This window comes from Comamonas sp. BIGb0124, from assembly GCF_003752175.1.
GTDB lineage: Bacteria > Pseudomonadota > Gammaproteobacteria > Burkholderiales > Burkholderiaceae_C > Comamonas_F.
The window spans coordinates 962507-1020177 of record NZ_RJVF01000008.1 but is presented as its reverse complement, the minus strand read 5'-3'; the positions used below and the strand labels follow the sequence as shown (position 1 = coordinate 1020177).

The window sequence follows — 57671 nt, the reverse complement described above, 5'->3', positions numbered from 1 at the left end:
CACGAATAGCAAATCATGCGTTCCATCTGGGCCGCATGCATTTTGTGGGTCACCTCGGGGCGTCTACGCCACTGGCGTGTGATCTCCCGTAAACCGGCCGCGTATTCCTCATGAATGCTGCCGTCCATGCGTTTCGGTTGGGGCTCGATCCCGATGCCATTCGGCCCCACGATGTTGTTCACCATGGTGCGCAATGCACCGCGGGTGAGATCGTGATTGCGCTCTAGGTAACGGGCATGGTCGCGCAGTTGTTTGCCGCTCATGCTCGTCAACTGATTCGGACTGGGGTTGCCAACACGATTTTTGCGCATGCGACCTGGCTGGGTCGCTTCGTAGTAGGCGAGAGCCTTGCGAGCCTGGGCCCGGCGCAGGCCGATGATCGGATCTGCCCAAGCAACAGCGCGGTCAAAGAGGTTCATGCGAGCCCCTTAGCGATCAAAACGTGCCAAGCTGACGGACACGCCGCCGAAGGTGCGGCCGCGCTGGGGATTCAGAACCTGAAGCAAGTGAGTGCGAGCATCCTTGAGTTCGCTGATCGAGCGGTAGGTCACCGTGCCGTTGCGCGTGGTGACGGTGAGCTCTCCGCTGGCGATGGCTTTGTCGAGGTTGTCGATGTCGTCTTGAGTGATGGCTGGCATGGTGTGCTCCGAGGAAATTCCCCGAAGCTATTGCTTTTCTTGTCCGGTTTCATGGGAAGAAACCGGACACAAATGCGAGAGGGCCACCACCACCTGGTTGGGCTTGCCCTTGATGATTTCGTAGAAGCGAGATCGCCGCACGTTGTATTTGCGCATGAGCTCGCGACGATTCTTGCCGTTCCATTCCTGCCGGATTGCCTCATCTCGCGAGCTCTTGTCGGGAGCAGGGATGTAGAGCCCTCGTGTACCTAGACGCTGCCCGCCAAGGCGTTCCCGCAGTCCCTTGACCAAAACCGTAGCCTGCAGGGCAGCGTCACGCTCATGCATGCCACCTTCCTGCAGCAGGATCTCGACGATCTCTTGCTCGAGCTGGACGGCCATGTCGTCGGCCTGGCCGGGGGTTAGATTTTTGTTCACGTGTTTCATCTGCGGAAAGACCATTCGCGGCTGGCAAACGACCGGCCAGATCGGGCCGGAGCAGGGGCAGGGGCAGGGGGGCGGCGCAAGTTGGGTGCAGGCGGTGCTGCAGGTGCTGCTGGTGTCAGCGGAAGCGTTTCGAAGGGAGAGGGGGTAGTAGGTGTGGTGCGTTCAACTGGTGACGTTTCCAGTTCATGCGATGCCGGGTCGGGCAACGCGATCAGATCGCCGTCGACCTCCATGAGCGGCGATTGACGCATCCTGAAATCCGCCAGATCCCACTGGGCCGGTTTGCGCAAATGGAGGCGCAGTTGCCGGTAGCACCACACAGCGTAGACCGTGCAGTCCAGAGCTTCATGGTTTCGATCACGTCGTTCCTTCCAGACGCGGAGGCGTGTGTTGGTACGACTGGGAATCTTGATCTCCCCCAGCAGTTGTTCGAAAAAGTCGTCTCGCACACCTTCGTACCAATGCATGTGGCCTGGGCCATCGCCCGATAGCCGGACGCGACCTGCATCCTCGGACCATCCCAGGATCAAATCTTTGGCTTTTGCCGTGCCCACCATGTGCACCACGATGCCCATCCGACTGGCTTTAGTTGATCGCCCATTCGGGTCGATGGCTTTGGGTGGCTGCCAGATCTCGACTTTGCCGACATCGTCCGATGCACCCTTCACGGCGTACACCGGTCGCTCGACCTTGTGATGCTTCCGTACAAACGAGTAGACCGCCTCACTGGTCTGTCCGTCACCGGAGTCGATTGCGATGGCTCTCATGCGCAGACCGACACCCAGGGAATTGCGGACGCGTCGATCGAGCAGCGCCTCGAGCTCAAGCCAAGCACCCTGGTGGGCCACTACGGTTTTGCCGTAGTACTCCCCCCAATGTGCAAGCCACATCTCCTCACCGCGGCCGAACACCCAGACCGTGACCGCTACGCGATCGTGCTGGACGTCGACCATCATCACGGGCTCCAATGCACGAGCTGGGCAGGACCACTCGGCGTAAGGCTCGGCTCGGTTGCGCAGCTCATCCTCCTCTGGCAGCTCGCCCTTGTACTCCCAAGGCAGCCCCTCGGTGGAGTTGCGGAAGGCGATCATGTCTGACGGATCGCCCTTATCCATCTTGTCCTTTGCAACCAGGTACTTTTCTGCAAGGACTGGCACGCGAGATCCGTCGAATGTGCTCAGCAGCTCGTTGAGGTAGAAACCAGGGTTCTCACTTTTCGCCGTGGCCAGCCAGCCAAAGCCGGCGGCCTTCGCGCGACGAATGTTGGCAATGCGCTGGTCGTCGCTCCAGGTCTCGCCGCAGTGGGGGCAGGTGTAGTACGCGCGTTCCCACCAGTGGTGGTTGTAGACCTCGCGAGGCGGTTGCTCGGTGTCCTGTGGGATGGTCACATGCTGCCAACCGACGATGTGCGCTTCGCCGCAGCCATGGCAAGGCGCGTAGAAGTACTGCTTGTCGGTGGTCTGCATCTCGGCTTCGATGGCACTGGCCCCCTTGGCCGTGGGTGTACCACCGAGCAGAAATAGACTGTCGCCGTAGGTCTTGAGACGTTCCTGCAGCAGACGCAAGCTGTTGCCCTGGCCCCGCACGTCGTTCGACACGTCGTCGGGCTCCTCGGCAATACCGATGCGGGCGCTTGTCGACTTCACGTCGGCCGGGCTGTTGGACCCCACCAGCTTGAGCAGGCCGCCCGGAAATTTCTTGCGCAGCGTCGAGTTGCCGAGGGCGCGGCTGCGCAGCTCGATGCGGCTGGCCAATACTGCCGTTGCACGGATAGTCGGTTCAAGCTTTTCGGTTGAGAAATCCTTGGCTGACTGGGTGCGAGGAAAGAGCGCCACGATAACGCTGGGCCGGTAATGCACGTTGTAGCCGATGACATTGCAAACGATGCCGGCGGTGTAACCGACCTGTGCAGACTTCTGAACTACGACCTTGCGCACGCCCGGTCTGCTGCAGGCGATGGCAATGTCTTCAAGGGCCGGTGAGACCGCCCATTTGAACTTGCCAGGAATGGCACTTTCCTCCTCGCTCAGCCATCGATTCTTGGCGGCCCACTGGGCGCAATTGAGGCGCGGCGGCGGCTTGAGCTTGGACCAGGTGCGACGGAACATGCCGCGCAATGCCATGCGAGCCCAATGAGCGTGCGAGCTGGCAGCGGGTACATGCGGCACGCTCATTCGAGTTCCTCCTCACCCTCATCGTCTGCATCGCTCGACTCGTCGTCGATCGAGACCGACTGGGCCAAGCGGGCCAGGAAGCCGTCAAACGTGGCGGTGAGCAGCTCGGCAATCTGTGCACGGTCCCGTCCCACACACAGGTTCGCGACGCGGCCGGGTTCGCCAACCAAAAACTCGCGGGCTTGCAGAACAGCCCCCTCCCACACCGGTGCGATTTCGTCGGCCGGGATGTATTGGCGCCGTTCCTTGGCCATCTCGAACTCGATCTGATCGCCCTTGAGCCGGTCAAGCCGATCCTTGGGCGACTCGCCTTGGATTTTGGACACCTCACGTGAGACCAGCCACCGAATGCAGTCGTCGGATTCGTATTCGCTCGGGATCCCCGGGCCACCCTGGACTGCCACGGGCATGCCCTGGCTTTGCCACTCCGTGATCGTCTTGGGTGCTACTCCAAATATAGCGCTGATGTCAGTCTGACCAACGATCCTCATGCTTACTTACCTCATACAACTTGTGAGAACTAGAGATTCGGCGGGGTTCGAATTACCCGCAATCGACATTGGTCCGGGAGGACCCGCCGAACTTGGCTGGAGTGCACCGCCTCGGTGCATCGAGGGCGACGGAGGCAGAGGGGCAGCGGCCAGCCGCGAGAGACCGACACGGCATCGGGGCGCGCGCGGTCCAGGGCGGGCCGCAGGCAGGTCAAGGCAGGGTTGGCAAGGGGTAGGGCGCAGTGACGAACAGAAATGCGCTGCAGGGCCTGGAATCGCATTGATCGCTGCCAAGACAAACAGCTTTAACCCTATTCCAACTTCTTTTTGAAAAAAGAAACGTGTGAGGGAACGGGAACCCGCATGGAATAAGGCGCAGGCAGGTGAAATGCGCTCGCAGGCCGCATGGTTACGTGTGATACGCAGTGCGTTACGCCGCAAACCCGCATGGTTACGCGTGTTACGCGTGTTACGCGGTTTTGCCTCGTGTGCATACACGCAGGTACGTACGCGTCTGCACACATGTGCACGCACACACATGTGTGACAAATGTCGCGTAACACGCGTAACACACGTAACGACGGGGCCTAGCGGCGTAACGCAACTCGTAACGCGCGTAACGACAGGGCGTAAACGAGGAAATGACGCTGGAACCCGCATAAAACCTGGGTTTTCTTCTGTCAAGGGATGGCGAGGCTCAGTCATTACCGTCCTCTTGTCCACCGCTCATGCCAGGTGCTCGGTCCGAATAATAGAACTTATTGAGCGATGTGGTGAATGCATCGATGCCAGCGGCGGCCCAATCACCTTCAGATTGACCATCTTCAGGAATGCCGCATCCATCTGGAATCCAGCAACGCATGGCCTTTCGACCATTGGAAGTTTCGGGGCTTCGGACGTTGATGACCTTGTATGACAGCTTCGGCTGGCACCGTTTGCCGTTCGCATCAAGGTCCACCCTTTCAACAACATAGCGCCGCGCCTCCCGTGTGAACGCTTCACGATTCGGGCGGTAGCGTTCTCCAGCCATGTCAGCCCAACGCATGAATGCTTTGTAGAGTTGCTCAGCAGAGCACACCCGCAGGGGGAGAGGCAGAAATCCCTCAAACCATTCGTGCAGAAATCGCTCATGCGCCTGCATGCTCAGGACGATCAAGTCTTTCTTGGCCTCGGTCATCAAGGGCTTGACGTGGGGGTGAAAGTCGCCGATGTCGTACCGCAGCAGGTAGTCATAGAACTTGGCCTCTCCTCCATCGGCCAGGAAATCGGCTACACGCCGATACAGCGACTCGACGGCCGGGACGGGCGTATAAACCACCAGCATTCGTCGATCACCGGGCTCCAGAACCAATGGCTTCGACTCGTTCGATAGGAAGACTAGGTTCGAATAGTTGGTCTCCCACCGTGTGTCAGCGTGCATGGCGCGGATCGGGACTGGGTCGGTCTGGGTGATCAGCCACTTGAGCTTATTTTTGTTGTGATACAGCTCTTGCCTGGTGGTCACCTCATCGGCGACGAGCATCATTTTTGCGCTGAGCCAAGCGTTGTATTTGTCCTCGAGCTCGGTCTGACCAATCATCGCGCCGTATTTGCCGTAGATGCGCTTGATGCAATCGAAGAAAAGATTTTTACCAGTGCCCTGGGCCCCGTGAAAGACGAGGGCGGTCTGCTGTTTTGTGCCGGGCCTCTGAAGCGGCAGAGCCAGCCAGCACAGCACCCAGTGCATGACATCATCGATTTTTGTGGCGCCGCTATCGCAGTCACTGCAAAGGTGGCGCAGCAGATCCAGCATCACCTGGATCTCTTCGTCCAGGCAGGGCTCGGGCTCGTGCGCCATGCCATCGAAAAGGTTGATGCAGGTGTCCGCATCACAGGTTGCTGTCGGATCGAAGACGATGTTTGTGAGTAAAACCGTCCTGCGCTGTTCGGACGCCTTCCACATCTTCACCATGTCGCCGCCGTGCGCGTGGGCCATAGCCGAGATCTTCATGGTGAGGCGGTGCTCATCGTCCCAGACCGTATCTGTGCCGTAGATCAACGAGAAATTCTTGACCAGGTAGTTGTACTTGCCCCAGTCCGGTTGCTTAGGAGGCGGCTTTCCGCCCCCGCCATCGCCCTTTTTCTTTGCGTCGGCCTTACCCCCCCTCCTACCTGAGGGCGCTGGCGCCTTTTCGGGGGAGAGGGGAGCGGCTGCAGAAGATGAAGATAAATCAGCAGCGTGACGCTGCCTGAGCGCTGCGCCAAAGTCAGCCACGTTCGAAGACAGAGCTTCATCCAGCGGCGCGTCCGCGCCGAGGGTGACGTGCGATGGCGCATTCGCGCCATCGGTGGTGGCTTGGGATCCGTTGGCTCCAGCGCCGTCTACAGCGTCGCAGCATGCGTCGGGTCCATCATGCGGCGCCTCCGCGCCGTGAGTCGAGGTGGACGCTGGCTGCACGCCAGCGTCAGTGGTCGACCAACGGTCGTCTGTGACCGGCTTATCGACCATATCGCCGCTCCAGATGCTTCACCACCCCGCCGATCTGGGCCCTGGCAATGTCGAGACCTTCGCGTCGGCGTAGGTCATCGAAATCCGTATCCTTTGGGTGGCGGATCACGTTCTCGAAAACCGGCCAGATCCAGGAGGTATTGGGCACGGCACGGCTCACAGCCTTGGCTTTTGTCTTGCCCGGGTTGTTGAGCTTGCCAGTCAGCTGATCACGGGTTGTCCAATCGTCATCCGCGCAAACCAGGATGTGCGCATCTGGATACTTGTCGGCCAACAATTGGGCTACCGGCATGAGGTTGCCGGCATCGAAGGCCACGAAAACCGGAAAGCGGCAGTCGATGGCCAGGCGCACACTCAATCCAGTGGCGTAGCCTTCGCACATCATGATCAGCCACGGATCCTCTCCAATCTCACCCAGCCGAAGAGCACAGCCTGGCTTGTGGAAGCCCTTGGTGAAAATCTTGCGTCCGTTGGGCAACACGTGTTGAACGGCCTGCAGGGCTTGCTCTCGAGCCAGGTCGTAACGAATCATCGGTAGCAGCAGCGTGCCAACAGGCAACTGGACACGACGCTCTTTGGGACGAGCTGGTGTTCCTGATGCCGAGTACTCGAATACGTCCGCGTCTTCGTCGACGATCATCCACACGTCCTCGAGCACGTAACGGCACGACTCGCCCACCAAGCCTTTCGCCTCGAGGTAAGGAGACTGCCCCTCAGGCCGGCCACGCCGCCAGACCTCGACCGCAGACAGGGCGGCTTGGTGCGCGATCATCTTGCGCTGCTGCTCGGCCGCGGCCTCGACATCTGCCTGTTGTTGAGCGGCCTGTTCACGTTGTTCGTCGCTCAAACCTTCCCAGTTCACGTCGACCTTCTGCCAGTCCCCAGTCTTGTAGCTGCCGAAGCTGCCGACCACAAAGGTCCTGTTGCTGTTCTTCGGCTTGAACTCGTAGACGCGGTACCACCATTTGCCACCAAGGCCGCACGTCTTTCGCTTCGCCTGATCCGTTTTAAGTGGAAGATCCGTTTTGCGAAATTTGATGCCGAACGCTTCCATCTGGTCGACGACGGTGTGATAGTTTTCCTGCACGTTTGAGATGTCCTTGTCGTTGTGCGATCAGACGCCCACGGCGTCACGGATGTGTTTGCGCATGCGGCGTGCGAGGTATTCGTTCGCATTGGCTTTGCGAGCTACTGTGTCCATGCGCAGCAATGGGCGATAGCTGGCCCGGCGAACGAACAAAAGGACTGGGCGCACGTCGACGCCACCCGTACCTTGGGCCGCCCATATGCCGGGCGGCAAGTGGCCGCTACGCCCACCCCTCAGCCGGCCATAAGCGACGAAGTAACGACGACCGGCGACCTTGTCGTTGCCCTTGTGCAACTTGGCTTGGGTCCGGCTGGACATGTTCGCGCGGTACCCCTGCTCACCAAAGGCCTGGAAGTAGCTGAGCAACTGAACAAGAAATGGGCCGCGGATATTGCCGCGGCCGTCGTCGCTTCCGGGGTACGGTGTCGCGGGGATCACCGTTTGATATCCCGACGGCAGAATGCCCGCCTTGCGTAGCGACACTTCGCTGCGTTTGTCGTTTCGGCGCCCACCGTGTGCCTGCGCATCGAGGATCTTTTGAGGATCGATGCCCTTGCCGCCCGCGTAGGTCGGAAGAACGGTTGCAGTGAGCTTTTCCGGCGTCGCCATTTGGACGCGCGGACTACTCGTGATGTAGGTTGTCGGTCTGTCGAAGACGCTGCGCATCTCGTTTTGCATCGTCCGCCGGATCTGGAACCCGGTGTCGTTGATCGCCTTGGCCATGGCTTGGCGCGTCGCTGGACCGCTGAGCTTGTCCATCAGCTTTTGGACCTTTTCCAAGCCCTGCAACTGGATATTGACTTGCATCTCAGTTGGCCGACGGGGTAGGTCGCTTGCGCGAGAACATCACCCCGACCAGATTGAACGTGGCTGTGATCAGTTCTTGTGCGCAGTAATCGATACGGCGGATCTCGTTGCCCGTCGTGAACCCATCCAGTCCGCTGGTGGCAAGCGGGTCCGCGATCGAACGCATGAAGTCGCTCTGCGACTGCTGTTGGATCGCAAATGCCTCAAACACATCGCCACCCGATTGGTCGGGGGTAGCCTTGACGACCACATAACCCAGCGAGTGGGCCATGGCCTGGAGCACGGTGACCTTGCCGGTGAGATGCTGCAACAGCAGTTGCTCAGCAGGAGAAAGGTTGTGGGTCTCGTTGGACGGACTGATCTTTTTCTCGAGCGAGCTCAGCGGCATGTCCATGGCATGAGCCAGAGACTTGAGGCCACCGGGGTAGCTGTGAGCGACTTGGTAGGCCGCTGACTTGACGTCGGTGCTCGGCAACACGGCGGGAATGACCTCGTCTACGCCATAGGCGAGGCCGGGTGGAACGGAAATACTGGCGCTCATTCAGTCACCTACAAACTCAATGAAGCAAGAAAAACAATCGGCGTGGCCGCAATTTCCGAGTGATATCAAGCTTGAACTGGCATTGAAAAGAACTCGAGCAAGGTGCTTTTTGCGATGGCGCGAGCTACGCATTGGCTGTTCCGCTAACAGGATCGCAAACAGAAAAAGTTGACCCATGGTTTGGAGACGATGGAGGTGGATCACTCCAAAAATGAGACGGCAGGTGCTCACGTGCAACGGCCGCGACAACCCTGTCTTCGATTCGCGGTGGAAGCGGATCAGGCCAGCCACTGATTGCCTGGGGCGTAACTCCCAGCTTTTGAGCGGCGACTCGGCGACTACCGCCGAGCAACTTGATTGCAGTCGTTTTCAACATCGCTGCAGTTTAAAGCATTCTTTAATCAATGCCAACCATGCTTACAGCGTATGAAAGTATGCTTTCGTCAATGACATACGGTGAACGCCTTGATCAAGCCCTAAAACTCGCGGGCAAGGATGCAAAAAGCCTAGCAACTGAGCTGGGCGTTAGCGTGCAAGCTGTTTATCAAGTGATTTCCGGAAAGACCAAGGCACTTACAGCAGAGAACAGTGCCTTTGCCGCTGTCTACTTAGGCGTCAGCTCCGTCTGGCTTGCAACTGGAAAAGGCGCTCCGCACACGGACCGGCATCTCCAAGCTGAGAGTGCCAATCAAGCCACAGGAAACTCAGGAAACTGGCCATTCCGTAGGGTCAACCATCAGCGGATCTCCGCGCTCCCCGAGGAGGCGATCGAGTTCATAGATGAGAACCTCGATGCTCTAGTACAGCAATGGGAGCGGAAGGTCTTAGATAAGAAACGATCAATCGGCTAGCGCAAAGATCTACCTGTTTCCCAGCCAGGACAGGCCCAGCAGTAGTGGGGATGAGGGCTAGCGCTTCCCTTGCCGGGCCAGGCTGAGACTTCAGTCGTTATTAGGACCATGTTTTGAAGATGCTCCCAGGAAGCATCGACAAGACAACTTCGCCTGAAAGTAAAGAATGCTTTACAGATAAAAGTAAAGCATGATTTAATCCCTCCATCTTCACAGATGGAGGACTCATGTCGCACCCTCAACCGGTCACAGCCCCGGAAAGCGCTGTCAACGCCGAGTACCGCACAGATCCGCCCGAGGATCCAAACAAGCCGAACGTCATCAAAACGCTGGCTTGCATCTCATGCACGGCCGGGCTGCTTATTCTGTACGTCCATGTGTTGCGTGGACTGGAGTTGCTGCCATGAACATGCGCGAACTTCAAGCCCTCGGCCATCAGGATCTGCTGGCCTACACACACCCTCGATCGCTGGACCAAGCCTTTGGCCGTCACATCGACTCGAGTGAGGTTGTTGCGGCACCTGGTGCGCACACGCCTCGCTGGCAAGGTTTTTGGCCGACATCTCCCACTGACGAGCAGATCGTCACAAACAACCTCGTCGCATATCGGGACAGTCCGTTGCCTGAGCCTGCGTTCGGGTTTCGTGCCGCCGGCGTTTGTGTGGGCCTGGCCGTCGTCATCGGGCTGTTCGTGATCGGCCTGGACGTCTTTCTTTGGCGTCCGAACTGACCGGACAGGGAAGGGCGATGGCATTTCGACTGCGCATCACGGGCACCGTGATTAGTTGCGAATGCCGCTACGGCACGACCGGTCGACCGGTTCTCTGCATCGAGATCCAGGCCGCAGACGACCAGGTCGTCAAGGCCCTGCACCACTACCCCGACTCAAGCAATGCCAGCGGCCATGCCGCTCGATCTATGGCCTCACGAATGCGCAAACAGCGCGTGGAAATCGAGGCCGTCAACCCACGCTTTCGCAGCAAAAGACTGGACTGCGAAGCGACCTTTATCCATCTGCCGGATACGCCGGCATCACTCCGCAAGGACCTTCAATGAACACGAAGACTATCAGTCCACCCGGGATTCTCGGGAAGGTTGCGTATGAAGCCGCCTTCAACTTGATGTCACCGGAGCAAAAGCTTGTTTGTCCAAAGTGGGACCAACAGCCTGAGCACACTCAACGCGTGTGGACGGAGATTGCGTCCCACGTGCTGGCTTGGTACCTGAGCAATGAGCCCACCCTGGGCTTGCAACAGGCCCATGACATGGCCAATCGCTGCATCGCACTGTGCCGCCAGCTCTCCGAGCAAGGCCAGATCGGCAGCCGTGTGCCTGCGTGGCTGAACATCCTGGCACTCCAAGCCGTGACCGGTTCTAGCGGCATTGACAAGGCAACTCCATTCAGCAAGGAGTTGCACTGATGTCGGTCGTCAAGAACCCCCTCATCAAGCGCCGCGTGCGCATTCATGACGACGCTCAGCGTGCAAATGGCGAGCGACTGCTGGAGGCCGGCGCAATCGCCACGATCACGCGGACAGGCAAGGCAGGGAAGTACCGCATGAAGGTCGATGGTTTCGACGCCGAAATCTCCTTGCCCATGACTGACTTCACGGTGCTTCCAGACGATGTGGTTTCCGAGCTGGCAGCGGGCGGCGAGCTGCGTCTGGTGCAGATTAGCGAAGTTGTCGAAAGCCGGACCAACCCGCGCACCTACTTCGATACGGAATTCCTGGACGAGCTGGCAGCCAGCATCAAGGTGCAAGGTGTTCTGCAGCCTATCGTGGCCAGGCCATTGCCTGCCGCACGCCTCGAGGAGAGTTTTTCCGACCATATGGCCCGCCACGGCAGAGGCGCAAAGAAGCCAGGGTACGAGGTTGTCCTGGGTCATCAGCGGCTGCGCGCAGCCAACATGGCAGGGCTGCGCACTCTGCGTGTCCTGGTGCTGAAAATGACGGACAGCGAAGCGCTGATCGCTCAACTGGTCGAGAACCTCAAGCGCCGCGACCTGCATGCGATCGAGGAGGCCGAGGGTTATCAGCTGCTGATGGCCGAGTCCGCATTGACCATGGACGGTGTGGCCGAACATGTCGGCAAGACGACATCGCATGTCCGCACTCGACTCAAGCTGCTCGATCTGGGGCCGGAGGGCCGCTCGGCACTCATCTCCAAGTCGATCAGGGTGAGCCTGGCCCAGTTGCTGGCACGCGTGCCTGGGCCGTTGCAGGCCGAAGCCTGCAAGGCCTTTACCCAGACGCATGCGAACCGCACCATGTCGGTTGCTGAAGCACAGGACTATCTGAAGTTCAGCCATCGGTTGCAACTGCGGGAAGAAGAACCCTGGGCCAATGCAGAGCTTTTCATCGACCCGAATGAACAGGCCCAGGCAGAGGTTGCTCAGGCTGCGGCCAGGCTGATTGACCAAGCACGTGAGCGCGGTCTGGAGGTGGTGGAAGGCAAAGCCGCCAAGGCCATTCTGCCGGCGGAAGGCGGTCCGATGAACGGCTACGTCGACCTGGACGAGGTCCGCAAAATCAACGGCCGGGAACAGTCACTGCGCGAGGCCCTTCATGGGCAAGATTTCACGCCGATGGTTCTGGTGACGTCGACGTCGCGGGCGCTGGAGATCATGCCGGCGAGCACTGTTGGACAAATGCTGGTGGCGATCGACAAGAGGGCCGCTCAGGCAGTCCAGGCCGAGGCCGAGGTGCCCAGCAAAGCGAAGCTCGCCGAGCTGTATGAACGTACCTGGCGGCCGCGCGCCATCGAGGCGCTCTGGGTCGAGATGCGGGACAACATCGAGGTTGAGAGCGATACCTGCACCATGCGTGAAATCGCGCTGATCCTCACCCAGGATATGACAGCAGAGCAGCGTGACTTGGTTGCCCGACTTCTGGAGGTGGGTGAGGTCGCCAAGACGGACGGGATCCGTGATGCGGTGCGCACGTGGAGCGGTCGAGACGACATCCTGGCTCTTGTGATGTTGCTGGTCATGGTGAAGGACTGGCCCGGCCGCGGCTCGGTACCGACCACACAGAACCGGATCAATGCGATCGCGGCCGATATGGGGCGCCAGAACATCGTGACTAAGGCCCAGAAGGCGGTTAAGGCTGAAATGACGGCGCAGGCTAAAGAGTCGGCCCTGCCGGCCCAGACAGCCGCCGCCAGGAAGCCTGCCAAGACCACCCAGGCCGAAGCCGCGGCAGGCATTGCTGCCGCTTTGCGTGAGGCTGAGGCCGTATCGCCCAACGACTTCAAAGTGGGCGAGCACGTGATGATCAAGTCGGACCAATCAGTGGATGGGCGAGTGCATTTCACACGTCGGGAAGTGGGGCGCATCGAGCGGGCAAAAGATGCCTCGGCCTGGATCGTGTCGTGGAAGGACGGTTCGAGCAACTCCGATCCCGTTGAGCTGGCGATCAATTACACCGAGCTCGAGCACATGCAAGGGGGCGACGCATGACTTGGATCCTCACAAGCCAGGGGCACGAGTTCGACCTGGCACTCGACACCACGAATCTGTACGTGCTGGACGACATTGCCAGCGCCCTGGCACAGATCAATCGGTTTACCGGTCATGCCCTGCGGCCCTACAGCGTGGCCGAACACAGCTTGCTGTGCGCCCATATCGCGCAGCAGCAGGGACTACCGGCCATCGTCCAGGCTGCCGCACTCATGCACGACGGCCACGAAGCTTACGTGGGCGATGCGAGCAGCCCGGCCAAAGCGGTGCTGGGCGATGTATGGCGAGAGTTTGAAAACCGGCACATGAAAGCGGTTCGCGAGCGTTATGGGTTGGTCGAAACGTTCGCGAAATACCGCGCGACGCTTCACCACATCGACCTTATTGCTTTGGCCACAGAGCGACGTGACCTCATCGAATACGAACCCGGTCGCTCGAGCATCTGGCCGTCGCTCGATACAAAAGGTCAGGAGGTTACCCCTTGGTCGACCGATCTGACAGCCCTGCACCGTGTTCGCCGCAACTGGGCGACCTGGCGCGAAATGTTCATCAACACCTACCGCGACCTCGAGCACGCTGCTCGCGCGGAGACAGCAGAAAGGCAGGCCCGGGTATGAGCTGCGCACTTGATTTATCCAAAGCTCCGGAACTCACCCGGCAGCACTTTCCGGATCTTGTGGCTTGGCCTGAAGGACAGGCATCGCAGCCACGACGCGTTCTAGTCATCGGCTTGTGCCGTGACTCGATGCTCTGGTACTCGGACATGGTCGGCTGCATGGTTCCCTTCGAAGGGATCTGGGCAGAGGCTTACCACTCGCGGGAACCGGCCGGATTCACCAACATCGTTCACTTTGGCGACGCGGTGCCGGCGCTCTATACCCGCACGGGGAAGGTGATTCCGTTGAGCAGTCAAGTCAACAAGAAATCGGCGAGGCCTGCATGAGTCGTCTTACACAGAACCCGCGACTGGATTTAGCCGTCACGCTCAAATTGAATGAGCCAGAGATCCGTGCGCTTGATGCACTGGCTGGATATGGATTCATGGCATTTCTTGACGTGTTCTATAAACACATGGGACGGCACTATCTGGAGCCTCACGAGGAAGGATTGCGCTCTCTGTTTGAAGTCATCAAAACAGACCTGCCACCGATCCTGCATCGTCTGGATGCAGCGCGCCAAGCCTTTGCGTTGAACAATCCTGTCATCAGGTCCAAGGAAGAGCATGAGTCGATGATCAAGAGGTTGATCGAAGATTCACAGAAGGGGGAAGCCTCAATTGCCAGCCTGGTCGGGAAAGGTGGTGCAGCATGACCATCACCCGCGAAATCCGACATGGACACCTGTTCTGCGGCGCCGGTGGCGGTGCCAAGGGCTTCAACAAGTCCAAGCCATCCATCGGCGTCATGATCGGCAAGATGCGCTGCGTTGGTGGCATCGACAACGACCCGGCTGGTATTGCTGACTTCGAACGCGAGTCCGGCGTAAAGGGCACCCTGATGGACCTGGCCGATAGCCGCCAGTATGAAGCGTTCCATGGACGCGAACCTCCATCTGAATGGCGTGAGGCTACGACGGCGGACATACATCGGGCATTTGGCTGGGAGCATCCGCACATCCTATTTCTGTCGGCACCTTGCAAGGGTTTCAGCGGCTTGATGCCCAACAGCAAGAGCATGACCGCGAAGTACCAGGCTCTCAATGAACTCACATTGCGCGGGATCTGGCTGACTCTCGAAGCCTACAAGGACGACCCAGTCGAATTGATCCTTTTCGAGAACGTGCCCCTGATCGCCACACGTGGCAGGCACCTGCTCGATCAGATCGTTCAACTGCTGCGAAGTTACGGCTATGAGGTAGCCGAGACGACCCACGACTGCGGTGAACTGGGTGGCTTGCCTCAAAGCCGGCGACGCTTTCTACTTGTGGCCAGGCACGCAGCGAAGGTGCCGCCTTTTGTCTACGAACCGGTCAAGCGACGACTGCGCAGCGTCGGAGAGGTGCTGGAACGCATGCCACTACCGGGCGATATCGAACGGGCAGGCCCTATGCATCGCATCCCTTCACTTCAGTGGAAGACCTGGGTTCGGCTGGCTTTCGTGGAGGCCGGCAGCGACTGGCGAAGCCTCAACCGTCTGGCGGTTGAAGATGGCCACCTCCGAGACTACTTGGTGATGCCCGACGCAAGACATGGTTACCTCGGCGTTCAGAATTGGCAAGACACGTCGGGGACGGTCACCAGCCGTGGCGGGCCCACAAATGGCAGTTTCTCGATCGCTGACCCAAGGCCACCCGCCGGCGCCGCCCAGTATCAACAGTTTGGAGTGATGCATATGAGCGACACGGCCGGAGCGGTGATCGGCGTGAAGTCGCCAGGGCAGGGGACATTCAGCGTAGCCGATCCGCGACACGCGGGACCAGCCAAGCACAGCAACGAGTACCGCATCGTGCCATGGGCCGGCCCGGCCGGCGCAGTCACGAGCGCCCATGGCTCGGGGCAGTGTGTGCAGGATCCTCGTGGCGGCATCGATCCAGATCTGCTGCATGGCAAATACCATGTGACCCCGTGGGGCGAGCACTCGCGCACCGTGATTGCCGGCAATGCCAATGGGGCGTTTTCCGTGGCGGATCCGCGTCCTGGCCTGCGACGTGAGAAAGGGGATAGCTACCTCACCGCTGGTCACTATGGGGTCATCGACTGGACACAGTCAGCCGGCGCCGTCAGCGGCTCCGCATGCCATGACAACGGGCGCTGGACGGTCGCGGATCCCCGGGCACTGGAATGTTCCACCCATGAACCACCAACCGACGTCGATTCCCTGGGGAAAGCGGAGTCTGGAACGTCCCCTATTCTGCAGGGTGCCGAAAATGTTCCAGCCTTGCCGAAGGCGACGGACAAGGTGATTTGCCGCATCCATGCACTTGACGGCACATGGCATCGACCCTTTACCACTCTCGAGCTGGCCGCACTCCAGTCGTACTACGACCCCGACGACGACTTCGAGCGTCGGCAGCTCATGGGTCACTTCAAGATGGACGGTGAGAACGATCAGGCTTGGCGAGAGCGGATCGGCAATATGGTCCCGCCGGATGCAGCCGAGGCGATAGGAGAGGTATTTGGTCAGGCGCTTCTACTGGCCTGGAGCGGCGAGACTTTCGTTTTGGGATCCACACCGATTTGGGTTCGGGATGTGGCAGTCGCTCTCAGCGTTCAAGGGGGTCATGCATGATTGGCACACAACGGACCGGGAATGTGCCCGGTGTAGTGATCAGCGCGGTATCTCATGAGGGGCTGAGCGTGACGGTCGATGGACGTCCAGCGCGACTCGCCATCGTGACCGAGGACGGCCAGGTCATCGCTGCCGGCGACTCGGTCGCGAAAGAGGCTGAGGCGGTGGCGGTCAACAACTACCGCAACTTTCTCAAAGGGCAAGGCTTTCTGCGCATTCTGAGCAAGCCAATCGAGCCTTCTGTGATTGCCGAGCCTATCCCGAAGCGAGCTGCTCCTCGCTCTCGAGGGACTCGGCGCTGATCCAGCGGCCCGTTCGATCTACACGAAGGAGTCGCGCGGTCCCGCCCCGCGCGACCAGCACGATATCCAGAATGGGATCCGGATCGTCCTCGTTGGGCCGAACGCCTCGGTGATAAACGATGATCCGCTCGAATGTGTCAGCCACCAACTGCCTCGCCTGGAGCCTTGCCTCCACTTCCTGAGCGTCGACGCCGGCGGCGAGCCTACCCCAAGCTTCATCTGCCCCAGTGAGATCCTGCCTGGCCATGCTGGCCAGATCACGTTCGGCCTCGGTCAACGCTTTCTGAGCGGCCTCGAGGTCGACCTCAAGCTGCCGGGCACGACGGGCAAAGGTCAGCGGGGTCCCTTCGCCGGCCGCAGCCAGCATGGCGTCGGTCAATCTTTCCAACTGTCGGTTGATGACGTCGACCTTTTCTCTTGCGGCCGCAACCCGCATCCTGGGGGCCTCGGATCGATCAGCTCCATAAAGAGCCTGGAGGTTCACGATGTCGGAACAATACGACATGATGGCCCGCTCGACTGGGGCGACGCTGACGCTCCCCGAAACCGCGCATCCTCCGCCGTATGACGCGGCGGATGCACACAACAATCTTCTGTAGCTGTCACGGATTCGGCCGTCAGGCAGTCTCTTTTTAGATGCAAGGTTCTGCCCGGCCATCGGCCGTCCGCAATAACCGCACACCGTGATGCCTATACCGGTGATCACGTGGGGAAGCTCACCTTTAACCCGCCGGCGACCATGCTCGGACGCGACTCTCTGCAATTCGTCCCACTCTGCCTCGCTGAGTAGGGCAGGGTAGTAATCAGGGAGCAGATACTGCTCGCCATCGAGCTCAATGGCCTTGTGGCCAGTGAGCCCACGCTGCTTGATCAGGCGATAGATCTGCTGGGAGTGGTTCTCCGTTCCGGTGCCGAAGAGCAGGAGGCCCTCGGCATTCAACTGTTCGCAGATTCGGGTGCCACCCCATCCACTCTGATAGAGATGGAGTATTCGCAATACGGCCGGGGCCCGGGCAGGATCGATTTCCCAGCCGGTTTCCGTTTCACGAACCCAGTGAGGATCTTTGCCCTGGCGGATGCGACCGCGAAAGGTTCCGGCCATCCATCCGTCGCAAAGACGCCGAATACTGGCCTTCACGCGTTTGCTTTTGGTGTCGCTTTCCTCGTGGGCCCGGATCATGACCAGCAAGCTGTAGACCAAATCCATCGGATTGGCCTTCAGGCGCTCGCGACTGTAGGCTTTTCCGTCACTGGCAGTGACGACTGTGATGCCGGCATTTACAATCTGCGCCAGTTGCGCCTGAGCCTGGATCGGTTCGGCGCGGGAGAGGCGGTCCAGCCCTTCCACGATCAGCACTGAGTCCTGCGGAACTCGGCCTTCCTCTACTGCCTTCAGAAACACGCCAAGCGCACCTGTCTTGACGTGGTGCTGGTGATACGCGGACAGGCCTTCGTCGCGTAGCGAGAGACTGCTGTCCAGCTGCAGCCCGTGTTCGGTGGCCCACTTGGCCGCGTACGCGAGTTGACGATCCGAGCTGCTGCCTACTGACTGCCTGGGATCTGAGAACCTCAAGTAGCTGTAGACCAACCCCGTAGATTTAAAAGAATTGATCCCCACTATGTCATCCGTCCTCGAACAGCCAGTCAAGCCTAAGCGTATAGGTATGGTATCATTGGGGTGCCCCAAGGCCCTCACCGACTCCGAGCTCATTCTCACGCAGCTCAGCGCCGAGGGTTACCAGACCTCCAAGACCTTCGAGGGAGCGGATCTGGTGATCGTCAACACCTGCGGTTTCATCGACGACGCGGTCAAGGAAAGCCTGGACACCATCGGTGAAGCGCTGGCGGCCAATGGCAAGGTGATCGTCACCGGTTGCCTGGGCGCCAAGACGTCCGAGGCCATGGGCGGCGAGGGCGGCGACGGCAACTTCGTGCGCAAGATGCACCCCAGCGTGCTGGCCGTGACGGGCCCCCATGCCACGCAAGAGGTGATGGACGCCGTCCACACCCATCTGCCCAAGCCGCACGATCCCTTCGTCGACCTCATCCCCGGGGCCTTCGGCGAGGCGGGCATCAAGCTCACGCCCAAGCACTACGCCTACCTGAAGATCAGCGAAGGCTGCAACCATCGCTGCACGTTCTGCATCATCCCCAGCATGCGCGGCGACCTCGTCAGCCGCCCGATCGGCGATGTGCTCAAGGAAGCAAAAGCGCTGTTCGAGGGCGGCGTCAAGGAACTGCTGATCATCAGCCAGGACACCTCGGCCTATGGCGTCGACGTGAAGTACCGCACCGGTTTCTGGGACGGCCGCCCTGTGCGCACCCGCATGCTGGAGCTGGCGCAGTCGCTGGGTGCCCTGGCCGAGCCCTACGGCGCCTGGGTGCGCATGCATTACGTCTATCCCTATCCCAGCGTGGACGAAGTGATCCCGCTGATGGCTCAGGGCCTGGTGCTGCCTTACTTGGATGTGCCGCTGCAGCACAGCCATCCCGATGTGCTGCGCCGCATGAAGCGGCCGGCCAGCGGCGAACGCAACCTGGAGCGCATCGCCAAGTGGCGCGAGATGTGTCCCGAGCTGGTGGTGCGTTCGACGTTCATCGCGGGTTTCCCGGGCGAGACCGAAGCCGAGTTCGAGCACCTGCTGGATTTCGTGCGTGAAGCACAGATCGATCGTGCAGGCTGTTTTGCCTATTCGCCGGTGTCCGGCGCCACGGCCAACGACTTGCCCGGCGCATTGCCCGAGGCCGTGCGCGAAGAGCGCCGTGCCCGGTTCATGGCGGTGGCCGAAGAAGTCTCGATGCAGCGTCTGCAGCGCCGCATCGGCTCCACCATGCAGGTGCTGGTCGACTCCGCACCCGGTCTGGGCCGCCGGGGCGGCGTGGGCCGCAGTTATGCCGATGCCCCCGAGATCGATGGCGTGGTTCGCCTGCTGCCGCCGGAAAAGATCAGCAAGACGCTGAAGGTCGGCGAGTTCACCCGTGCGCGCGTGGTGGCGACGGAGGGACACGATCTGGTGGCCGTGCCGATCTGATCGATCGAGGGGGAGGGTGGCGGCTGCCCGGAGCGGCCGGTTGTTCTCTGCAAGAGCAGTCACAGAGACAGAAAAGCGGCCGAAGAGCCGCTTTTTTTGGGTTGAATGCTTGGCGTGACGCCCATACGAAAAGGGCCGCAATTGCTTGCGGCCCTTTTGTAATTTTGGTGCCCAGAAGAGGACTCGAACCTCCACGCCTCTCAGCGCTAGTACCTGAAACTAGTGCGTCTACCAATTCCGCCATCTGGGCATCTCAGGAATGACGCTAGTATAGCAAGAGATTCAGGCCCATTCGGCTTGAACGCCAAATCCATGCAAGTTTTTTGTTTGAGAGGCCAAGACGCGCCGCTTTGGATTTTGGCGGGCAGGGGCGCGCCCGGAGTTGCAGGGCTGCTTCGATTTTTTATGCTTTAATGAAGCCATGTCACCGGCCCAGTGCGCAATCAAAAAGCCCCGTGAGTCGTTAAACTCACGGGGCTTTGAAATAGGTCTTGATGACCGTTGGTGCCCAAGAGAGGACTCGAACCTCCACGCCTCGCAGCGCTAGTACCTGAAACTAGTGCGTCTACCAATTCCGCCACCTGGGCATCTCAGGAAAGAAAGGTATCATATCATAAAGTTCAAGACTCCCACAACATCCGTCGAAGAATTCGAAGGAACCGTAGCCGGCCATCGCGATGGCCATGGTTTTGTGGTCCGGGACGACGGGGAGGGCGATCTGTATCTGTCGCCCAACGAGATGCGCGCCGTGCTGCATCGCGACCGGGTCAAGGCCCGCATCGTCGCGCACGATCGCCGGGGGCGTCCGGAGGGACGGGTCGTCGAGATCCTCGAGCGCCCTGCCCAGTGCATCATCGGTCGCCTGCTGCAGGAAAGCGGCGTGTGGCTGGTGGCACCCGAAGACAAACGTTACGGCCAGGATGTGCTGATCCCGCGCGGTGCGACCGGCTCGGCCAAGCCGGGCCAGGTGGTGGTGGTCGAATTGACCGAACCTCCCGCGCTGTATGGGCAGCCTGCCGGCCGGGTCAAGGAAGTGCTGGGCGAGATCGACGACCCCGGCATGGAAATCGAGATCGCGGTGCGCAAATACGACGTGCCCCATGAATTCAGCGAAGCCTGCATTGCCGAGGCCCGCGGACTGCCCGACAAGGTGCGGCCTGCCGACCGGCGCAATCGCGTGGATCTCACCGATGTGCCCCTGCTCACGATCGACGGCGAAGACGCGCGCGATTTCGACGATGCCGTGTACTGCGAACCCGCCAAGGTGGGCCGCAGCAAGGGCTGGCGCCTGCTGGTGGCGATTGCCGACGTCAGCCACTATGTGCAGACCGGCAAGCCCATCGACGTGGACGCCTACGAGCGGGCCACCAGCGTGTATTTCCCGCGGCGCGTGATTCCCATGCTGCCCGAGAAGCTGAGCAACGGGCTGTGTTCGCTCAATCCCGAAGTCGAGCGCCTGTGCATGGTGGCCGACATGCTGATCACCGCCAAGGGCGAGATCCACGCCTACCAGTTCTACCCGGCCGTGATGTGGAGCCATGCCCGCATGACCTACACCGAGGTGGCGGCCATCCTGGCCAACACCCGGGGTCCCGAGGCGTTCAAGCGCAAGGCGCTGGTGCCTCACTTCCTCAATCTGCACGACGTCTACCAGGCTCTGCTCAAGGCCCGCAATGCGCGAGGCGCGGTGGATTTCGAGACCACCGAGACGCAGATCGTCTGCGACGAGAACGGACGCATCGAACAGATCGTGCCGCGCACGCGCAACGACGCCCACAAGTTGATCGAGGAAGCGATGCTGGCCGCCAATGTGTGCGCCGCCGACTTCATCCAGCAGCACAAGCGGACCGGCCTGTTCCGGGTGCACGAGGGTCCGACGCCCGAGAAGAAGGACATCCTGCGCAACTACCTCAAGGCCATCGGCGTGGGCCTGACCGTCAGCGACGAGCCGAGCCCCGGCGAGTTCCAGGCGATTGCGGCGGCCACGCGCGAGCGGCCCGACGCGCAGCAGATCCAGACCATGCTGCTGCGTTCCATGCAGCAGGCCATCTACACGCCGATCAACAGCGGCCACTTCGGGCTGGCCTACGAGGCCTACACCCACTTCACCAGTCCGATTCGGCGTTACCCGGATCTGCTGGTGCATCGGGTGATCAAGTCCATCCTCACCAACACCCAGTACAAGCTGCCCACGCTGCCCACGCCGGGCGAAGCCTACGCCAAGCTCGAAAAGCGTCTGGCTCAGCGGGTGGCGCAGCCGGCGGTCAAGCCGACCAAGGTGAGTGCGTCGGCCTATGCCGAGCAGACGGCCTGGACGGCTGCCGGCCTGCATTGCAGTGCCAACGAGCGCCGGGCCGACGAGGCCAGCCGGGACGTCGAGGCCTGGCTCAAGTGCAAGTACATGCGCGAACATCTGGGCGAGGAGTTCGCCGGCACGGTCACGGCGGCGACGACGTTCGGCATCTTCGTCACCCTCGACAGCATGTATGTCGAAGGGCTGGTGCACGTCACCGAACTGGGTGGCGAGTACTTCCGCTTCGACGAGGCGCGGCAGGAGCTGCGGGGCGAGCGCACCGGCATGCGGTATGCCATCGGCTCGCGGGTGCAGGTGCAGGTCAGCCGTGTGGATCTCGATGGCCGCAAGATCGATTTCCGTCTGGTCCAGGATCCTGCGCTGGCCGCGCTGGATGGCGGCGGACGCAAGTCGAAGTCGGGCAGGGGCCAGCGTTCCGGTGACCGCGGCGCACGACCGGCGCCCGAAAGCGCCCCCGAAGAAGTGCCGGCGGCTGCAAACGACGGCTTCGAGGCGCCGCCGTCGTCGCAGCCCTCGCAGCCTTCCCGCAAGCGTGCAGGCCGCAAGTCGGCTTCTGCAAGAGGCGGGAACGCGAACCACGCGAACCACGCGGCCCATGCCCCCGAGGCCGTCCAGCCGACGCTGGCCAGTCCGGCGCCGCGCCAACGCAACCCCGGTGCCGAGATGTCGCCCATCGACGCGTTGAGGATGGCTGCGAAGAAGGCCGTGAGCAAGCTCAAGCCGCGCAACAAGGACAAGGCCCGCAAGCCCAGGCGCTGATGCGCCAGTGGAAAGGCCAGGTCGTGCATCCCCTCGGATGCCGGCCTGGCCTTTGCCGATGTACCTGGGCCCCGTGGCCCATTTTTTTTGCCCGTCTCGGGCACATGAGGAGACCCCATCATGCAGATGCAGAAAAAGACCGCCGTCGTGACCGGCGCAGGAACGGGAATCGGCCGCGCCGCCGCTCTGGCCTTGCTGGCCGATGGATGGCAGGTGGTGCTGGCCGGCCGTCGTGCCGAGATGCTCGAGGACGTGCGGCAGGCCGCGGGTGTCCATGCCGCCCAGGCACTGGCGGTGCCGACCGACGTTTGCGATCCGCAGGCCGTGCGCGCGCTGTTCGACCGGGCACTCGAGTCCTTTGGCCGTGTGGACCTCTTGTTCAACAACGCGGGCATGACCAATCCGCCCGGCTCGTTCATCGACTGGACGCCCGAGCAATGGCGAGGCGTGGTCGACGTCAACCTCAACGGCATGTTCTATTGCCTGCAGCAGGCTTTCCGCGCGATGCGCGACCAGACGCCGCAGGGCGGCCGCATCATCAACAACGGCTCGATCTCGGCGCATACACCGCGTCCCAACTCGGCGGCCTACACGGCCACCAAGCATGCGGTGGCGGGCCTGACCAAGACGGCCGCGCTCGACGGCCGGGCCTACGACATTGCCGTGGGGCAGATCGACGTGGGCAACGCGGTGACGCCGCTGGCCTCGCGCATGGCCCGGGGCGTGCCGCAGGCCAACGGCGAGATCGCGCCCGAGCCGATGATCGATGTCGACATCGTCGGACGTTCGGTGCTGTACATGGCCAATCTTCCGCTCGAGGCCAATGTGCTTTTCCACACCGTGATGGCCACCAAGATGCCGTTCGTGGGACGCGGCTGAGCGGGGCCGGGCGGCGGGCGGTCACGCAGCGCAGTGCGCGTCGCGCAGGAGGCCCGCAGCCGCCTTCGGCGGGTCAGGGCGTTTTTCTGCGCAGGCGGCTGACGAGCGTGACCGCGCCGAGCACGATGGCGCCGGCGACGAGGCCGACACCGGCATTGAAGAGCTGAGCCAACAGCAAGGCCTGGATGCCGCCGCCCTCGGCCAGCGCTTGCGCGCCGTGATGCAGCATCGGCACGCCATGTGCGAGGATGCCGCCGCCGACCAGGAACATCGCGGCCGTGCCCAGCACGGACAGCGTCTTCATGAGCCAGGGCGCGGCGGCCAGGATGAAGGCGCCCGCACGTCGTGCGCCGGCACTGCTGCGTTGACTCAGGTTCAATCCCAGATCGTCGAGCTTGACGATGCCGGCCACGAGGCCGTAGACGCCCACGGTCATGAGCAGTGCGATACCGGAGAGCACGGCGAACTGTTCCAGTACGGGCTGGCCCTGGGTCACGCCCAGGGTGATGGCGATGATTTCGGCCGACAGGATGAAGTCGGTGCGCACGGCGCCATTGATCTTGCCGCGCTCGAGTGCCACGGCGTCGGCCGGCGCCTGCTGGATGTTCTGCACATGCTCCTCGTGCTGGGCGGCCTGTTTCGCCGGAGGGTGCAGGAACCTGTGGGCGAGTTTTTCCGCACCTTCGAAACACAGAAACGCGCCACCCACCATGAGCAGGGGCGTGATGGCCCAGGGTGCGAACGCGCTGATGAGCAAGGCCAGCGGGACCAGGATCACCTTGTTGCGCAGCGAGCCCTTGGCCACGGCCCACACCACGGGCAGTTCGCGCTCGGCGGTCACGCCGGTGACCTGTTGCGCGTTGAGCGCGAGGTCGTCGCCCAGAACCCCGGCGGTCTTCTTGGCCGCCACTTTGGTCATGACGGAGACGTCGTCCAGCACGGTGGCGATGTCGTCGAGCAGGGCAAGCAAGCTGCCAGCGGCCATATCTATCCTCGGATCACAAGATGAACCATCATAGACCTTGCCGCCCGGCTGGGCGGTGGCTTTCGGCCGGGGACAGGATCAGTAATGGGGCGGCAGTTCGTCGCGGGGATCCTGCACGGCAGCGTCCCCGCCCGGTCCGGCGCGGTTGGCCTGTTCCTTGAGCTGGGCGACTTGCTGCGTCAATCGGTCGATCTGCTGCTGCTGGCGAAAAATCGTCAGGTTGAGCTGATCGAGCAGGTCTTCGGTGTAGCTGGCCTTGATCTCGAGCTCGTCGAGGCGCGGGCCGACGCGGTCTTGCGGGTTGATGTCCATGGGGGCTCAGTCCGGCTGGACCAGACGCAGGTAGGCCCGCCGGGTATCGGGCGAGACGGATTGGACCAATTGGTCGTAGCTCGTTTTATGGCGGGCGAGCATGCGTGCCGATGCAACGGTCTTGGATTTGCAGAACCAGTGGCAACTGTGCTGCATCAGGAACAGCTCGGCCGTCATGCAGAAGGCCTTGTCCTTGGGCGACAGGCCGCGGGCATTGGCCGCCGTCTCGTGGATGCCGCGGGCGTGGACGGCAAGCAGCTCACGCATGTCGACCGTGGCCGTGGGGAAAAGCTTGCTGGCGTAGGGCAGTGGCCACGACAGCCGGCTGACCCGGGCGTCGGCCGTGGGAACGGTGCGGAAATCCTGGGCAAACTTGGCGAACTGGCCCGCGAGCTCGCGTTCGGTGCCTTCCTGCAGCTCGAGGATCTGGCCGCGCCGCACGGCGTCTTTTTCGTCGAGCGCACGCATGTAGTTGTGCGTGAGCTGCTCCATCAATTTTTCGATGCGGTAGCGCCCCAGGTGGCTGGCCAGCAGGCGGATGCGCTGGCCTTGCTCGCGGGAGCGGACGATGTAGAGCGCAATGAAGGCCAGGAAGGCAGGCAGCAGGAGATCCATGGGCAGTATTCGTTGGCGTGGCGGCGGCAAAGCGTTGCAGTGTAGCGCGGTGAGCGGGCTGACGAGAGCCTGGGGTGGAACCGTGCAAGGGCAGGGGGCAAACGAGGCGTCAACGGAGGATGCCGCGCCGGCGCAGCAACGCCAGTCCGGCGAGCGCTGCGGCCGCGAATCCCGCACCGGCATAGAACGTGCCCTGGTGACCGATCACGTCCCACAGCAGTCCGGCCAGCACGCTGGCGATGAGCAGGGCCAGGCCGGTCAGCAGGTTGAACATGCCGAAGGCGGTGCCGCGCAGCTCGGTGGTGGCGGTGTCGGCCACGAGCGCCGCGAGCAGCCCCTGCGTGAAGCCCATGTGCAGACCCCACAGCACCAGCCCTGCGCCCAGGCCCCAGTAGCTGTCGGCCGTGGCCAGCACCAGGTCGGCTGCCAGCAGCAGCACCAGGCCCACGGCCAGCACGCCGCCGCGGCTGGTGCGATCGGACAAGGCGCCGGCCGGATAGGACGAGGCAAAGAACGCCAGGCCCATCAGCACCAGTACCGCTGGCGTCCACATCAGCGGCACGCCCATGGCCTCGGCCCTCAGCAGCAGGAAGGCCTCGCTGAAGCGGGCCAGCGTGAACACCGCGCCGACGCCGACCACCCACCAGTAGGCCGAGCCGAGTCGAGCCAGTTCGGTCCGGCTCAAGGGCGCCCGCACGCGCCGGACATGGGCAGGGCGCTCGGGTTCCTTGACGAACACGACCAGCACCGCCACGGAGGCAAACGCAGGCAGCACGGCAAACCAGAACACCGTGGGAAAGTGGTCGGCGGTGAGCCACATCAGTCCGATGGCCAGCAGCGGGCCGGTGAAGGCGCCGACCGTGTCGAGCGCCTGCCGCAACCCGAAGGCGGCGCCGCGCAGGTGCGGTGGCGTGATGTCGGCCACCAGCGCATCGCGGGGGGCGCCCCGGATGCCCTTGCCGATGCGGTCGACAAAACGGGCGCCGACCAGCCAGGCCATGGTGCCCGCCAGCGGAAACACGGGTTTGGTCAGCGCGGCCAGCCCATAGCCGGTAACGGCCAGCCACTTGCGTTGGCCGAGCTTGTCGCTCAAGGCGCCGGAAAACACCTTGGTGATCGAGGCCGTGGCTTCGGCAATGCCTTCGATCAGGCCGACGCTGAGCACCGAGGTACCCAGCACGGTCACCATGTAGAGCGGCAGCAGGGCATGGATCATCTCCGAGGAGATGTCCATCAGCATGGACACGAAACCCAGTGCCCAGACCCCGGTGGGAATGGCCCGCCAGCCCTGTCTCGGCGTTGGGGGCGCGGTTTCAACGGTTTTCATCGTGGGCCTCGAAGACTTGTCGGGCGTAGGCGTCGAGCAGCGCCTCGCAGGCACGGAGGTGGCGGGCTGCCTCTTCGGCGAGCGGCGCACCGTAGAAGTCGAGCTTGCCGATCTTCACCAGCCAGCTCTGCAGTTTCTTGAGGTCGGTGTCTTCCTCCTCGAGCTCGGCATAGGTGAACTTGTTCTGCGCACGTTCCTTGGCGATCTCGGCCTCGAAGTCGTTGCAGCGGCCGATGAACTCACGGTACTCGTCGTCGCGATCGGCCTTGAAGCGGGCCACGACCTTGTCCTCCTGGGCCCGGTCGAGCGCCACCGTTTCGAGGATCACGCAGTCGCCATCCTGCTCCGCGATGTCGTTTTCCAGCATTTTCAGGCGCCGCACGTGGTCGTCGGTCTTGGGCAGCAGGCACACGCCGTTCTGCAGATAGACCGCGCCCATGCCCTTGAGCTTGCGCCATAGCGCGACACGCCGGGCGGCCGGCTCCGGCGGAACCTTGTAGGTGATCAGCAACCAGTTGAGTTTTTCCATCGTTCTGAATGAATGTAACGATGGTTTCAATTCTATCGTATCGCAATGACGGAAAAAAGACAGGCAGACCGGTGCGATCGCCTGGATACGCCCTCAGCCCACGACCCGGACCACGTGGCCCTGCACGCAGAGCAGGGCCTGCTCGCCGGCCGCCGGCTGGAACGCCGATCCGCCCGTGAAAGCGGAGAAGGCGGGCAACACCGTCTGCCCTGGAGCCAGATGAAACGCAGGCCACCGCTGGCGCAGCGCCGGCAGGCGGCAGACCGGGTGCAGATGTCCGCAGAGCACATGGCCTTGCAACGTTTCCGTGGCATGGTGGGTCAGCACGAACGGCTCGAGCAGGTGGCCTTCCGTGTGGGATTCGATGGCCAGTTGCCGGTCGTCCAGTGCGCGGTCGTGGTTGCCGCGTACCACGTGCACGGCCACCTCGCCGTGCCTTTCGCGCCATTCCAGCCATTGCAAGAGCCAGTCCGATTGCGGCGGGACCGGACCGTGCAGCAGATCGCCGAGCACCCACAACTGGGCGGGCCGGCAGTGTTCGATCAGGGCCGAGAGCCGGGCCAGGTCATGGGCCGTGCCGCCGCGAGGCACGGGGATGCCTGCGCGACGCAGCACCTCGCCCTTGCCCAGATGCAGATCGGCCAGCAGCAGGCAGCGGCCTCGCGGCCAGAACAGCGCGCGCTCGGCATACGCCGTCAAGCGCGTGCCGGCCCGTTCGAAATCGAGGCTGGCGGAGGTCATGGGCGGGGTCGTTTCGAAGGGGTGTTTTTTGCTTCGAGCTGGTCGGCCGCGCGGCGCACGCGGACGTGCCATGCCTCGTTGCTGAACTGGCCCCTCAGGCTTTCGGCCCACAGCGAGAACGCCAGGGGCGTCAGCGAGGGCGGAAACATCACGGTCAATTCCCGGGCCGAGCAATCGGTCAAAGCGGCCTGCAGGCGGTCCAGCTCCAGTTGCTGTTCCAGCACCTCGCGCTCGGCCTGCGCCAGCAGCAAGTGCCCTGGATCGTAACGCCGCAGTACGTCGTACAGCAGTCCGGCCGAGGCCTGGAGCTGACGCATGGAAGGCGGGGCGCGTCCCGGCAGCGAAGGCGGCAGGAGTCCCGCCACACGTGCGACTTCTCGAAACTGGCGGCGAGCGAGTTCACCGAGGTTGAGGGCGTGCCGCAGACCGTCCTCGATGCCGTCGCTCGCCAAGATCTGGCGGACCAGGGTCTGCAAGGTGGCCGCACCGGTATCCGAGAGCGGGACCTCGGGCGTCAGCATGAAACCGTAGTCGTTGACCGTGTAGGACCAGGTATTGGGTGTCAGTTGGCTCCAGCGCCAGGCCGCCAGCGCCGCGATCCCTTCGTGAGCCGAGCGGCCCGCGAATGGGTAGACAAAAAGATGCTGGCCTCGTCGTGTGGCGATGAACTCGACCAGCAGCCGGCCCGGCGTGGGCAATCCGGACAACTCGCGTTGCAAGGCCAGCAGCGACGCCAGGGCAGCCAGTTCGGGATGCCTGCGGGCGGCGGTCCCCGGGTCTTGGGCATGCTGGCCGAGCAGGGTTTCGGTTTCGTGGGCGAGCTCGCTGGACAAGGGCATGCGCCCCCCTTGCCAGGTGGCGACCGGGCCGGACGATGCCTGCGGGCGTGCCTTGCGGACATACGCGGTCATGCCTTCGGTGCGGACCAGCTCCAGCCGCCGGCCGGCGAACTGGAACACGTCGCCGCGCTGCAGCCGCGCAATGAAACCTTCCTCGATCGTCCCCAGCGCCGCGCCGCGCAGCATGCGCACGGCCAAGGCGCCATCGGCCGCGATGGTGCCGATGGACAGGCGGTGGCGCAAGGCGATACGCCGGTCCTCGACGCGATGGATGCCTTCGGCATCGGCAACGACACGGTGGTACTCGGGATAGTTCTCCAGAGCTTGGCCGCCTTGCACGACGAAGTTCAGGACCGCTTGCCAATCCTCGGTGCTCAGGTCGGCGTAGGCATGCGTGCCCCGCACTTCGGCCAGCAGGGCGGCCGGCTCGAATCCTCCGCCCAGTGCCAATGTCACGGCATGCTGAGCCAGTACGTCGAGGCACAGGCGCAGGGGCTGCCGGCTTTCGATTCGGCCGGCCAGCAGGGCCGAACGAGCCGCGGCAAACTCGAGCAGGTCGAGGGCCTGGGCGGGGACGGCGGTCAGCTCGCCGGCTTCGCCGGGCCGGTGGCGAGCCCGGCCGGCCCGCTGCATGAGGCGAGCCACCCCCTTGGGGCTGCCGATCTGCAGCACCTGGTCGACGGCCGGAAAGTCCACGCCGAGGTCGAGACTGGAGGTCGCGACCACGCAGCGCACCGTGCCCTCGCGCAGGCCCTGCTCGGCGGCGGTGCGCAGGGCCGGATCCAGCGATCCATGGTGCAGAGCCAGGGTGCCGGGGCTGTCCAGCCAGATGGCACTCAGGGCCTGGTGCCACAGCTCGGCTTGCGCACGGGTGTTGGTGAACAGCAGGCTGGTGTTGCCCTGCTGCAGCCTGGCATAGACCTCGGGCAGTTGAGCCAGTCCCATGTGCCCGGCCCAGGGCAGACGGCGCTGTTCGGCCGGCATCAGGCTGTGGATGGCGACGCGGCGCGGTGCCACGCCGCCGACCAGCACGGCGTCGGGTGCATGCGGCAGCAGCACGTCGCGGGCCTGCGGCAGGTTGCCCAGCGTGGCGGAGAGTCCCCAGATGCGCAGCGTGTGTGCCGGTGCGTGTGCGCTTGCCAGTTGGCGCAGGCGAGCCAGTGCGAGCTGCAGCAGGACACCCCGCTTGTTGCCCAGCAATTCATGCCATTCGTCGACCACGATGGCGCGCACCGAGGCCAGTTGCTGTGCGCTTGCCGCATCGCTGAGCAGCAGCGACAGGGATTCGGGGGTGATGACCAGTACCTCGGCGCCACCGGTACGGGCCAGGCGTTTGTCGCGGGCACTGGCGTCGCCCGTGCGCATGGCCACCTGCCAGGACAGTCCGAGTTCCGTGAGGGGTTGCTGAAGGGCGCGCGTGGTATCGGCCGCCAAGGCCCGCAGCGGCGTGATCCACAGGGCGCGCAATCGGCCGCCGGGCGCGGATCGGCTGCCGGTCTTGGGTGTCGCCGAGGGCTTCGTCGATGGCGCGTCTGGCCGTCCCGCGGCTCGGATCGATTCTTCGAGCGCTTCGAGCAAGGGGCCGCCCCAGGCTGCCAGCGTCTTGCCGCTGCCGGTGGGGGTGTGCAGCAGGCCGGATGTGCCGCGTCGGTAATGGGTCCACACTTCACGCTGGAAGGGCAGGGGCTTCCAGCCGCGCGTGGCGAACCAGGCGGCCAGCCGTTCCTCTGCGTGCCGGCGCGGAGTCATGGAGCCAGCGCCTGCAACTGAGCCAGCGTGTCGGCCTCGGCGGCAGGCTTGTCGTGCCGCCACCGCAGGATGCGCGGGAAACGCACCGCCACGCCCGACTTGTGCCGGGCCGAGCGGTTGACCCCTTCGAAGCCGAGTTCAAAGACCTGAACCGCATCGACCGAACGAACCGGGCCGAAACGTTCACGTGTATGAGCCCTGATCCAGCGGTCGAGCGCCAGGATCTCGGCATCGTCGAGCCCCGAGTAGGCCTTGGCGATCGGCACCAGTTGGCCTTCGTGCCAGACCCCGAAGGTGTAGTCGGTGTAGAGCGTGCTGCGCCGGCCATGCCCCGCCTGGGCATACAGCAGCACGGCGTCGATGGTGAGTGGATCGACCTTCCATTTCCACCAGTCGCCGCGCCGCCGCCCCGACTGATAGGGCGCCGACAGCCGCTTGAGCATGAGGCCTTCGGTGCTGCGCTCCCGGGCCTCCAGACGCAACGCGGCGGCGGCGGGCCAGTCTGCCGCCGTCACGCGTGGCGAGGCCTGCAGGCGGCTGTGGTCATGGGCGGCGAGCAAGGCTTCGAGAGCGAGTCGGCGCTCGTGCTGGGGGCGGGCACGCAGGTCGACGCCGTCGAGTTCGAGCAGATCGTAGGCGACCACCCGAGCCGGCGCCTCGGCCAGCGTCTTGGGGCCGGGCTTGAGCCGCTGGATGCGTGTCTGCAGCGCCGAGAAAGGCAGAGGCCGTGGCTCGCCGGGCCGCCAGGCCAGCAGTTCGCCGTCGATCACTGCGTCGTGCGGCAGGCTGGCGGCCGCCTGTTCGATCTCGGGGAAACGGCCGTCCAGGCGCTCTTCGCCGCGCGACCACAGCGCCACTTCGCCGTGCCGCCGGATCAGTTGCAAACGGATGCCATCCCATTTCCATTCGAGCAGCCAGTCGGCAATGGGGCCCAATGCCTGCGCTTCGATTTCCAAGGGCGAGGCCAGAAAGAAAGGGTAGGGCTGCTGGCGGTCGGTGGCCCGTTCAGCCGGATCGAGCAACCGTTCGAGAAGGTCTGCCGAGGGGCTCCAGGCTCCCAGCATGCGCTGCGCGATGCGGGCGATATCCAGGCCCGAGAGCTCGGCCAGCGCCTGCTGAACCAGGCGCTGCGACACACCGACGCGAAGGGCGCCGGTCAGCAGCTTGTTGAAGACCAGCCGCTGGGCTTCGTCCAGTCCGCGCCAGGCGGCGACCACGACGGCACGGCGGACCTCCGGCGGCTGATTCGCGATCGGCAGGAGGTCTTCCTCGATCCATTGCGCCAGGCCGCGGTCGGGCAATGCCTGGCCGGCGGGCGGGTCGTCGAGCAGCAAGGCCAGTGTTTCGGCCAGATCGCCCACGGCGCTGTAGCTTTCGTCGACCAGCCAATCGGGCAGGCCGGTGCACTCGGCGATCCAGGCCCGCAGTTCGCCGCTGCCGGCGATGCGGCGTTTGGGGCCGGTGATCTTGCCGCCGACCAGCAGGTACATGGCCCAGGCCGCATCGTGTGCGGGCGCATCGCGGAAATAAGCCACCAGTGCACTGCGCTTGTCGAGCGTGGCGGTGCTGCGGTCGAGCGTGCGGTAGAGCGCGGCGAAACGGCGCATCAGTCGTCCTCGCTTTGCGGCATGGCCAAGGCATGGGCCTGCACGCCGGATTCCTGCAGCGTTCGCACCAGGGCATGGGTATCGCCGTGCGTCGCAATGATGCGACGTGCACCTGTTTCCCGGACGGTGCGCAGCAGGTCGGGCCAGTCGGCATGATCGGAAACCACAAAACCGCGATCGACATTGCGCCGCCGCCGGTTGCCACGCAACTGCATCCAGCCCGATGCAAACCCGTGCTGCGCTTGCCGGAAGCGCCGCAGCCAGGCACTGCCCGCTGCCGAAGGGGGCGCGATCACCAGCCGGCCCGCGAAGTCCGAGCCCCGCGGCGTTTCGCCGACGGGTTCGGTGGCCAGCATCGGAATGCCGGCCTGCCGGTACACCGCCACGCCGGCTGCAATGGCACCGTGAAGCAGGGCCGGCTGGTCGGTATGAGCCATGAGCTCGGCCAGCACACGCTGCGCCTTGCCCAGTGCGTAGCAATACAGGATGGCCGTTTCGCCGCGCGCTGCACACTGCTCTCGCCAGGCGACGATCTCGCGTGCCACACCGGCGGTATCGGGCCAGCGAAAGACCGGCAGCCCGAAGGTGGCCTCGGTGATGAAGGTATCGCAGGGCACGACCTCGAACGGCCGGCAGGTGGGGTCGGGCTGGCGCTTGTAGTCGCCGGAGACCACCCACACTTCGCCGTCCCGTTCGATGCGCACCTGAACCGAACCCAGCACGTGGCCGGCCGGGTGCAGGCTGACCCGTGTCTCGCCCAGCATGAAGGCCACGCCTTCGTCGTGAGGCACGTAAAGCTGATCGCCCAGCCGCCAGCGCAGGATGGGCAGGGTGTCCATGCTGCAGTGGTAGGTCCCCATGCCGCGGCGTGCATGGTCGCCGTGGCCGTGCGTGATGACCGCCAGCGGGACCGGCTGCAGGGGGTCGATGTAGAAACCGCCGGCCGGGCAGTAGAGGCCTTCTGGACGCAACTGAACCAGGTCGCGGGCGAGGTCCGGCCCAAGGTCCCGCAGCGGGCCATGCGGGCCGGCGACGGATACGGGCGGGGCGTCTGAATGTTCGCTCGGCATGCTCTCGATTGTGGCGAGGGCGGGCTCGAATCTCGGGAGCCGGCACGGCGAGCTGGGGTAGGAGCGCGGGCCCTGGTCGTGTCGGGGCCGGGCTACGGCGGATCAGGCCGGCGTCATCCCGGTGCCCGGCGCGAGCGGTCCCTGCAACTGGGGAATTGCGCCACCATGCCGCGCCGCTCAGGCCGTCTCGGGCTCGAACGAGACGGCGCTGATGCGGTCGCGGCCGTTCTGTTTGCTGATGTAGAGCTGGCGATCGGCATGCCGGACCCATTCGTCATGCCGGATGCTCGGCCGGCAGAGGGCGCTGGCGACACCGACGCTGACCGTGACATACGGGCTCACCGTCGATTTTTCGTGCGGAATATGCAGCATCTCGACCTGTCGCTTGATGTCGTGCGCGACCTGGATGGCGCCTTGCGGATCGGTCTGGGGCAGGATGCAGGCAAACTCCTCGCCGCCGTAGCGCACTTTCACGTCGGCTGCGCGATGCACGGCCCGGTTCAGGGCCGATGCCACCATGGTGATGCAGCGGTCGCCTTCGGGGTGGCCGTAGGTGTCGTTGAACAGCTTGAAGAAGTCGATGTCGATCATGACGACCGACAGCCAGTCGCGTGTTCGTGCGAGTTGGCTGACCTGGTGTCGCAGCACGTCGTCCATCTTGCGGCGGTTGTTCAGTCCGGTGAGTGCGTCGGTGACGGCGAGCTCGGCCAGCGTGTCCCGCATGCGTTTCATCTCGATGTGGTTGGCCACCTTGGCCCGCAGACTCACCGGCCGGATGGGCTTGGTGACATAGTCCATCGCGCCCAGTGCCAGGCCACGCTGCTCGGCATCCTGGTCGTCGAGTCCGGTGATGAAGATCACGGGCACGTCGGCCAGCAGCGGGTCGCGCTTGAGCACGTCGCAGACCTGATAGCCGTCCATGCCGGGCATCAGGACGTCGAGAAGGATCAGGTCGGGCAGCACGTCCCGCGCGAGCTCGAGCGCCTCTTCGCCCGAGGTCGCGAAGCAGATTTCGTATTGCGCCTCCAGAACGGCATTCATGATCTCGATGTTGGCGACTTCGTCGTCGACGATCAACAAGGTACTTTTTTTCGACATGGCGCTTACTTTTCCTCGCCCTCGGGGAGCTTTTCCAGACACTCGGCGGCCTTGCGGTAATCCAGCCGGTCGAGTGCATCTCTGAGCGGTGCCACCTGCGCGTGGCCGGCCAGGTCGGGACGCGTGGTCAGCCACGACTCGAACGCCTGCCGAGCGCCCAGGCTGCGGCGGCGCAGCAGGGCCTGCAGATCGGCCCGGGTCTGTTGGGTGTCGGCACCGGGGCGGGCGGCCGGGGCTGCATCCGCAGGTGCGCTCGCTGCGTGGGTCGCGGGCACTGCATGGCTCAGCCGGTCGGCTGCAGCAATGGCGGGTGCCAGCACGGCGGCCATGTCGGCCAGGGCATCGGTCAGCGCCGCCGTGTCGCCGGCGGCCATGCGTCGTTCGATGTCGGCGGCTGCCCGGCTCACGGCATGCAGCTCCAGCGAGGCGGCAACGCCCTTGAGCGTGTGGGCCAGACGGTGGGCTTCTTCGAACTGTCCGGCCTGCGCCTGCGTGGCAAGGACCACGGGGACGTCCCTGAATTTGCTGCCGAAATTGCGGATGAGCCGGGCCAGCAGCACACGGTTGCCATTGACGCGAAGCAAGGCGGCGGGCACATCGAAGGGCGGCAGGCTGTCGGGCAGGCCATCGGCCGGCGAGGGCGTGGAAAGCCCCGGGGAAACGGTTGCATGCGCCGGACCGCTGCCCGGCTGCTTCTGTGCAAGCCAGCGATCGAGCTTCTCGACCAGCAGCCTGGGATCGACGGGCTTGGGCACATGGTCGTCCATGCCGGCATCGACAAAGCGCTGGCGTTCGTCGTCGTAGGCGTGCGCGGTCATCGCGATGATCGGCAACTGCGCGGACGACCAACTGGCGCGGATCTGCCGGGTGGCGGCCACGCCGTCCATCTCGGGCATCTGCACGTCCATCAGCACGGCGGCATAGCGGCCGCCCGATGCCTCGACCATGCGGCAGGCCACTGCCCCGTTCTCTGCGCAGTCGACCTTCAGTCCGGCATCGGTGAGCAGAGCCACGGCGATTTCTCTGTTGATCTCGTTGTCTTCCGCCAGCAGAACCTGAAGTCCACGCAGATGCGTTGCCACTGCGGGAGGCTCGCCGGGTCGAGACGTGACGCGCTGGCGCTGCACGTCCTGCTGCACGAAGAGGCTGGTCAGCGTGTCTTGCAGCACCGCCGGGTCGACGGGTTTGGTCAGCACGCCGGCAACACCGCTGCCCTCGATGTTCTCATCGACGGGAATCACGTCTCGGCTGTAGGCCGTGACCAGCAGCATCACCGGCTTGTGCGGCAGCGTGGGCCGGCTCTGCACGGTCTGGACGGTGTCGAGCCCGTCGCGGCCCGGCATCTTCCAGTCGAGCAGCACCAGGTCGTAAGGTGCGTCTGCGGCCTGTGCGGCTTCCATGGCAGCCAGCGCCTCGTCGCCGGACGAGACCAGATCGGCGGCGATCGACCAGCCGTCGAAGATCTCCTTGAGCACCTGCCGGGCGGCGGGGTTGTCGTCGGCCAGCAGCACCCGCAGCGTGCGCAGGCTCGGCGGCAGGGGCGGCGGGCTGAGCTGAGCCGAACCCACGTTGTCGAGCACGACACTGAAGGTGAACCGGCTGCCCAGGCCGGGCGAGCTGTCGACGCGGATGGTGCCGTTCATCTGCTCGACGATCTGCTTGCAGATGGCCAGTCCCAGGCCGGTGCCGCCGAAGCGGCGGGTCGTGGAACTGTCGGCCTGCGTGAACGACTGGAAGATCGAGGCCTGCTGCGCTGTCGTCATGCCGATGCCGTGATCCTGCACCGCGATCTCGACGGTGGTGGTGTCTGCGTCCTGTGCGACCAGTCTGGCCGTCACGGCCACCGTGCTGTCGCGGCTGAACTTGATGGCGTTGTTGACCAGATTGACCAGGACCTGGCCCACCCGCAATTCGTCGCCGACCAGGCGTTTCGGAATGGCGGAATCGATCGTGGCGTTCAGCGAGATGTTGCGGCCCTCTGCCGCCGGGCCGGCGAGCTTGAGCTGTTCCTGCACGGCATCCGCAATGCTGAAGGGCCGCTTCTCCAGTTCGAGCTTGCCGGCCTCGTTCTTCGAGAAATCGAGCAGGTCGTTGATCAGCCGGAGCAGGGCGTTTCCCGCGCCGTTGATCTTGGTCACGTAGTCGGCCTGCTTGGGGGTGAGCTCGGTGCGCAGTGCCAGATGGCAGAAGCCCAGGATGGCGTTCATCGGCGTGCGGATCTCGTGGCTGATGTTCGCCAGGAACATGCTCTTGGCCTTGTTGGCGCGTTCGGCCTCCTGGGTCCGCGCCTCGAGCAGCAGATTGCTCTGGGTGATTTCGCCGCTCATGGTCTCGATGCGCCGGAATGCGGTGACCATGAGCCGGCAGAACCAGACCAGAACCGTGGTCTGGAAAACCACGATGAGTGCATGCAGCAGGACGCGGTCGATGTTGCCGCCGTTCTCGAACACGGCCTGCGGGATCAGGTAGTTGAGCAGCAGGTGATGCAGCGCCACGGCCGCCGCCGCCATCAGGATGGGCCGGGTGTCGCACCACGCGATGGTCAGGGCCAGCATGGCGAAGAAGTACATGTGCATGTCCATCTGCCAAGCATGTCCCTGGGCGAAAAACACCAGCAGGGCCGGTTCGCCCATCAGGGCCACGGCAGAAACCATCCGGGAGACCGGCGCCGAGCCGTGTCGCAGCCATGTGACGTGGTAGACCGCCGCCAGTGCCGATGCGGACAGCAGCGCGGCCCACACCGAGTGGTCGTTGAGCGCCGATACGCCGGCCAGCAGGGGCACATGCAGCCAGAACAGCACGACCAGGAAGCGGCCGAACTTGTCCTGCAGGGTATGGAGTCCGGAAATCACAGCATGGTCCTCCGGTTCGGATTGGAACTGCAGCCCCAGGTCGTCCCCGGTTCGACGACCATCCAGGCCCCGGCGTCGTAGAGGCGGCTCTCGAAGTCCGGTGCCGAGGCGATGGCGATGACGCTGGTTCCGGATGCACTGACCTCTGCGATCCTCCCGCCGGCCGCGCCGACGACTTCCAGGGCCTGTGCCGTCGTCCCCCACGGCGGCACGAGGACGGCATAGGCGCCGTCCCGCCCGGAGGGCCGTAGCGTGGCTGCACTCAGGCCGGCCAGTCCGAGCACCAGCAGCAGAAGAGCGGGTCCAGAGTCTCGCAGTGCCCCGGCAAGGCGGGACGTCGTCCAGAGAAGATTGCGTGGCATTTACAGCAGTGCCCAGTCCCGTGCCGAATGGCAGTCGCTGGGCAAGGAATAGTCTTCGGGTGGTATACACAATATCCGATACAGGAGCGTCTTTGCGTCGCCATTTCGGTAAAACACACGCTGTTTTTGCGCATCGCGGCTTGCAGTACGAAGAAGGGTTTAAGGCTTTGGCGATAGACAACAAGGCCCGATCATGCTGGGGTCGATCCGCCCCCCATCCGGCCGCGAGAATGAGTGCCATGCGAGTGCCCCTGCCGTCATCCCGGCGGCATTCGTTCTGGGCATGCGATCCGGCTGCGCCGGCTGTCCGATGCAGCCTCTTCGACAGACTAAACTCACCCGAGTCCATGCCGCCGGCCATGCCCATCCCGGATGGCCGGCCCCGTCGGGCTTCACTTGAATCCGCTACCACTCCCATGCCCAAGATCCTCCACACTGCCGACTGGCAGATCGGTCGCCAGTACGGGCGATTCGCCCCGGAAGACGCGGCCACGCTGGCCGAGGCTCGCCTGTCCGCAGTCGAACGCATTGCCGAACTGGCCACCCGCGAACAGGTCCAGGCCGTGCTGGTCGCGGGTGACGTGTTCGACGCGCAGACGGTCTCGGACCGCACCATCCGCCGCCTGTTCAACGCCATGCAGGGTTACACCGGCCCCTGGATCATGATCCCGGGCAACCATGACGCCGCACTGGCCGAAAGCGTCTGGAGCCGGGCCCGGCGACTGTCGGTCCTGCCGGCCCACGTCCATGTCGCCTTGGCGCCCGAGGTGCTGACGTTCGCCGAACTCGGCTTCGCCGTTCTCACGGCGCCCCTGACCCAGCGCCAGACCCACGACGACCTCACCGCCTGGTTCGACGCGGCGCAGACCGGTCCCGGCCTGCTGCGCATCGGGCTGGCGCACGGCAGCGTGCAAGGACTGCTGGCCGACGACATCGATTCCCCCAATCCCATCGCCCCCGATCGGGCGCAGCGCGCACGGCTCGACTACCTGGCGCTGGGCGACTGGCACGGCCTGAAGGGCGTGGACGAACGCACGTGGTACAGCGGCACGCCCGAGCCGGAACGCTTCAAGGACAACGGCGCCGGCCAAGTGCTGCTGGTCGATCTGCCTGGCGTCGGCGTGCCGCCCGAGGTCGAACCGCGGACCGTGGGGCAGTACCGCTGGCTGCGCTGGGAGCAGCGGCTCGATGTGCCTTCCGACCTGGCCCGGCTCATCGAACGCCTGGGACAGGTCGACGCGGCCACCGTGCTCGATCTGAACGTATCGGGTCAGATCGACCTGAGCGGGCAGCACAGCCTGCAGCAGGCGATCTCGGTGGCGCAGGGGCGATGCCGCAGCCTGCAATGCGACCTGGCCGGCCTGCGCCTGGAGCCCACCGAGGACGACCTGGCCGCCCTGCAGGCCCACGGTTATCTGGGCGATGTCATCGCCGAACTGCGCGAACGCCAGCAGCGCGAGGACGGCGATGCCGCACGGGGCGCGCTGGCCATCCTGGCGGGCCTGCTGCGCGACCGTCGAGCAGCCGATGAAGGAGTGCGGACATGAGACTGCATCGCCTGCGCGTCGAACAGTTGCGCCAGTTCCGCCAGCCCCTCGAGATCCTCGCGCTCGAGCCGGGTCTCAACCTGTTCACCGGCCCCAACGAATCGGGAAAAAGCACGCTGGTCCGCGCGCTGCGCGCCGCGTTCTTCGAACGCCACCGCTCCAGCGCCGTCGACGACCTGCAACCCTGGGGCGACTCGTCGGCCGCGCCGGCCATCCAACTGGATTTCGACTGGCAAGGCCAACGCTGGCGACTGGCCAAGACGTTCATCAAGCACAAGCGCTGCGATCTGCAGGTCGCCGGCCAGGCCTTCAACGGCGACGAGGCCGAGGAGAAGCTCGCCGAGCTGATGGGGTATCAGTTCCCCGGCCGCGGCGCGAGCAAGGCCGAGCACTGGGGCATCCCCGGCCTGCTGTGGATCGAGCAGGGCTCGGGGCAGGACATCCATGCGGCCGTCACCCACGCCGGCGACCATCTCAAGACCGCCCTGGGGGCGAGCCTCGGCGAGGTGGCCGGCAGCGTAGGCGACGACATCGTCGCGCGTGTCGAGCGCGAACGCGCCGTGCTGCTCACCGGCGGCGGCCGTCCCACGGGCGAGTACGCGCAGGCCCTGCAGCAGCACACCGAAGGGCAAGCCCGCCTCGACGCGCTCGACGCCGGCATTGCCACCTATCGGCTGCAGGTCGACCGGCTGGGTGAACTGCGTCGTCAGCAGCGCGACGAGGACGCGTCCCGGCCCTGGGAAGGCTATCGCAACCAGGCCCGCCAGGCCGAGGCCCGGCTGGCCGAGGTCGATGGCTGGATGCAGGCGCAGCACCGCGACGAAAAAGAACTGCAGACCAGCCGCAGCAGCCAGCAACTGTGCCGCGACCAACTGCAGGCCTATGCACGCCAGCACGAAGCCCTGGCGCAGCGCGAGCGCTCCCGCGAGAAAGCGCAGGCCGCACGTCTCGATCTGCAGGCCCGCCAACAGCAAGTCGACAGTCAGCGGCAGCAGGCTCAATCGATCTACGACGCCGCGCGCGCGGCCCTCAGGCAAGCGCGTCTGGCCGAGCAACGCGCCGGGCTGGACCGCGAGCGGGCGCGTCTGGCGCAGGAACTCACGGAGATCCGAGGCAACCATGCCCGTGCAGTCGGCCTGCAGGCGCGAATTCAGAGCCAGCGCGAACAACTGCAGGCCGCACACGTCGATCCCAAACGCCTCAAGCGCCTGCAGCAGCTCAGCCGGGAGCTCAGCGACCTGGCCATCGCGCAGCAGACGGCCGCGACCCGCGTGCAGTTCGAGTTGCTGCCGGGCTGCAGCCTGCAACTGGGGGCCGAAACCCTGGCAGGGCAGGGCGAGCGCCTGCTCCTCGCTCCGGCCGATCTGCACATGGCAGGTATCGGGCAACTGCGCATCCAGCCCGGCGGCGAAGACATCGCCGAACTCGCGCGACGACAGCAGACCCTGCTGGATGGCCAGGCCGCGCTGCATGGCGAATTGCGCGTGTCCAGCCTGGCCCAGGCCGAAGCCCGTGCCGAACAAGGCCGGACCTTGCACGAAGACATCGCGCGCGACGAACTCCTGCTGCACAGTCTTGCCCCCCACGGTGTCGAGGCGCTCGCCGGCCGTCTGCGCCTGGGCGAGCAGCGGCAGCAGGTCGTGCAGGACGAACTGGCGTCCCTGCCGCCACCCGAATCCACCGTGCCCGGTGCCGATCCCGATGTCGGTTCAGCCGAGCACCGCCATGAAAGCGCAGCGGAAAACCTGAAGTCTGCCGAGCGGCAGGCCGCCGATTTCCGGCGTGAACTCAGTCTGGCCGATCAGGCGCTGAACAGTGCGCAGGCCGAATGGCAACAGTTGCAGGACGAGATCCAGTCGACCGACCGCCAGCAGCGCGAGCGGCAGCTCAACAGCCAATTGACCGACCTGCGTGCCGCGGACATCGCGCTGCAGGCCACCATCGACCTCCGGCAGCGGCAGATCGACGCCGCGCAGCCCGAACTCCTGCGGCAGGATGTCGAACGCTACACCCGCTCGGCCGATGCGCTCGAACAGGCCGCACAGGCCCGCGACCGCGAGCTCACGCGCCTGCAAAGCAGCCTGGAAGCCCTGGGGGCCCAGGGGCTGGAAGAGCAACGCGCCGAACAGGCCCGGGCGCTCGACTTCCTTGCGCGCCGCCGCGACGAACTCACTGGCCGGGCGCAGGCACTCGATCTGCTGCTGCAATCGCTGCGCAGCAAACGCCAGGCCCTGACCCGCCGCCTGCAGGCTCCGCTGCAACGCCATCTGAACCGCTATCTGCAACTGCTGTTCCCGCAGGCCAGTGTCAGTGTCGACGACAACCTGGTGCCGCAGACTCTGCTGCGCATCGGCCAGGGCCAGGAAGAGCGCGGCGACTTCAATGCCCTGAGCTTCGGCGCCCGCGAGCAGATGGGCCTGATCAGCCGGCTGGCCTACGCCGATCTGCTCCAGGAGGCCGGGCGTCCGACCCTGATCATCCTCGACGACGCGTTGGTGCACAGCGATGCGCAGCGCATCGGCCAGATGAAGCGCATCCTGTTCGACGCAGCGCAGCGGCATCAGATCCTTCTCTTCACCTGCCACCCGCTCAACTGGCGCGATCTGGGTGTGCCCGCACGTGAACTGCAGGCGCTGAAGGCCGGGAGCCGGAACGAGCCTCTGCAGGGCATATGAACCGGCTGTGAAAACGCCTCTGCACCCGCTAAAGGGAAGTCTCTGCGGCTCGTCGCCATCGTTCCACGCCACGGTGCGGCGAATACACAACGAACAGGTGAATAGATCGTAAAGAGTCTTGTTCCTCATGCTGATGAAGATGATAATTATTCTTGATAGCCCGGCCGGGCTATCGTTTTTTTGAGTCTTCGATATGCAGGAGTCGGCCTAGATGAACAACAACAGCCCAGCAGCAATCCAAATGGGAAGAGGCGGCGCCCCGTGGGCGTCTTTTGTGGTGAAACCGGTGACCGCGGCATGCCTGGCGACGCTGGCATGCGGCGCCTGGGCACAGACGCAAGACGTCACGCTCGATGCCGTGACGGTGAAGGCAACGGCCGAAGGCGGCACGTCTGCCGAACGCCTGCCGCCGGTCTATGCCGGTGGCCAGGTGGCCAAGGGCGCTCGCCTGGGCATGCTGGGCAATGTGAGCGTGATGGATGCACCGTTCAGCGTGACGTCCTATACCACCGAGGTGATCCAGAACCAGCAGGCCGCGACCGTGGGCGACGTGCTCAAGAACGACGCTTCGGTGCGCACGCAGACCAGCGACGGCCACAATGCCGAAAACTTCACCATCCGCGGATTTTCCGTCAACTCCTCGGAACTGGCTTTTAACGGTCTCTACGGCCTGCTGCCCGGCGCGCGTGTGTCCACCGACATGATCGAGCGGGTGGAAGTCTTCCGCGGCCCCTCGGCCCTGCTCTCGGGCATCGCCCCCAGCGGTGCGGTCGGCGGCGTGATCAACCTCGTGCCCAAGCGTGCCGGCGACGAACCGCTGACCCGCCTCACCGCCAGCTACAGCTCGAAATCGCAGTTCGGCCTGGCAGCGGACGTGGGTCGCCGTTTCGGCGAGGAAAACCGCCTGGGCATCCGTTTCAACGGTTCGTACAGCAACGGCAAGACCACCATCGACGACATGAAGCGCCTGCAGCGCTTCGGATCGCTGGGCCTCGACTACCGCGGCCGCGGCTGGAAGGTCTCGCTCGACGCCTATGTCACCGATCAGAACCAGGCCGATGGCAGCCCGGCCATGGTGGGCTTCGGAACGCTGGGCACCGTGCTCAAGGCTCCCAAGGCCAGCAGCAACCTCTTCAAGGGGATCTATGCCGAGCAGGCCACCAAGGGCGTGGCCGTGCGGGGCGAGTACGAGCTCAACGACCAGTGGTCGGTGTACGGCGCACTCGGCGCCAGCCGCTACGACTGGCACGGCGTCTCGCTCAACGGCACGCGCGTGATCGTCGTCAACACGGCGGGCGACTACACCGGCGTCACCTACGGTCAGGCCGGCTACACCCACGGCGTATCGGGCGAGACCGGCTTGCGTGGCCATGTGCGCACCGGTGCGGTCGACCATCAGATCGTGGCCAACGTCTCGGTGCTCGAACAACGCAGCGGCGGTGCCGTGGTCGTCAACAGCACCACCGCCCGCTCCAATCTGTACGACCCCACCGCGCTGAACGTGGCAGGCGACGCCGGAACGGTCTACAAGACTTCCGACAATTCCTATACCAGCCTGGGCGTCTCCGACACCCTGTCGGTGCTCGACGGCAAGGTCCAGTTGATGGCCGGCCTGCGTGCCCAGCATGTGGCGACCAAGAGCTGGTCGGCCAGTGCGCCCGCGGCGCTGGTCAGCCGCTACGACAAGAGCGCCCTGAGCCCGTCCGTCGGCCTGGTCGTCAAGCCCTGGTCGCCTTCGACATCGCTGTACGCCAACTACATCGAGGGCCTGAGCACGGGCACCACGGTCGGCACGGTCTACTCCAATCGGGGCGAAGTGCTCGCACCCTACAAGACCAAGCAGATGGAGGCGGGCGTGAAGTGGGATGCCGGCCGCTTCACCAACACCTTCAGCGTGTTCCAGATCTCCAAGGCCAGTGCCGTGGCGATCAACAACGACGACGGCACGCAGCGTCTGGCGGCCGATGGCGAGCAGCGCCATCGCGGCCTGGAGTGGAACGTGTTTGGTCAGGTGACGCGCGAAGTCAGGCTGCTCGGCGGCGTGGCCTACACGCGTGGCGAGCAGACCAAGGTGGCCTCGGCCTCCACCAACAACGGCAAGACCGCAGCAGGCGTGCCCAAGTGGACGGCCAACCTCGGTTCCGAATGGGATCTGCCGTGGGTTCCGGGCCTGACCCTGAGCGGGCGCATGGTCTACACCAGCTCGCAGTACCTCGATGCCGCCAACAAGCTGCCCATTGCCAGCTGGACGCGCTTCGACGTGGGCGGTCGCTATGCCACCCGCATCCAGGGCAAGAACGTGGTGTTCCGCGCCAACGTCGAGAACCTGGCCAATCGCAACTACTGGGCAGGCTACTTCAACGACGGCTACGCCACGCTGGGCGCGCCCCGTACGTTCAAGCTGTCGGCCAGCGTGGACTTCTGATCGTCGGCTGTGTCCTAGACGGGCCCCGGCGTCACCGGTTTGGCGGCGCTCTCGAGCAGCCACAGCGCCGAGCGGGCCCGGGTCATTGCCACATACAGCATGTTGCGTTCGCGATAGGCCTCCTCATGCGCCACCGCGTTGGGAAAACGTCCCCGCTCGACGAAGGGGACGGCGACAAAGGTGAACTCCCGTCCCTTGCAGGCCTCCACGCTCAGGATCCGCAGCGTCACGTTTTCCTTGCGGTCGTGCATGTCGATGCTCCGGGTGGCCACCAGTGTCAGCCGGCCCAGGAACTCACGCACCGGGATACCGCGTGCCAGCGCGGTCAACCTGTCGAGGCTGGCCCTGCACGACTGGCGTTCCCGCTCGTTGATGAATGCGTCGTCGAACAGGCGGCGCACGGCCGGGTGCTCGCAGAATGCGCCGGCGTCGTCCAGCACCCCGGATGGCAGGGCCATGACCTCGGCGAATGCGCGACCGCGCGGGGCCGCCTGGCCATCGACCGTTCCATGCACGATGTACTGTCGCATGCGCGTGGCGCTGCCCAGCAGCATCGCCGCCAGTTTCCGGCTTTCGCTGGCACCCGGCAGTTCGGTCCAGCGGGTCTCGTCGAACTGACCCTGTGCCAGCCGGTCCAGATCGACACCGTCCGGGCCTGTGACAGGGCGGCCATAGTGCAGTACGCCATCGACCGCCGCGTGCACGATGCCGAGCGTGAGATGCTTTTCGGTGTCGTCGCCCAGCAGGGCCCACATCAAGGCCAGCGTCAGCGCCACCTCTCTGCGCTGGTAAAAAGGGCTCAGGCCCTGGCAGCCATAGTGAATGCCCTCGTGGCCCAGCGCCCACTCCAGCAGCAGGCTGTCCTGAGGATTGCGCAATACCACGTACAGAGCGCTGTGCTGGGCCGCTTCGCCCTGCAGGTCGCGCCACCCATTGACGATCTGCTGGTGCAGCGCCAGCAGTTGGTCGACGCAATGTTCGTCGCTGTCGTAGGCCAGGCGCTGGAACGAGTCGGCATTCTCTGGCCGGGGCGAAAACGAGACGTCGAACAACGGGTTCAACGCGGCGCAGATCTCGCTGCCGAACCGGCGCGTGACATTGAGTTCGAGGAGCTCGGTCTGCTCGGGCAGGCATTGCCGGATGCGCGCCATCGCGCCTCCGAACACCGAAAACGAACCCTCGTGGATGTGCTGGTTGAAGTCGCCCGCGCCGATGAAAACGCCATTGCCGCTTTGCACCAGCTTGCGCAGAACCGCCAGGGCGCCTTCATCGAGGTCATGCAGTTCGTCGAACAGCACGGCGCCGTAGCGGCCGTTCAGCGCCTCGAAAGGCTGGTCCCAATCCAGCAGTTCGATCTGCCGGCACACCTCGAACGTGCAGTCTCCTTCGGCATAGAAGCGGGGCTCGTGGTCGATGCCGACCCGCATGCGTTCGTAATGCCTGAACAGCCGGTACAGCCCGTAGGGCAGGTCTTCTGCCTCGCAGAAGGCGTGCAGATCCATGTCCGACGCCTCGAACTGCAGATCCAGCCGCTTTTTCTTGGCCAGTGCCTCGAAGACCAGAAAGGCATCGATGTCGACATCGTGCGCCATCAGCTCGGCCGCATGGTCGTCGGGACTGCGCGCCAGCACCTCGCGCAGCGCCAACTGGGCCTGCAAAATCAGGAACCGGCGGCGTACCGGATCCTCGAGTTTCTCGAGCGGATCGCCCTGCGCGCCGAGCAGTTTTTCACAGAGCTGTTCGATCGTCAGGATGTCCAGTCCCGCCGGGACGCTGCCATGGAGCTTCATCATCCGGTCGCGGATGGCGACGACGCCGGCTTGCGAATACGCCAGCACCAGCAGACGGCGCTCGCTCCCCAGGCTGGCCTGCAGATGGCTGGCCTTCATGCACAGCGTGGTGGTCTTGCCGGTGCCTGCCAGGGCCTGGATGACGATGGCCTGTGCCGTGGACTCGAGCACGGCCTGCTGCTCGGGCGTGGGCGTGATCCACGTGTTGTTCCAGCTCCTGGAGGGCAAAGAGGTCATGGGATGCGGGACTTGCCTGAAGAAACAGGCATTCTCGCTCAAGCGCCCGCAGGGGCGTCCCTCGGCCTCAGGCGATCTTCAGACGTGCCGGTGCTTCGCGGCGATAGGCCTGGAACAGCGGCACCGCGCGTTCCACCGCCAGCTGGATGCGTGCCTGCAGCAGCGAGCTCGAGATTTCGTAGTTCTCGAAGTCCGCCGTCGAGCCATAGACCCCGATGGGCAGCGTGATCGCCTGCAGAAAGCTGAAAAGCGGCCGCAATTGATGGTCGATCACCAGCGCGTGGCGATCGCTGCCGCCGGTCGCGGCCAGCAGCACGGGCGTGTTGGCCAGTGAATCGATGCCGATCAGGTCGAACAGATGTTTGAAATGGCCCGGCAGGGCGCCGCGGTAGACCGGTGTGGCCGCTACCACCAGATCGGCGGATTCGATCTGTTTCAGTTCGGCTTCCACATGCGCGGGCAATTCGCCACGCGAGAGCGCCGCACCGAGGTCGCGTGCGATGTCGCCCAGGTTGATGGTGTGAACGTCGATGTTCAGCTGTTCGCCCAGCGCGGCGGTCAGCGCGTCGGTCAACACCAGCGTGCGCGACGGCAGGAAACTGCTGCCGGCAACGGCAACGACCTTGAGGGGAGTGGAGGCGGAAAGAGTGTCGAAAGCCATGGTGACGTGTATGTTTTGATGTGTTTTGAGGCGGCGTGGGACAGAACGCCAGCGGCCGGGCGACTCCGCCGCAAGGGCGTAAGGGCCGCGTTCCGGTCCGGATCGGTCTGGCAGATCACCGCACAGGCGCTATCCACCATGGAGACAAGAATACGCAGAAGACGCCGGTCTCCAACGACGCATTTGTCGCAAGAAAACTCGTTTTGCGTTTTTTGCCAGAGAGCGTCGCCGGCGCTCTGTGGCCTGCTTCGCGCGAATGAGGGCTCTTCACCCTGGGGGCTGAGTGCAGATGATGGGCGCCGGATGGAAATGAATATTCGTGAATTTTCATGCTCGGCAAATGAATAGCATCGGTTTTGCCGGTCTTGGTTGATCTTGTCTGCAAGCTGATCGGAGCAAAGGAGAAACCATGTACAAGTTGCACCGAACGACACATGGCGTCGTCATCGCATACCAGTCGAGTGCCGTTGTTGCCAATGTGTTCATCGAGCTTCACAACAAGGCGAGGCCCGCGTTTTTTCAGGAAGTGGAAGCGATGTTGGGCCAGATCCAATCCCGACCTGCCGGAACGTTGTTGCTGCAATCCATACGGAAGTACCAAGGCAATGGCAACAGCGTCTATGTTTCCTTCACGTCCAAGGATTCCGAAGCCGCGCCGTGTCTCAACGACACGCAACTGGAAATGTACGGCCTGACCGATGAATCCAGTGACTACGAGAGTCAGGCGCTGGCCAGAATCATTTCGACCAGACAAGGTGGTGGCCGGGGGGTGGGGACCTCTGCCGAGATCTTCCTGAATCCCGTCGATGGCATCAGCGTCGATGCCGATGGATACCCCTCGGCGATTTCAAATACAAAAACCGCCTTCGTGACGCTTGGGCATGAACTCCTGCATGCCAGCCGATACCTGAAAGGGAGCGCAAATTTTCCCACCGAGGAGGTGTACGGGTTCAGTTACGAAGAAGAAATGCGTGCCGTCGGACTCGGAGTCTGGGAGGACAAAGCCTACTCCGAAAACAAGCTGAGAGCCGAGCATGGTCTTCCTTTGAGAAAACACTACTATCCCAAAGAGGCCAAGGCGTACAGCAGCGATGATCCTGCCAAGAAAGCGGAAGCCGCCGTTGCGACATCGCCCCCAGCGCCGGTTGGCGAGGCGTTCGATCAGGTCGGTCATCCCCATTGCAATGGATCCGACAAGTCCTTTGCGGCCAAGCCGGAGACGCTCATCGATCCGGCACCCCCTCGATGGGTTGGCGACCCCGCGGGTCCAGACGGACTGACCCCGGCTCCCAGGTGGACGGGGCTCTCACCGCTCGACGACACCCATGCCGATGGGGGTCTGATCGGCACGAAATCTCATGCACCGCTTACCCCGAAGCGCGAGGAGCGCGGGTCGAGCGGCGACTGGAACAAAGTGGCGAGCGAACTGGACACCGATCGGGTGGCGATGCCTCTTCAGGTTCGGCAGCCGGTGCCAGCCCGGAACGGCGAAATTCAAGGCTGGGATGCAGGCAGTTTCCTGCAAGGGAGTCGCGAGGTGCTTCCCCATCTTTCCGGGATGAAGGGCCCCGGTGATTCACCCCCCCTCCCGCCAGAGGAAAACCTGGGCTCGATGGAGTGGGCCGACCCGCATTCACGCTACACATCGGGCATTTTTGGTGAAGGTGTTTGATGACCGCTGCAGGGCTGCAAACATGAATCGGAATGAGCGGCCCCGGCGCTTGCCGTGAATTTGTGTCTTGTCGATCGATTTCGATTTCCATATTTCAGATGCCTCGTTGGGTCCCCCTTGATGAGCGGAGTGTTGTCCAGTCTGTCTCCGCCAAAGGATTTGTCGTTGTATGAAGAAACTTCACCTGACTCGCAATGGTTATTACGTCGAGTACAAATCAAGCGCCTTGATTCCCAATGTGTTCATCGAGGTCGAGAACCGGGTGCGTGCGGGATTCTATCAAGAGGTCGAATCGGCGTTGTTGAAGATCAATTCAGGTTCTTCCGGAAAATCGCTCCTTCATTCGATCGACCGGTATTCGGGCGATGAGCGGAATGTGTATATCTCCTACTCGGAAAAAGGGTCGGCTGCGGCCCCGGTTTTGACCGATCTGCAGCTCGCGGACAGCGAGGGTGCGCAGAAGCACCTCCGAAACCGCAAGCTGCTGGCCGGTATTCGCTCCAGCAAGTTTCAAGATATGCGTGGCGAAGGAACCTCGGTCGAGATCGATTGGGATCCCCGTTACTCGTTGAATATCGATGTCGACGGGTATCCAGTGCGCGAATTCAATTCGACGAATGCCTTCATTTCCCTGGGGCACGAACTCACGCATGCCAGCCGGCTCATCAAGGGCAGCTCCAACTTCTTCATGGACAGCAATCTGTCGAACCCGGATGCGCCGGTCCATGACGAAGAAACGCGCGTCATCGGTCTGGGGCGCTGGCAACACAAGACTTATTCCGAAAACAGCCTGCGGGCCGAACATGGACTGCCTATGAGAGAACACTACGATGCCAGGCCCAACGCCGTCAATGCGTTGCAGCTTCAGCAATTCCTCAAGAACGTCAAGGCGCTTTCTCAGCACCCGCGTGGCCCCCAGCGCGGTGGTGCAGGTGCCGCAACCGGACAGGAGAGTGGGTCCAGTACCAGCGAGTTCTCGTCTTCGGACGACGATCCAACCGACATGCACGACTACCGGGATCGTCCCGGCAAACTGCTCGAGAGCTTGCAGCGGTCGGGGGCCAAGTCCGTCGAGCAACTGACCCAGGAAATCGCCCATCAGGCCCGCGCCGGGAACTGGACGTTCAAATCGATCACCGATGCCACCTTCGACAGCGAAAAGCATGCGTTGGTGGTGCAAGTGATGGACGACTCCGACAAAATGCACGACATCACGTTGCCGATGGAACACCTGCAGCCGTTGATCCAGCAGGTCGATCAGCTTGTCATGAGGTCGCAGTCCAAGCTCGCTTTGGGCGGCAGTTCCCTGAGCATCAATCAGGGATTGGGCATGCTGCTGGTGCTGAAGGGCCTTTCGGGCTACCTGCACGAGATCAAGGACGGGCATCCATCGCCGGGGCAGATCGTCGGCGGCGGCCTCCTGACGACCTGGTTTCTGGGCGATCTGGCCGGCATCACGCCGGCAATCGCCAACAAGCTCGGGAATGCCTATCGGGCTGCGGTGCTGCATGACACGCAGAGCGCAATCGAGGCGGGATATCCGGCGGGTCTGGATGCCGCCATCGGCCAGACCCTGAGTCGGTTGGGCGCGCTGGCCGGCCTGGGCGAGGAGGCCACCGCGCTGCTCTCGAACATCGGCAGCAAGATTCCCTTTGCCGCCGCCGCCTTGGGGGCTTATGCCCTGTACAGCGACGTGCAGTTGCTGCAAGAAATCCAGGCTCGAGGCGGATCGGCGGAGTTGTTCGAAAAAGCCGTGGCTGGAACGGTTCTCGATGTTCTGTCGACCGGTGCGTTTGCCGTGGCTCCCTTTGCCGGCCCCGTCGCCGGGCCCGTCATTGCCGCACTCGGCATGGTGCTTGTGACGATACGCAGTTTCCTGAACGAAGGCGACAACCCCTTCATGACCAACCTGCGCGAGGTGTATGGCGACGGCAGCTACGAACGTATCCAGTCCTTTCGCCGGCTGCTCGATGCCATGTACGACGGCGACCAACCCGCATTCGATCAATTCGTCACGGTGGAGCAGCACAACGGTCAGCGCATGCTTTCTTTTGTCGCTCGTCAATCCGACGGCACGACGCTCACCAAGGCCACTTCGTTTTACGGCAACCAGCATGTGGTTCTGGGCAACGACGGACACCTGAGTATCGATTACCGGATACCGGCTCATTCCTACTCGCGGGATTCCTACAACTTCCATGGGCCCAAGCCGGGTCGTGTCGGCGGTACGTTTGCCGAGGGCGATGACGCGGTGCTGATCATGGGCATGAGCATCGCTGGAACGCCTTACTACACCCAGATGAACTCGCACTACCGAGCGACAGGGGACCGCCTGTATGGGGGCGATCACGTGCGGGAGATCGCCCTCGACTGGAGCGACGAGTTCACCATTCAAGGCAATGACCGTGACAACACCTTCGTCGGCGTTTACTCCGACCTGACGCGATCCTATCGCTACAACGTCGACGGGGGCGGTGGAGACGACACGCTGTTGCTCGGACGCGCGGGTCAGTACTATTTCGATGGCGGTGCCAATGGACAGTCCGGGGACTGGATCTCGAGTGCGGGTTTTCTGCAGCCCGATCGTGCGCGGATCGTGCTGAGTCTCGAAGCCTCGGCGGGCAATGCCGTGCGTGCGTTGTCCTTCGAAACATGGGATCTGGCGCAGGCACGGGCGCTGCCCAATCTTGATGTCTCGCTGAAATCCGTGGAAAACATCCACGGTTCGGTTCGGGACGAGGTTTTCGTGGGCGATGCGAGAGCCAACATCGTCGTGACAGGCGGCGGAGACGACGTGGTGTACCTGAGCGGTGGCGGCGACATCTACCAGGTCGCGCTGGCCGACACCCGGAGTCGTGTGTCGTTTCGAAAAGGCACGGCCTCGGCGAGCGAGACATCCAATGCCGCGACGCGTGATCTGGTGTTTTTCACCGATACCGATTTCGACGCCTTTTGGCTGGTGCCGGCGGGCAAGACTAACGCCGGCCAGGAAGAGCCCGCCCATCTGTCCCGTGCGGTCAAGAGCGAATGGGCGGGCGATCCGGTCGCCTACGCCAAAGGTCTGGACTTCGAGTCTCCCGGGATACTCGACCGCCTGGAGTTTCTATCGAAGGATGGCGTGCGGTTCCGCTACAACCGCCAATCCGACGGGTCGTTCAAGACCCTGATCACCGGTTATGCGCCCACGGAAAGACTGGACACACCGATCGGCAGCCGTTTCAACTCGACCTATATTCTGGACGTCACGCAGATGCCTGACCGGTCGGTCGTCACCACACCCAAGTCCGGACTGGCCTTTCTTGACTTCGGCGCACGGACCACATGGCAGGACCTGATCAATGGCGGCATCAGTGGCTGGACGGCCGAAGCGGGGGGGGCGTCGGGTTTTGTGATCTATCGCCTGGGTGGCGAGGGCCCCATGACCGATGGTCATCATCGCCTCATGCTGGATGGCCGGGCCGACTTCAGCCGCATGATCTTCACGGGAGGCGCGGGTACCGATCGCTGGACCTTCCAGATGACCCGGCCCTTGATCGGCAACGAAGACCGTTTCGGTTTTCCGCTGTGGTGGTCGAACGACAAGACGGCCGAATCCGTCAGCACCTCGATGCTCATCGAGGACAGCATGGGGCGCTATGCCTTGTACAACGGACGTGTGCAGGCCATGACGTTCAAGCAGGCCACCGAGATGACCTTGAGCGGCGCGGGCGTGATCGATGTCGCTCATGCCAGAAGGTTTCCCCCTTTCAAGTTCGCCGATACGCTCACCATCATGGGCAGCGAGGGCAACGACTCGATCGATGCCCGGGGCGTCGGCATGGCGCTGGTCATCGCGGGAGGCGGGGGCGCAGACCGGCTCTTTGGCGGGAGAGGTGACGATGACCTGGGTGGCGGCGATGGCAACGATGCGCTGATGGGCGGGGCCGGCAACGACTCTCTCTGGGGCGGTCCGGGCGCCGACTTCATCGACGGCGGTGAAGGTGTCGATACGGCCGTCTACACGGGCGCCAACGGAACGGGCGTCCAGGTGCACCTGCGCAATGCCGATGGCCTCTTGCCGCCGTACCTGCAGACCGGCCGGAGCTTGCTGCAGCACTCCGTCGAGCGAGCAGGCGCCGGTTCTCGATTCATCGGTACGGGTGAAGCCCACGGTGACGTGCTCATCGATGTCGAGAATCTCAGCGGCACCGACTATGACGATGTGTTGACGGGCAATGCGCAGAACAACGTCCTGTGGGGCCGCGGGGGCGACGATGTGCTCGAGGGCGGTGGCGGCATCGATACGTTGATCGGCGGTGCGGGCCGCGACACCTATGTGCTGCGCGCCGGCTGCCGTATCGTCATCGACTCCCAGGGCAATGGATCGGATCTGGATACGCTGATGCTCGACGAGCGGAACCTGGATGCGCTGTCTTTCCTGAGGCAGGGTAACGATCTGGCGATCGCCGGCGTCAACGACACACTGGTGCTTCTGCGTGGCTGGTTCCAGGGCCAGACGAACTACGTGGTGGAGATGATCGACGATGTGTTGGCCCACGACGATTTCGTGGCCGCCGTCGAAGAGCAGATCCTTCGATCGGGCACGGCATCCCAGCCGCCCTCGACCGCGGTCATGCCGCCCTACAGCGTGGCCATCGAGCCGCTTCCGCCGAACGAGGACCCCTACGCCCTGCCGGCCTACAACTGGGTGCTCGGCTGATGTATTCCTGCTGCCGAGAGGCCGTGCACGCGGTACACGGCGGGGGAAAGGCAGGTGGTGATGTGCAGGCCGGACTGCGCAAGACACCGAGAGCGGCTGGTCTGGTTATCGAAGGCGAGCCGGGCGGCCGCGGTTCGACGATCCGGAGTCCTATGTGTCACTCAATCCAGGTGGTGAAAATATATGCTGACAACCCACAGAAATCATTTCAACAAACAGGCGGCGTACAAACAAAGTGCCATTGCTGCCAACATTTTCATCGAGGTCGGAAATCCGGCAAGGCCATCGTTTTTCCATGAAGTGGAAACGAACCTCGCCAAGATCAACGCGTATCCGGCAGGGCAGGGACTGCTCGGTTCCATCACCGAAAATGCGAGCGATGGACGCAATGTCTACATCTGCCTGGCGCCCGATGGAAAATCACGCGTCTACCCGGTCATGACCGATGCTCAGCAGAACGAGCATCCCTTGTTGAAAAGCACGCTGGCGCGTCATGCGATGGCTGCCACGTACGCCAGCCAAGGCAAGTCGCATGGCATGACGGGGTCATCCGCCGAAATCGTCTTCGATCCCACGACCACCCTCCGGGTCGATCCCAAGGGATACCCTTCGAAGACAGCCAGCCCCGAAGCCAACTTCATCTCGCTCGGACACGAACTCAAGCATGTCAGCCATGTTCTGAAAGGGGACAGCAAACTGTTGTGGACGGATGCCTTTGGCGTGCCGAGCCGTCAGTCCTACGAGGAAGAGCTGCGTACGATCGGCTTGGGGCCCTGGAGCAGCGAGGAAGGCACGGAAAACAAGCTGCGGGCAGAGCACGGCCTGCCGTTGAGAAAACACTACTTCGGCAGTTCGTCCGGCGAAGAGGCGGCCCACCGGTCCATGGGCCTGGATCACCCTCTGGAGAGCGATGCGTCGCACAAGTCGTTCCAGGCGGACGACAACCGAACGGGCACCGGCGGCGACGCCACCCACCGGGGCGCGACCGGCGGTACCGGCCATGCCAAGCCCGGTGGCATCCCTCTGGATTCCGCCGTTCCCCTGAGCTCGCTGTTCAGCGATCCCGAACATCAGCGTGCCTTGCGACAGATCGAAGACGAAGCCGAGGCCTACGAGCGCGATGCGGGACTTGGCGATCACGCCGGCGTGAGCGATCTGGAGGCCGATCCTCGGCGTTGGCTCACCGATGGTTCGAAGTCACAACTGGGTTCCAGGCTGGACGATGCCGACGATCTGGATCCGGTTTACACCGGTCCACATGCCGACAACACGCCACATGCACCGTCGCACACGCCGACCTACCGCTTTCCGGCGGGTGAAACCAAACCGTTGCCGGGATGGCAAGACGTGATCCATGAGCTCGACAACGAGCGTTCGGGGCCCAATCCTTTCCCTGCGCGAGGGGGGACCTCCAGCCTTGGGGACAGGCTGGCGGGCATCGACCTGGGCGGCGGTGGCGACGAAATCCACCAGGCGGGCGGCATCCAGTTTCCCGATGCGCCCGGCCCGCGCTACGAGGTGCCCTTGCCACCCGAAGACGGTCCCGTTTCGTTCGGCGTGGACCGGCCCGATGTCGGCAGCCACGCGCCCGGCCTCTTTGGCGAAGGGATCTAATTCCTGGCGTTTGCGGCGCGGTGCAATATCGCCGTGCCATGCCATGCCATGCCGTGCCGTGCCGTGCCGTGCCGTGCTGAGGTGCGAGCCTTGTCGACTTCAAGCCTGACGAGGACCACCCATCAGTCCGACAAGGTCAGCATCACCGTTTCTTCGCCGTCGTTCATGGCGCAGATGTCGCAGTTCGGCCCGGAGCCGATCCGGTCGACGACAACAAACGTGGCGGGCTCGTCCATCGCCAGCAGCATGTGATGCCAGACGGCCCTGTGGTAATTGACACCCTGTGTACCGTCGCTGATGAAGGCCCGCAAGGCCTCAGGGCGGACGGTCTCGCCGGGCTCGGCCACGACGATCAGGAAAGGCCGGCCCTGGAGTGGAATGAAGGCCTGACTCGACAGCGGGTGGCGCTCCATCTCGGCGATGCGCATGGGGTAGGCATAGGGCTGAGCCACGAACAGGCTGATGCCCGGTTTGCCGCCTTCTTCCAGCGTATCGACCTCGGCGAGGTCGTGGTAACGCGCGACCTGCCGGTTGTTGATGTAGTGAAAATCCTTGCCGGCGGTCTGGATCACGTCGCCATAGGGCTTGAAGTTCTCCGGCGACAGGGCAACGGGGGTCAGGATGCGGGGCAGGGTGGAGTCGTCCGCAGGCATCAGAACTCCAGCGCTTTGCCGATGTCCTCGACCACCTTCTTGGCATCACCGAAGACCATCATCGTCTTGTCCATGTAGAACAATTCGTTGTCCAGACCTGCGTAGCCGGCAGCCATGCTGCGTTTGTTGACGATCACGGTCTTGGCCCGGTAGGCCTCGAGGATCGGCATGCCGTAGATCGGGCTGCCCTTGGTGTGTGCCGCCGGGTTGACCACATCGTTCGCCCCGAGAATGATGGCCACGTCGGCTTGACCGAACTCGCCATTGATGTCCTCCATCTCGAACACCTGGTCGTAAGGCACTTCCGCTTCTGCCAGCAGCACGTTCATGTGTCCCGGCATGCGGCCTGCCACGGGATGGATGGCGTACTTGACCGTGATGCCGTGCTCGATCAGCTTGGCCGCGAGTTCCTTGACGGCATGCTGCGCCCGTGCCACGGCCAGACCGTATCCGGGCACGATGACCACCGTTCCCGCGTTGGAGAGCACGAACGCCGCGTCGTCGGCGCTGCCGCTCTTGACCGTGCGCTGGGGCACCTGGCTGGCGTCAGCTGCGCCGCCGTCTGCACCGAAGCCGCCGGCGATCACGTTGAAGAACGAGCGGTTCATGGCCTTGCACATGATGTAGCTCAGAATGGCGCCGCTCGATCCGACCAGGCTGCCGGCAATGATGAGCAGGCTGTTGTTGAGGCTGAAGCCGATGCCGGCAGCCGCCCAGCCGGAGTAGCTGTTGAGCATGGACACGACCACGGGCATGTCGGCTCCGCCGATCGGGATGATCAGCAGCACCCCGAGGGCCAGGCCCAGCGCGATGACGAGAGCCATGTCGATCCAGCTCTCGGTCTGGAAAAAGCCGAAGATGAAGAACGCAGTGAGCAGACCGAGTCCGAGGTTGAGTTTGTGTTGCCCGGCAAATCGCACGGGGCTGCCTTGGAACAAGCGGAACTTGTAGGCTCCGCTGAGTTTGCCGAAGGCGATGACCGAACCGCTGAACGTGACGGCGCCGATGAATGCGCCGAGGGCCAGTTCGAACCGGTTGCCGCCGGGAATGGCCTCGCCCTTGGCCGCAATCGAAAAGGCCCAGGGCTCGGCCACCGCGGCCACGGCGATGCACACGGCCGCGAGACCGATCATGCTGTGCATGAAGGCCACGAGCTCGGGCATCTTGGTCATCTGGACGCGCTGTGCCATGACCGCACCGATGCCGCCGCCGACCACCAGAGCGGCCACGACCCAACCCAGGCCGGTCCAGGCGTCTTGCCCCAGCGCAGCGGCGTGGCTGACGATCAACCCCGCAGTCGTGAGCGTGGCAATGGCCATGCCGCTCATGCCGAAGACATTGCCGCGGATGGCGGTGGTCGGATGGCTCAGCCCTTTGAGTGCCTGGATGAAGCAGACGCTGGCAACGAGGTAAAGCAGGGTGACGAGGTTCATGCTCATGGCGAGACCCCCTTGTCGGCATCCGGGGTCTTGGCGGGTTTGCGGTCTTTTTTCCTGAACATTTCGAGCATGCGGCGAGTCACCAGGAAGCCGCCGAAGACGTTGACCGCAGCCAGTGCGACAGCCAGGATGCCCATGGTCTTGCCCAATGTCGTTTCGGTCAGGGCTGCAGCCAGCATGGCGCCGATGATGACGATGGCCGAAATCGCATTGGTCACGGCCATCAAGGGCGTGTGCAGCGCCGGCGTGACCGTCCAGACCACGTGGTAACCCACGTAGATGGCCAGCACGAAGATGATCAGGTTGATCAGGGTGGGAGACACCGCATCCATGGTTTTGCCCTCGGTTTCTGTGTGTTGAACGGCTGTTTATGACTTGCGGCGGATCTCGCCGGCATGCGTGACCAGACAGGCTGCGACGATGTCGTCGTCGAGGTTCTGGTAGAGCGTGCCCTCCGGGGTCACGATGAGTTTGAGGAAGTCGAGCACGTTGCGCGCATAGAGCGCGGATGCATCGGCCGCGACATGGCTCGCAAGGTCGGTTTCACCGACCAGGGTGACGCCATGCCGGACGACGACCGCACCGGCTTCGGTCAGCGTGCAGTTGCCGCCGGCGCCGCCGTCCGGACGCAGCGGTCCCTTGCCTGCGGCCAGGTCCACCAGGACGGATCCCGGTCTCATGGCCTTGACCATGTCTT

Annotated in this window: 47 protein-coding genes and 2 tRNA genes (2 of these 49 running past the window's edge); 19 read left to right on the top strand and 30 right to left on the bottom strand. The window is 63.6% G+C overall.

Annotated elements, in window-relative coordinates; genetic code table 11:
- The 9 genes from EC845_RS05830 to EC845_RS05790 all read right to left on the bottom strand — a co-directional run.
- Window positions 1-419, bottom strand: partial view of a phage portal protein gene (locus EC845_RS05830; protein ID WP_123296221.1) — the 5' end (the start) only. 1099 nt of this gene lie to the left of the window's left edge; the window shows 419 of its 1518 coding nt (coding positions 1-419); the start codon lies at window positions 417-419; the stop codon falls past the left edge of the window.
- 9 nt (window positions 420-428) lie between these two features.
- The gene (locus EC845_RS05825) at window positions 429-638 is read right to left on the bottom strand and encodes a phage head-tail joining protein (protein WP_123296220.1); all 210 of its coding nucleotides are present in this window, start codon (window positions 636-638) and stop codon (window positions 429-431) included.
- A gap of 27 nt (window positions 639-665) precedes the next feature.
- Window positions 666-1064, bottom strand: coding sequence for a Mor transcription activator family protein (locus EC845_RS05820; RefSeq protein WP_233597938.1), 399 nt, complete (start codon window positions 1062-1064; stop codon window positions 666-668).
- Window positions 1061-3238: a terminase gpA endonuclease subunit gene (locus EC845_RS05815; protein ID WP_123296218.1), complete on the bottom strand. Its 2178-nt coding sequence runs from the start codon at window positions 3236-3238 to the stop codon at window positions 1061-1063. The genes EC845_RS05820 and EC845_RS05815 overlap by 4 nt, the downstream gene beginning before the upstream one ends.
- Window positions 3235-3729: a terminase small subunit gene (locus EC845_RS05810; RefSeq protein WP_123296217.1), complete on the bottom strand. Its 495-nt coding sequence runs from the start codon at window positions 3727-3729 to the stop codon at window positions 3235-3237. The genes EC845_RS05815 and EC845_RS05810 overlap by 4 nt, the downstream gene beginning before the upstream one ends.
- Window positions 3730-4426: 697 nt before the next feature.
- Window positions 4427-6217, bottom strand: a complete 1791-nt coding sequence (locus EC845_RS05805; RefSeq protein ID WP_148077252.1) for a primase-helicase family protein — start codon at window positions 6215-6217, stop codon at window positions 4427-4429.
- A complete protein-coding gene (locus tag EC845_RS05800) occupies window positions 6207-7304 on the bottom strand; it encodes a toprim domain-containing protein (protein ID WP_233597937.1) in 1098 nt (365 codons plus the stop codon). The genes EC845_RS05805 and EC845_RS05800 overlap by 11 nt, the downstream gene beginning before the upstream one ends.
- Window positions 7305-7331: 27 nt before the next feature.
- Window positions 7332-8111: a hypothetical protein gene (locus EC845_RS05795; protein ID WP_123296215.1), complete on the bottom strand. Its 780-nt coding sequence runs from the start codon at window positions 8109-8111 to the stop codon at window positions 7332-7334.
- A gap of 1 nt (window position 8112) precedes the next feature.
- Window positions 8113-8652 carry a phage regulatory CII family protein gene (locus EC845_RS05790; RefSeq protein ID WP_123296214.1) on the bottom strand — a complete coding sequence of 180 codons (540 nt, stop codon included), beginning with the start codon at window positions 8650-8652 and terminating at the stop codon, window positions 8113-8115.
- A 413-nt stretch (window positions 8653-9065) separates the two neighbouring features.
- On the opposite strand from EC845_RS05790, the gene EC845_RS05780 reads away from it, so the two are divergent.
- The 10 genes from EC845_RS05780 to EC845_RS05735 all read left to right on the top strand — a co-directional run bounded on the left by EC845_RS05780 (window position 9066) and on the right by EC845_RS05735 (window position 16492).
- Window positions 9066-9503 carry a helix-turn-helix domain-containing protein gene (locus EC845_RS05780; protein WP_158615632.1) on the top strand — a complete coding sequence of 146 codons (438 nt, stop codon included), beginning with the start codon at window positions 9066-9068 and terminating at the stop codon, window positions 9501-9503.
- Between the two features lie 403 nt (window positions 9504-9906).
- Entirely contained in the window at window positions 9907-10233 is a 327-nt protein-coding gene (locus EC845_RS05775; protein ID WP_123296211.1) for a hypothetical protein, read from the top strand.
- Entirely contained in the window at window positions 10218-10559 is a 342-nt protein-coding gene (locus EC845_RS05770; protein WP_148077251.1) for a hypothetical protein, read from the top strand. Before EC845_RS05775 ends, EC845_RS05770 begins: the two co-directional genes overlap by 16 nt.
- Window positions 10556-10924: a hypothetical protein gene (locus EC845_RS05765; protein WP_123296209.1), complete on the top strand. Its 369-nt coding sequence runs from the start codon at window positions 10556-10558 to the stop codon at window positions 10922-10924. The genes EC845_RS05770 and EC845_RS05765 overlap by 4 nt, the downstream gene beginning before the upstream one ends.
- Window positions 10924-12963, top strand: a complete 2040-nt coding sequence (locus EC845_RS05760; protein ID WP_123296208.1) for a ParB/RepB/Spo0J family partition protein — start codon at window positions 10924-10926, stop codon at window positions 12961-12963. Before EC845_RS05765 ends, EC845_RS05760 begins: the two co-directional genes overlap by 1 nt.
- Window positions 12960-13580, top strand: coding sequence for an HD domain-containing protein (locus EC845_RS05755; protein WP_123296207.1), 621 nt, complete (start codon window positions 12960-12962; stop codon window positions 13578-13580). The genes EC845_RS05760 and EC845_RS05755 overlap by 4 nt, the downstream gene beginning before the upstream one ends.
- A complete protein-coding gene (locus EC845_RS22075) occupies window positions 13577-13906 on the top strand; it encodes a hypothetical protein (protein ID WP_148077250.1) in 330 nt (109 codons plus the stop codon). The genes EC845_RS05755 and EC845_RS22075 overlap by 4 nt, the downstream gene beginning before the upstream one ends.
- Window positions 13903-14274, top strand: coding sequence for a hypothetical protein (locus EC845_RS05745; protein WP_199739729.1), 372 nt, complete (start codon window positions 13903-13905; stop codon window positions 14272-14274). Before EC845_RS22075 ends, EC845_RS05745 begins: the two co-directional genes overlap by 4 nt.
- Window positions 14271-16190 carry a DNA cytosine methyltransferase gene (locus tag EC845_RS05740; RefSeq protein WP_123296205.1) on the top strand — a complete coding sequence of 640 codons (1920 nt, stop codon included), beginning with the start codon at window positions 14271-14273 and terminating at the stop codon, window positions 16188-16190. The genes EC845_RS05745 and EC845_RS05740 overlap by 4 nt, the downstream gene beginning before the upstream one ends.
- Complete coding sequence (locus tag EC845_RS05735; RefSeq protein ID WP_233597936.1) at window positions 16187-16492, top strand: hypothetical protein; 306 nt, start codon at window positions 16187-16189, stop codon at window positions 16490-16492. The genes EC845_RS05740 and EC845_RS05735 overlap by 4 nt, the downstream gene beginning before the upstream one ends.
- Here EC845_RS05735 and EC845_RS05730 read toward each other — a convergent pair.
- Window positions 16446-18080 carry a recombinase family protein gene (locus tag EC845_RS05730; protein WP_233597935.1) on the bottom strand — a complete coding sequence of 545 codons (1635 nt, stop codon included), beginning with the start codon at window positions 18078-18080 and terminating at the stop codon, window positions 16446-16448. The two genes, EC845_RS05735 and EC845_RS05730, sit on opposite strands and share 47 nt — an antisense overlap.
- A gap of 31 nt (window positions 18081-18111) precedes the next feature.
- On the opposite strand from EC845_RS05730, the gene rimO reads away from it, so the two are divergent.
- A complete protein-coding gene (gene rimO / locus EC845_RS05725) occupies window positions 18112-19524 on the top strand; it encodes a 30S ribosomal protein S12 methylthiotransferase RimO (RefSeq protein ID WP_123296204.1) in 1413 nt (470 codons plus the stop codon).
- A gap of 165 nt (window positions 19525-19689) precedes the next feature.
- Here rimO and EC845_RS05720 read toward each other — a convergent pair.
- Window positions 19690-19774: transfer RNA gene (locus tag EC845_RS05720), tRNA-Leu, on the bottom strand.
- Between the two features lie 252 nt (window positions 19775-20026).
- Window positions 20027-20111: transfer RNA gene (locus EC845_RS05715), tRNA-Leu, on the bottom strand.
- A gap of 23 nt (window positions 20112-20134) precedes the next feature.
- On the opposite strand from EC845_RS05715, the gene rnr reads away from it, so the two are divergent.
- On the top strand, window positions 20135-22597 hold the full coding sequence (rnr, locus tag EC845_RS05710; protein ID WP_123296381.1) for a ribonuclease R: 2463 nt from the start codon (window positions 20135-20137) through the stop codon (window positions 22595-22597).
- A 120-nt stretch (window positions 22598-22717) separates the two neighbouring features.
- The gene (locus EC845_RS05705) at window positions 22718-23476 is read left to right on the top strand and encodes an SDR family oxidoreductase (RefSeq protein ID WP_123296203.1); all 759 of its coding nucleotides are present in this window, start codon (window positions 22718-22720) and stop codon (window positions 23474-23476) included.
- A 73-nt stretch (window positions 23477-23549) separates the two neighbouring features.
- On the opposite strand, the gene EC845_RS05700 is transcribed toward EC845_RS05705, so the two are convergent.
- The 12 genes from EC845_RS05700 to EC845_RS22460 all read right to left on the bottom strand — a co-directional run bounded on the left by EC845_RS05700 (window position 23550) and on the right by EC845_RS22460 (window position 37562).
- Window positions 23550-24461 (bottom strand): DUF808 domain-containing protein, encoded by a 912-nt coding sequence (locus tag EC845_RS05700; RefSeq protein ID WP_123296202.1) that lies wholly within the window; start codon window positions 24459-24461, stop codon window positions 23550-23552.
- Between the two features lie 78 nt (window positions 24462-24539).
- Window positions 24540-24773, bottom strand: a complete 234-nt coding sequence (locus EC845_RS05695) for a SlyX family protein (protein ID WP_123296201.1) — start codon at window positions 24771-24773, stop codon at window positions 24540-24542.
- A 6-nt stretch (window positions 24774-24779) separates the two neighbouring features.
- Window positions 24780-25388 (bottom strand): hypothetical protein, encoded by a 609-nt coding sequence (locus EC845_RS05690; RefSeq protein ID WP_123296200.1) that lies wholly within the window; start codon window positions 25386-25388, stop codon window positions 24780-24782.
- A 109-nt stretch (window positions 25389-25497) separates the two neighbouring features.
- Window positions 25498-26715, bottom strand: a complete 1218-nt coding sequence (locus tag EC845_RS05685) for an MFS transporter (protein ID WP_123296199.1) — start codon at window positions 26713-26715, stop codon at window positions 25498-25500.
- Window positions 26702-27244 carry a Chromate resistance protein ChrB gene (locus EC845_RS05680; protein ID WP_123296198.1) on the bottom strand — a complete coding sequence of 181 codons (543 nt, stop codon included), beginning with the start codon at window positions 27242-27244 and terminating at the stop codon, window positions 26702-26704. The genes EC845_RS05685 and EC845_RS05680 overlap by 14 nt, the downstream gene beginning before the upstream one ends.
- Before the next feature lie 93 nt (window positions 27245-27337).
- Window positions 27338-27985, bottom strand: coding sequence for a ligase-associated DNA damage response endonuclease PdeM (pdeM, locus tag EC845_RS05675; protein WP_123296197.1), 648 nt, complete (start codon window positions 27983-27985; stop codon window positions 27338-27340).
- Entirely contained in the window at window positions 27982-30573 is a 2592-nt protein-coding gene (locus EC845_RS05670) for a ligase-associated DNA damage response DEXH box helicase (protein WP_123296196.1), read from the bottom strand. Before EC845_RS05670 ends, pdeM begins: the two co-directional genes overlap by 4 nt.
- Window positions 30570-32180, bottom strand: coding sequence for an ATP-dependent DNA ligase (locus EC845_RS05665; protein ID WP_123296195.1), 1611 nt, complete (start codon window positions 32178-32180; stop codon window positions 30570-30572). The genes EC845_RS05670 and EC845_RS05665 overlap by 4 nt, the downstream gene beginning before the upstream one ends.
- On the bottom strand, window positions 32180-33250 hold the full coding sequence (locus tag EC845_RS05660; RefSeq protein ID WP_123296194.1) for a ligase-associated DNA damage response exonuclease: 1071 nt from the start codon (window positions 33248-33250) through the stop codon (window positions 32180-32182). Before EC845_RS05660 ends, EC845_RS05665 begins: the two co-directional genes overlap by 1 nt.
- 177 nt (window positions 33251-33427) lie before the next feature.
- Window positions 33428-34348 (bottom strand): diguanylate cyclase, encoded by a 921-nt coding sequence (locus EC845_RS05655; RefSeq protein WP_123296193.1) that lies wholly within the window; start codon window positions 34346-34348, stop codon window positions 33428-33430.
- A gap of 5 nt (window positions 34349-34353) precedes the next feature.
- Entirely contained in the window at window positions 34354-37200 is a 2847-nt protein-coding gene (locus EC845_RS05650; RefSeq protein WP_199739728.1) for a hybrid sensor histidine kinase/response regulator, read from the bottom strand.
- The gene (locus EC845_RS22460; protein ID WP_199739727.1) at window positions 37197-37562 is read right to left on the bottom strand and encodes a hypothetical protein; all 366 of its coding nucleotides are present in this window, start codon (window positions 37560-37562) and stop codon (window positions 37197-37199) included. The genes EC845_RS05650 and EC845_RS22460 overlap by 4 nt, the downstream gene beginning before the upstream one ends.
- Before the next feature lie 416 nt (window positions 37563-37978).
- Here EC845_RS22460 and EC845_RS05645 point away from each other — a divergent pair, with 416 nt between their 5' ends.
- The 3 genes from EC845_RS05645 to EC845_RS05635 all read left to right on the top strand — a co-directional run bounded on the left by EC845_RS05645 (window position 37979) and on the right by EC845_RS05635 (window position 44209).
- Window positions 37979-39109: a DNA repair exonuclease gene (locus tag EC845_RS05645; RefSeq protein ID WP_123296191.1), complete on the top strand. Its 1131-nt coding sequence runs from the start codon at window positions 37979-37981 to the stop codon at window positions 39107-39109.
- Window positions 39106-41784: an AAA family ATPase gene (locus tag EC845_RS05640; protein ID WP_123296190.1), complete on the top strand. Its 2679-nt coding sequence runs from the start codon at window positions 39106-39108 to the stop codon at window positions 41782-41784. Before EC845_RS05645 ends, EC845_RS05640 begins: the two co-directional genes overlap by 4 nt.
- 286 nt (window positions 41785-42070) lie before the next feature.
- Window positions 42071-44209 (top strand): TonB-dependent siderophore receptor, encoded by a 2139-nt coding sequence (locus tag EC845_RS05635; RefSeq protein ID WP_233597934.1) that lies wholly within the window; start codon window positions 42071-42073, stop codon window positions 44207-44209.
- A gap of 14 nt (window positions 44210-44223) precedes the next feature.
- Here the strand turns inward: EC845_RS05635 and EC845_RS05630 are convergent, their stop codons facing one another.
- Both EC845_RS05630 and msuE read right to left on the bottom strand, forming a co-directional pair.
- A complete protein-coding gene (locus EC845_RS05630) occupies window positions 44224-46236 on the bottom strand; it encodes a UvrD-helicase domain-containing protein (RefSeq protein WP_123296188.1) in 2013 nt (670 codons plus the stop codon).
- Window positions 46237-46303: 67 nt separating this feature from the next.
- Complete coding sequence (gene msuE, locus EC845_RS05625; protein WP_123296187.1) at window positions 46304-46897, bottom strand: FMN reductase; 594 nt, start codon at window positions 46895-46897, stop codon at window positions 46304-46306.
- 409 nt (window positions 46898-47306) lie between these two features.
- Here msuE and EC845_RS05620 point away from each other — a divergent pair, with 409 nt between their 5' ends.
- From EC845_RS05620 to EC845_RS05610, 3 genes are all read left to right on the top strand, one after another.
- Entirely contained in the window at window positions 47307-48569 is a 1263-nt protein-coding gene (locus tag EC845_RS05620; RefSeq protein ID WP_123296186.1) for a M91 family zinc metallopeptidase, read from the top strand.
- A gap of 169 nt (window positions 48570-48738) precedes the next feature.
- On the top strand, window positions 48739-53268 hold the full coding sequence (locus tag EC845_RS05615) for a M91 family zinc metallopeptidase (protein ID WP_123296185.1): 4530 nt from the start codon (window positions 48739-48741) through the stop codon (window positions 53266-53268).
- Between the two features lie 183 nt (window positions 53269-53451).
- Complete coding sequence (locus EC845_RS05610; protein ID WP_123296184.1) at window positions 53452-54882, top strand: M91 family zinc metallopeptidase; 1431 nt, start codon at window positions 53452-53454, stop codon at window positions 54880-54882.
- Between the two features lie 122 nt (window positions 54883-55004).
- On the opposite strand, the gene EC845_RS05605 is transcribed toward EC845_RS05610, so the two are convergent.
- The 4 genes in view from EC845_RS05605 to EC845_RS05590 are tightly spaced (at most 36 nt apart) and all read right to left on the bottom strand, a layout consistent with a single transcriptional unit that may run on beyond the window.
- The gene (locus EC845_RS05605; RefSeq protein WP_123296183.1) at window positions 55005-55535 is read right to left on the bottom strand and encodes an ureidoglycolate lyase; all 531 of its coding nucleotides are present in this window, start codon (window positions 55533-55535) and stop codon (window positions 55005-55007) included.
- On the bottom strand, window positions 55535-56974 hold the full coding sequence (locus EC845_RS05600; protein ID WP_123296182.1) for an NAD(P)(+) transhydrogenase (Re/Si-specific) subunit beta: 1440 nt from the start codon (window positions 56972-56974) through the stop codon (window positions 55535-55537). The genes EC845_RS05605 and EC845_RS05600 overlap by 1 nt, the downstream gene beginning before the upstream one ends.
- Window positions 56971-57306 carry an NAD(P) transhydrogenase subunit alpha gene (locus EC845_RS05595; RefSeq protein WP_123296181.1) on the bottom strand — a complete coding sequence of 112 codons (336 nt, stop codon included), beginning with the start codon at window positions 57304-57306 and terminating at the stop codon, window positions 56971-56973. The genes EC845_RS05600 and EC845_RS05595 overlap by 4 nt, the downstream gene beginning before the upstream one ends.
- A gap of 36 nt (window positions 57307-57342) precedes the next feature.
- Window positions 57343-57671, bottom strand: the end of a protein-coding gene (locus tag EC845_RS05590; protein ID WP_123296180.1) for an NAD(P) transhydrogenase subunit alpha. The gene runs 817 nt beyond the window's last position; only the last 329 of its 1146 coding nucleotides appear in the window; its start codon lies off the right edge, out of view; the stop codon is at window positions 57343-57345.

Bases quoted from the DNA above. Each gene is read 5' to 3' on its own strand.
- EC845_RS05825 (WP_123296220.1), bottom strand. From the start codon at position 638: ATGCCAGCCATCACTCAAGACGACATCGACAACCTCGACAAAGCCATC.
- EC845_RS05820 (WP_233597938.1), bottom strand. From the start codon at position 1,064: ATGAAACACGTGAACAAAAATCTAACCCCCGGCCAGGCCGACGACATG.
- EC845_RS05815 (WP_123296218.1), bottom strand. From the start codon at position 3,238: ATGAGCGTGCCGCATGTACCCGCTGCCAGCTCGCACGCTCATTGGGCT.
- EC845_RS05810 (WP_123296217.1), bottom strand. From the start codon at position 3,729: ATGAGGATCGTTGGTCAGACTGACATCAGCGCTATATTTGGAGTAGCA.
- EC845_RS05805 (WP_148077252.1), bottom strand. From the start codon at position 6,217: ATGGTCGATAAGCCGGTCACAGACGACCGTTGGTCGACCACTGACGCT.
- EC845_RS05795 (WP_123296215.1), bottom strand. From the start codon at position 8,111: ATGCAAGTCAATATCCAGTTGCAGGGCTTGGAAAAGGTCCAAAAGCTG.
- EC845_RS05790 (WP_123296214.1), bottom strand. From the start codon at position 8,652: ATGAGCGCCAGTATTTCCGTTCCACCCGGCCTCGCCTATGGCGTAGAC.
- EC845_RS05780 (WP_158615632.1), top strand. From the start codon at position 9,066: ATGCTTACAGCGTATGAAAGTATGCTTTCGTCAATGACATACGGTGAA.
- EC845_RS05775 (WP_123296211.1), top strand. From the start codon at position 9,907: ATGAACATGCGCGAACTTCAAGCCCTCGGCCATCAGGATCTGCTGGCC.
- EC845_RS05765 (WP_123296209.1), top strand. From the start codon at position 10,556: ATGAACACGAAGACTATCAGTCCACCCGGGATTCTCGGGAAGGTTGCG.
- EC845_RS05760 (WP_123296208.1), top strand. From the start codon at position 10,924: ATGTCGGTCGTCAAGAACCCCCTCATCAAGCGCCGCGTGCGCATTCAT.
- EC845_RS05755 (WP_123296207.1), top strand. From the start codon at position 12,960: ATGACTTGGATCCTCACAAGCCAGGGGCACGAGTTCGACCTGGCACTC.
- EC845_RS22075 (WP_148077250.1), top strand. From the start codon at position 13,577: ATGAGCTGCGCACTTGATTTATCCAAAGCTCCGGAACTCACCCGGCAG.
- EC845_RS05745 (WP_199739729.1), top strand. From the start codon at position 13,903: ATGAGTCGTCTTACACAGAACCCGCGACTGGATTTAGCCGTCACGCTC.
- EC845_RS05740 (WP_123296205.1), top strand. From the start codon at position 14,271: ATGACCATCACCCGCGAAATCCGACATGGACACCTGTTCTGCGGCGCC.
- EC845_RS05735 (WP_233597936.1), top strand. From the start codon at position 16,187: ATGATTGGCACACAACGGACCGGGAATGTGCCCGGTGTAGTGATCAGC.
- rimO (WP_123296204.1), top strand. From the start codon at position 18,112: ATGTCATCCGTCCTCGAACAGCCAGTCAAGCCTAAGCGTATAGGTATG.
- EC845_RS05705 (WP_123296203.1), top strand. From the start codon at position 22,718: ATGCAGATGCAGAAAAAGACCGCCGTCGTGACCGGCGCAGGAACGGGA.
- EC845_RS05700 (WP_123296202.1), bottom strand. From the start codon at position 24,461: ATGGCCGCTGGCAGCTTGCTTGCCCTGCTCGACGACATCGCCACCGTG.
- EC845_RS05695 (WP_123296201.1), bottom strand. From the start codon at position 24,773: ATGGACATCAACCCGCAAGACCGCGTCGGCCCGCGCCTCGACGAGCTC.
- EC845_RS05690 (WP_123296200.1), bottom strand. From the start codon at position 25,388: ATGGATCTCCTGCTGCCTGCCTTCCTGGCCTTCATTGCGCTCTACATC.
- EC845_RS05685 (WP_123296199.1), bottom strand. From the start codon at position 26,715: ATGAAAACCGTTGAAACCGCGCCCCCAACGCCGAGACAGGGCTGGCGG.
- EC845_RS05680 (WP_123296198.1), bottom strand. From the start codon at position 27,244: ATGGAAAAACTCAACTGGTTGCTGATCACCTACAAGGTTCCGCCGGAG.
- pdeM (WP_123296197.1), bottom strand. From the start codon at position 27,985: ATGACCTCCGCCAGCCTCGATTTCGAACGGGCCGGCACGCGCTTGACG.
- EC845_RS05670 (WP_123296196.1), bottom strand. From the start codon at position 30,573: ATGACTCCGCGCCGGCACGCAGAGGAACGGCTGGCCGCCTGGTTCGCC.
- EC845_RS05665 (WP_123296195.1), bottom strand. From the start codon at position 32,180: ATGCGCCGTTTCGCCGCGCTCTACCGCACGCTCGACCGCAGCACCGCC.
- EC845_RS05660 (WP_123296194.1), bottom strand. From the start codon at position 33,250: ATGCCGAGCGAACATTCAGACGCCCCGCCCGTATCCGTCGCCGGCCCG.
- EC845_RS05655 (WP_123296193.1), bottom strand. From the start codon at position 34,348: ATGTCGAAAAAAAGTACCTTGTTGATCGTCGACGACGAAGTCGCCAAC.
- EC845_RS22460 (WP_199739727.1), bottom strand. From the start codon at position 37,562: ATGCCACGCAATCTTCTCTGGACGACGTCCCGCCTTGCCGGGGCACTG.
- EC845_RS05645 (WP_123296191.1), top strand. From the start codon at position 37,979: ATGCCCAAGATCCTCCACACTGCCGACTGGCAGATCGGTCGCCAGTAC.
- EC845_RS05640 (WP_123296190.1), top strand. From the start codon at position 39,106: ATGAGACTGCATCGCCTGCGCGTCGAACAGTTGCGCCAGTTCCGCCAG.
- EC845_RS05630 (WP_123296188.1), bottom strand. From the start codon at position 46,236: ATGACCTCTTTGCCCTCCAGGAGCTGGAACAACACGTGGATCACGCCC.
- msuE (WP_123296187.1), bottom strand. From the start codon at position 46,897: ATGGCTTTCGACACTCTTTCCGCCTCCACTCCCCTCAAGGTCGTTGCC.
- EC845_RS05620 (WP_123296186.1), top strand. From the start codon at position 47,307: ATGTACAAGTTGCACCGAACGACACATGGCGTCGTCATCGCATACCAG.
- EC845_RS05615 (WP_123296185.1), top strand. From the start codon at position 48,739: ATGAAGAAACTTCACCTGACTCGCAATGGTTATTACGTCGAGTACAAA.
- EC845_RS05610 (WP_123296184.1), top strand. From the start codon at position 53,452: ATGCTGACAACCCACAGAAATCATTTCAACAAACAGGCGGCGTACAAA.
- EC845_RS05605 (WP_123296183.1), bottom strand. From the start codon at position 55,535: ATGCCTGCGGACGACTCCACCCTGCCCCGCATCCTGACCCCCGTTGCC.
- EC845_RS05600 (WP_123296182.1), bottom strand. From the start codon at position 56,974: ATGAGCATGAACCTCGTCACCCTGCTTTACCTCGTTGCCAGCGTCTGC.
- EC845_RS05595 (WP_123296181.1), bottom strand. From the start codon at position 57,306: ATGGATGCGGTGTCTCCCACCCTGATCAACCTGATCATCTTCGTGCTG.